Origin of the sequence: Pseudoalteromonas sp. MMG013 (assembly GCF_018100885.1) — a bacterium.
GTDB classification, from domain to species: Bacteria; Pseudomonadota; Gammaproteobacteria; order Enterobacterales; family Alteromonadaceae; genus Pseudoalteromonas; species Pseudoalteromonas aurantia.
This window is the reverse complement of sequence record NZ_JAGJEE010000026.1, coordinates 1-57671: the sequence shown is the minus strand read 5'-3', so window position 1 is coordinate 57671 and position 57671 is coordinate 1. Positions and strand designations below refer to the sequence as shown.

At 40.4% G+C, this 57671-nt stretch carries 25 protein-coding genes (1 of these 25 running past the window's edge); 18 read left to right on the top strand and 7 right to left on the bottom strand.

Annotation, left to right across the window (positions count from 1 at the left end):
- Positions 1 to 1529 carry the 3' portion of a choice-of-anchor I family protein gene (locus J8L98_RS18780; RefSeq protein ID WP_210997699.1) on the top strand. Its footprint begins 268 nt before the window's first position, so only the last 1529 of its 1797 coding nucleotides appear in the window; its start codon lies off the left edge, out of view; it ends in the stop codon at positions 1527 to 1529.
- Positions 1530 to 1610: 81 nt separating this feature from the next.
- Here the strand turns inward: J8L98_RS18780 and J8L98_RS18775 are convergent, their stop codons facing one another.
- From J8L98_RS18775 to J8L98_RS18745, 7 genes are all read right to left on the bottom strand, one after another.
- Positions 1611 to 3188 carry a PepSY-associated TM helix domain-containing protein gene (locus J8L98_RS18775; RefSeq protein WP_210997698.1) on the bottom strand — a complete coding sequence of 526 codons (1578 nt, stop codon included), beginning with the start codon at positions 3186 to 3188 and terminating at the stop codon, positions 1611 to 1613.
- Positions 3185 to 3454: a hypothetical protein gene (locus J8L98_RS18770; protein ID WP_192509153.1), complete on the bottom strand. Its 270-nt coding sequence runs from the start codon at positions 3452 to 3454 to the stop codon at positions 3185 to 3187. The genes J8L98_RS18775 and J8L98_RS18770 overlap by 4 nt, the downstream gene beginning before the upstream one ends.
- Entirely contained in the window at positions 3444 to 3785 is a 342-nt protein-coding gene (locus J8L98_RS18765) for a hypothetical protein (protein ID WP_210997697.1), read from the bottom strand. Before J8L98_RS18765 ends, J8L98_RS18770 begins: the two co-directional genes overlap by 11 nt.
- Before the next feature lie 122 nt (positions 3786 to 3907).
- Positions 3908 to 6271, bottom strand: a complete 2364-nt coding sequence (locus J8L98_RS18760) for a TonB-dependent receptor (protein WP_210997696.1) — start codon at positions 6269 to 6271, stop codon at positions 3908 to 3910.
- A 246-nt stretch (positions 6272 to 6517) separates the two neighbouring features.
- Positions 6518 to 8524, bottom strand: coding sequence for a hypothetical protein (locus J8L98_RS18755; protein ID WP_210997695.1), 2007 nt, complete (start codon positions 8522 to 8524; stop codon positions 6518 to 6520).
- Positions 8525 to 8694: 170 nt separating this feature from the next.
- The gene (locus J8L98_RS18750) at positions 8695 to 9393 is read right to left on the bottom strand and encodes a LytTR family DNA-binding domain-containing protein (protein WP_210997694.1); all 699 of its coding nucleotides are present in this window, start codon (positions 9391 to 9393) and stop codon (positions 8695 to 8697) included.
- Between the two features lie 388 nt (positions 9394 to 9781).
- Entirely contained in the window at positions 9782 to 10864 is a 1083-nt protein-coding gene (locus J8L98_RS18745) for a hypothetical protein (protein WP_192509148.1), read from the bottom strand.
- Between the two features lie 921 nt (positions 10865 to 11785).
- Here J8L98_RS18745 and J8L98_RS18740 point away from each other — a divergent pair.
- The 17 genes from J8L98_RS18740 to J8L98_RS18660 form a co-directional block, all read left to right on the top strand.
- Positions 11786 to 11959, top strand: coding sequence for a hypothetical protein (locus J8L98_RS18740; RefSeq protein WP_225738487.1), 174 nt, complete (start codon positions 11786 to 11788; stop codon positions 11957 to 11959).
- 14 nt (positions 11960 to 11973) lie between these two features.
- Positions 11974 to 12753 (top strand): alpha/beta fold hydrolase, encoded by a 780-nt coding sequence (locus J8L98_RS18735; protein ID WP_247682616.1) that lies wholly within the window; start codon positions 11974 to 11976, stop codon positions 12751 to 12753.
- A 130-nt stretch (positions 12754 to 12883) separates the two neighbouring features.
- Positions 12884 to 14254 carry a TolC family protein gene (locus tag J8L98_RS18730; protein ID WP_247671176.1) on the top strand — a complete coding sequence of 457 codons (1371 nt, stop codon included), beginning with the start codon at positions 12884 to 12886 and terminating at the stop codon, positions 14252 to 14254.
- A 57-nt stretch (positions 14255 to 14311) separates the two neighbouring features.
- Positions 14312 to 15970, top strand: a complete 1659-nt coding sequence (locus tag J8L98_RS18725; RefSeq protein WP_210997693.1) for a hypothetical protein — start codon at positions 14312 to 14314, stop codon at positions 15968 to 15970.
- Positions 15971 to 16187: 217 nt separating this feature from the next.
- A complete protein-coding gene (locus tag J8L98_RS18720) occupies positions 16188 to 16679 on the top strand; it encodes a VOC family protein (protein ID WP_119862558.1) in 492 nt (163 codons plus the stop codon).
- 8 nt (positions 16680 to 16687) lie between these two features.
- Positions 16688 to 18733, top strand: a complete 2046-nt coding sequence (locus J8L98_RS18715; RefSeq protein ID WP_210997692.1) for an AMP-binding protein — start codon at positions 16688 to 16690, stop codon at positions 18731 to 18733.
- Complete coding sequence (locus J8L98_RS18710; protein ID WP_210997691.1) at positions 18730 to 22059, top strand: non-ribosomal peptide synthetase; 3330 nt, start codon at positions 18730 to 18732, stop codon at positions 22057 to 22059. The genes J8L98_RS18715 and J8L98_RS18710 overlap by 4 nt, the downstream gene beginning before the upstream one ends.
- 14 nt (positions 22060 to 22073) lie before the next feature.
- On the top strand, positions 22074 to 23777 hold the full coding sequence (locus J8L98_RS18705; protein ID WP_210997690.1) for a cyclic peptide export ABC transporter: 1704 nt from the start codon (positions 22074 to 22076) through the stop codon (positions 23775 to 23777).
- Between the two features lie 21 nt (positions 23778 to 23798).
- Positions 23799 to 30533, top strand: a complete 6735-nt coding sequence (locus J8L98_RS18700) for a non-ribosomal peptide synthetase (RefSeq protein WP_210997689.1) — start codon at positions 23799 to 23801, stop codon at positions 30531 to 30533.
- 1 nt (position 30534) lies between these two features.
- A complete protein-coding gene (locus tag J8L98_RS18695; RefSeq protein WP_210997688.1) occupies positions 30535 to 38601 on the top strand; it encodes a non-ribosomal peptide synthetase/type I polyketide synthase in 8067 nt (2688 codons plus the stop codon).
- Complete coding sequence (locus J8L98_RS18690) at positions 38601 to 42266, top strand: condensation domain-containing protein (protein ID WP_210997687.1); 3666 nt, start codon at positions 38601 to 38603, stop codon at positions 42264 to 42266. Before J8L98_RS18695 ends, J8L98_RS18690 begins: the two co-directional genes overlap by 1 nt.
- Positions 42263 to 43264, top strand: a complete 1002-nt coding sequence (locus J8L98_RS18685; RefSeq protein WP_210997686.1) for a TauD/TfdA family dioxygenase — start codon at positions 42263 to 42265, stop codon at positions 43262 to 43264. Before J8L98_RS18690 ends, J8L98_RS18685 begins: the two co-directional genes overlap by 4 nt.
- Before the next feature lie 323 nt (positions 43265 to 43587).
- On the top strand, positions 43588 to 44622 hold the full coding sequence (locus J8L98_RS18680; RefSeq protein WP_210997685.1) for a hypothetical protein: 1035 nt from the start codon (positions 43588 to 43590) through the stop codon (positions 44620 to 44622).
- 233 nt (positions 44623 to 44855) lie between these two features.
- The gene (locus J8L98_RS18675) at positions 44856 to 47888 is read left to right on the top strand and encodes an amino acid adenylation domain-containing protein (RefSeq protein WP_210997684.1); all 3033 of its coding nucleotides are present in this window, start codon (positions 44856 to 44858) and stop codon (positions 47886 to 47888) included.
- Positions 47885 to 51388, top strand: a complete 3504-nt coding sequence (locus J8L98_RS18670) for a non-ribosomal peptide synthetase (protein ID WP_210997683.1) — start codon at positions 47885 to 47887, stop codon at positions 51386 to 51388. Before J8L98_RS18675 ends, J8L98_RS18670 begins: the two co-directional genes overlap by 4 nt.
- A 201-nt stretch (positions 51389 to 51589) precedes the next feature.
- Positions 51590 to 52588 (top strand): TauD/TfdA family dioxygenase, encoded by a 999-nt coding sequence (locus J8L98_RS18665; RefSeq protein WP_210997682.1) that lies wholly within the window; start codon positions 51590 to 51592, stop codon positions 52586 to 52588.
- 1689 nt (positions 52589 to 54277) lie between these two features.
- Positions 54278 to 57671, top strand: a 3394-nt coding sequence (locus J8L98_RS18660; RefSeq protein ID WP_210997681.1) for a non-ribosomal peptide synthetase, incomplete at its 3' end; no start/stop codon positions are given.

The following is a 57671-nucleotide window of genomic DNA, read 5'->3' as shown; positions in this document are numbered from 1 at the left end:
CTGGTGAAACGGCTGTGGTTGATATTTTACCTATGACAAACCTAGCTCAAACCGGTCTAACTAAAAATGCGCAAGGTGTGGTGACCGCCACAAACCTGAATAGCACGATAACCATATTGTTAAATGACCACACCCCTGGGGATGCAAACAGCATTGCAATTGATGAAAATAACCAATTGCTAGCGGTGGCAATGGCATCAGGGGGAGCCTCAGAGGTAGGGAAAATAGCCTTTTATGATATTGCAGGAGATATCCCAAGTTTTATAAAAAATGTAGAAGTGGGGGCACTACCAGATATGGTGACATTTAGCCACGACGGTGCAAAGGTGGTTGTGGCAAATGAAGGTGAACCTGCGGGAGATTATAGTATTGACCCAGAAGGCAGCATTAGTGTTATTGCCGTTACCAACGGCGAAATAGCAGACACCGCAACCCACATAGGGTTTTCTGCGTACAACAATAAAAAGGCTGAATTAGAGGATCAGGGAATGATGTTTGCTAATCCGTCTGGCCGGACAATTAATGGTCAATTGATTAATACGACCGTGGCGATGGATTTAGAACCTGAATATGTCACTGTATCCAACGATAACCGTTATGCCTATGTGTCGTTGCAAGAAAATAATGGCTTAGCTGTCGTTGACTTGACCGATCACAGTATTAAGCTGCTGGGTCTGGGCTATAAAGATTGGTCAAGCTTGACGATGGACGCATCGGACAAAGATGGCGGAATTAACTTCAGTTCTTACCCTGGGTTGATGGGAATGTACCAGCCTGACACCGTGGCGAGTTATACCTGGAGAGGGGCAAACTTTATTGTTACTGCAAATGAAGGGGATGGTCGGGAGTATTTTTTTGCAGCAAAAGACAGTGCTGAGTGTGTCAACAAAGGGGGATTAGAGTTTGATGAAGATGATGGATGCCTAGCATACACTGATGAGGTACGCGCAAAAGATTTAAAGCTAGCCAATAACTTTGCCTATTTAAATAATGATAATGATGATATTGGCCGTTTAAAAGTCACTACCGTCAAAGGTGATGCAGATAATGATGGTCAATATGAACAACTGTATACCTACGGCGCTCGGTCGTTTTCTATCTGGGATGCCAATGGCCTTCAAGTGTTTGATTCAGGGGATCAGGTAGCGCGAATTACGGCATCCGTGCATGGAGAGGCGTTTAACAATGATGAAGATGAAAATGAAGGTGATACACGCTCTGATGCCAAAGGGGCAGAGCCTGAAGCATTGACTTTAGGGAAAGTTGGCGGACGTTTATTTGCGTTTATTGGTTTAGAGCGAATGGGGGGCGTCATGGTCTATGATGTCACGAACCCTCATAGCGTACATTTTGTTGATTACTTTTTTAATCGTGGCACTGTGGAAGGTGAAGATGTGTCAGGGGACTTAGCGCCAGAGGGCATGGCCTTTGTTTCAGCTGAGAACAGCGTAACGGGTAAGCCTTTATTGATCATTGGTAATGAAATTTCTGGCTCTATTGCTGTATGGCAAATTGGCTACGCAGAGTAACCCAGTCTGATTGTTTCTGTGTCGCTTGATGGAAATGTAAAATGGCGTATTGAGAAATACGCCATTTTTTAGTGGTACTGTTTAACTTACTGAGCTTTTTAACGTGATTGACTCTGAGGCTGATGCGCCGCTTGTGGCATGTTGATGCTTACCGAGTGAAAAACAAAATAGGGCGACAAGTAACAAGGCGCAATTGACTAAAATGACATCTAACAGTAAATACGGATGTGGAGCGTGCCCAAATAGCACTTGGATCAAGTCATAAAAAGGACATATCGCAAAGAGTACCGCTGCGGCTAATAGTTGCTGCACCATTGCCTGGCGAATGGCCTTTCGTTGCATACTATTAAAGAGTGCATGTAACAGACTAATGCCGATGGCACAGAAAAATAGCGTTGGCAGTAAATCGGTCCGTGTCCAACTGAAGGGGGCAAATCTAGCGCCTATAAAGCTGCAAGCAACGGCAATTAAAGTCCCAGTTGATAATGCTAATGTCATTGCTTTCACAAAGGCTAATCCGCGTTTACTTTGCTGGCGGTTGTTTTCTCGCTTTTCAAGCCACAATAAATTACCCGTTAAGATGAGATAGCAACAACCCAAACCAAGAATAAAGTAGATAAACTTCAAGGTGATCCCCCCAAACTCTCCAAAATGCAGGCTACTTAGTACAGTATATGTGGCTGCAGTCGGTGCTTGCTGAGCATGATATTCACTGATCAAAGAGGCGTCTTTCAGTGAATAAATAACATGCGTGGTTGGTATTAGGGCATTATGTTCGATTAAACGCACTTCGACTTCGCCATTTTCGTCACCCATGGCAAAAAAGTTTAATCGTGCAATTTTATGGTTAGGATATTTTTCCTGAACATCTTTAAGAATAGCATTGGCGTGGGTATTACTGACTGGGTTGCCAGAATATTCAACGTTAGGTTGGCCGAAGAATCCAGCTGTTTTGATCAGTGCAGGGATATCTCCTTTAAATACTGCGAAACCAAATCCAGCCTGCAATACAATACTGAGATTAAACATGACCCCGGTCAATGCAAAGATGAAGGTGAAAGGTAAAGAGGATACGCCAATAAGGGTATGACCATCATGGTAAATATCTTTGTTTTTATTGAGTCTATATTGATAAAAGTGACTGACTAGTTTTTTCAGCACAATACAAATACCAGACATAACCATGACAAAGAACAACAAGGTGATCACGCCGACTATCTCAGTACCGTAAGGGAGTAGTAAACTGATATGTAAAAGATACAACATATCACTGAGGTAAAAATCTTCGCCATTATAAGGGAGTAGTTGTCCGGTATTGGCATCAAAATTGAGTTGATGGTCAATATGCAGACCGTCGGCGGTTTCTGTTTCGAATGCGGTATAGTAATAGGGCTGATCTGATTGTGGAATTGAGACTAGTACGCCATGATGGGCCGGTATGTTGTGCTCTTGAGTTGCTATTTTGTCTAAAATTGTTGAGATAGGAACGATTTGTTCAGAGAGTGGGTCAGGTGCATGATATTGGCTATCCCAATGTATAATATTGTGGCGGAATAATGAAATAGAACCACATACGAAAACGATCATGAGTACGCCTGAAATAATCAGGCCGAGCCAAGCATGTGCATGGGTGAGGTTTTTTAACGTTGTTTTATTCATCCTGTTGGCCCCGCAGCAGTGAAGAAAATACCTGTAAATATGAGAATAACTGGTAAGGCGGCTTTCGCTGCGCGCCCCCAAGCTTGTTTATTCGTATTAGCGGCATAGCACCATGTCATGACACCAGCCCACGAAGATAGCGCGAAGATCAACCCCAATGCCAGTATCAGTCCGACTTGACTAGGCATTAATAGGCTTAAACTACTGGGCACTAAGACCATGAAGATGAGGCCACTTATCAGACCTGCAAAGGTTTTATGCCACATAGCGTGCTCCTAATAGTTGAAAGAAAGCGCTTAGGACTATGACACTTATTAGACTTGACCAAATCCAAGTGGGTTTATGTGCCAATAAGAAAACAGCTGCGGGAATAAAAAACATGGCGAAACATACAGTGTAAAGTACAGCGATAAAAAAGCTCAGTTCAAAGAACATCAAAGTCGCTATGGTGACAATAATGAGTATGCTGGCATATAAGAGGGATACCATGCGTGTTGGCGTTTTTTGATTCTCAGTTCTAAATTGTTGCCTTGGACTGGCGCCGTAGAGCAATATGCCGCATAGCCAGTAAGCGGGTAATAAAAAAAAGTAGCTCATTGTTTTTCCTATTCCTTCAAGTTATTGTTGTATTCATTTCACTGTTGAAACGATAAAAAGATGCCATTTAACTGAGCATCTTTTTATCGGTTGTAAAGCCGCTGTTTACGGGCGGTTTTTTATTACCAATCAAAATTACCACGGAATGTAAGCGACAACTCTCTTGGTTTACTAATGCGAGGATTACGTGCTCTATGCGCGACGTAATATTCTTCATCAGTGATGTTCTTGCCCACTAAGTAAACCCCATAGTTATCCCATTCATATCCTAGTTGCATATCAACGACTGTTCTTGCGTCATTTGTGAGATCAAAATACAGATCTCCTGGTTCTAGACCATCTCGGTATGGGTTTGCTCTGTTTGGTGATTCACTGGCATAGCTGGCATTAAGATTGGCAAAGAACCCAACGGAGTCTTGGTAAGTGAGTCCAATATTATGCGTTCTTTGTGGTGCAGGAAATTGACGACCTGATAAGTCAAACTCCGTGTTGCTGCCATTTTGATTGGGGATCTTAATTGAAAAATCAGTAAATTCTGTACCTGCATAACCAATTGCAGCATAGGTTTTTAAGTTATCACTGATCGTATAATTGAGCTCTAATTCGAATCCTTTTACTTCAGAAGTGCCGGCATTAACCGTTTGTATATCAAAGTTATTAGGTGAGAGTTGGACTGATACTTGTTGATCTTTCCAATCTAAATAAAACAGGTTTGCATTGGCTGTGAGCTTACCATCTAACCAAGTAGAACGCACTGAGAGTTCGTAGTTATCTGTTGATTCCGGTTCATATTCAAATACATTTGCACGAGCTTGGTTTACACCAACGCCGCCAGAACGATAGCCTTTTTGGAAGGTGAGTGTGGTTGAAATATCATCATTTACATGATAGCTCACACCGACCTTTGGTAATACGGTACTGAATGAAGCATCACTTAATGGCGCGACTTGTGATGCACTGTCGGCAAGACCCACGACCAGCGCGTTTATGCCACTGATCAGCGGTACTATCCCTTCATACGGAGTACCGATATAACTGCTGGGGTTGGGTAAGGCGCTTTTGTTAAGAATATCGTATTGTGCCTCACTGGCATTTTCTTGTTTTTCTCTATCAAAACGAATACCTGCAAGTAAGTCCCATTGTTCGTTCAAATGCCAAACGCCATCTGCGAAAAGGGCATAGCTGGTAATGTTACTGGTTGCTAATGAGTAGACTCTTGTTTTTGCAGGGTTAAAATCAGCATATTGGCCTAAAACTAAGTCTGCGATTTGTGGGCTGAGCTTATATTGAGACTGTAAAGCACTACTCGATAGCCCTAATCGAGCCAATGAATAATTGTTAAGGCCGGTGCTCACTTCTTCCTGTTCACTTTTGAAATAATACGCGCCTGCAACACCGCTAAAATTATCATAGTCAAAGTTAATTCTGAATTCTTGCGTTAGCGTTTTTTCTTCGTTGTTATAGAAGGTTGCACTGCCTGTATCAACTACCGGAGTGTTGCCATAACCTTGGGGATAATCTGAATCCCATGAGTAGACTTCAACAACATCTGAATAAGTGGTGTAAGACGCCAATGAGATGAGGTTATTGATATCATAATTGATAGACAAGGAGATTAAATCTGTTTTGACTTGTCTTTGTCGCGTGTCGTTATAAGAGGTTGAGCGATTGCTAAAGGTATCTGCTCCAGCATCCTTAGTCAGGTTAGCATCTCCATATTTACGTTCTGCATTCATAACGCTGAGCATCGTTGATAGGTTTTCGATACCAGCCGGCTCATAACGGAGTTTAAGACGATATGTATGTTCGCTGTCCGTGTCAGAGTGGCTGTTATCGTATAGGTTGGTAATGGAGCCATCGTAACGCTTCTCTTCGCCACTAAATCTAAAAGCTAGCTCATCGTCTATTAAACCACCTCCTAAGGCAATACCAGCTTCTTGCTTACCATTTTCACCCAGGGTCAGTTTAAACTGTCCTTCTTTGTCGTCGCTTGGTTGTTGGGTATTTAAGATCACCGCTCCGGCTAACGAATTACGCCCTTGCAAGGTAGATTGTGGACCTCGAAGTATTTCTATTTGTGTGGCATCCCATGTAGAAAAAGTACCATTTCGAATGAGTCCTTGAGGGATGGGGGCGCCGTCAATATAAACGCTGGCAAGGGCACTATGCCCGTCTCCTGAGACGTTTGAGCCATCAATACCACGGATACTAAAACCATAGTCGGTTGCATGTGCATTAGCAGTATTAACGAGAGCGTCTGTAAAGGTGTTGATTTGTTGGTGCTCAATTGTTTCAGCGGTTAACACTGCAACACTGGTGGTGGTTTCTTGTAAGCTACGAGCTATTTTATGGCCAGTAACGATGATGCTTTCAATTTTTTCATCGTTTTTTTTATCCGCTTCGGTTGCTAATGTGGCATTTGAGAGCGCTATTGCGGGTAATAAAAAAGTGGCGCGCATTGCAATAGAGAGAGTAGAGAACTTCATGGTTTCCTTTAATTAAGAATTGTTTTTATTTGTATTTATGGGATTATGCTAACACAAGTGATATTGCAAATCATTATTATTATGAGTGTTTTTTGTGCTTTGTAACGTGGTTTTATCAAGATGTTGTGAGTTGGTCTATTTTATTTAAATTAACCCATTTTTACATTGTTGTGTAATTTGCATTAAACTCCTTTGCTTTTCTTAATAGCAGCAGAGGAGTTGGAGGCGGTGAACTCAATAAAGACACTATAGTTTCAGTGTCACAGTGAGTGACATCTTTGGTTTAGCTACATCATAATATAAGTGGTTCCTAAGTAGACTGTTAGCTCGGTTTAAAGCGAAAACCTGCCGCTTAAATTCCGTTTTATCACGTCCGAAAGCCGCGAGATTAAAGCGCATATGTGTAGTGGTGTTGAAATTAAATTCAGTGAAAAAGCTCAACTGTGGAGCCGTTTTTTCAGTGTAAATTTCGTCATAATAGTATTCAGTATAAACATGACTTTTTTGGTAATGTACTCCCCAAGATAATGCATTGAAATCCTGTTTAAAGTCTAAGTTTAACTGCTGTGGGGTAAGGCCTGTAATAGCTCTTTTACCTGTTATTGAATCGTTAAATGTGGCATGTCGATAAGTATGCGTCATTTCTAAACGACTATTGGGTACAATTTTATCGGTTTGAAGTGTTATTTGTAAATCAGTACCAAAATACTGGGCGGACCCTGCGTTACCAATGCCAACTTCAGTGTCAGACAATAAAGTGTACTCGTGGATATCACGTTGCCATTGATAAAAGGTGTTTAGGTTAATGTTGACGAGTGTGTTTGGTACGTAATTGGCTTGCATTTCAAGCTCATCATATTTCATCGGCTTTAAGCGAAGGTTACCGATGAATGCCCTGTCATAGTTTGATTCTTCACTGGCTATAAACGGTTCAAAATCAAGTTGTTTGACTTGTTGCTTCAATGTCGCTGAAATAGATACAGTACTTTTATTATCAAAACTGAGTCTTACAAACGGTTTAATATACACTTTGCTAAACTCGAAACTGTCACTCCCTTGGGTTGTTAACTTGGCGCTTTCAGCATTGATTCGCGCGTACACTTGCCAATTCTGATTTAATGCATACTGTAATTTGACATACGGTTCATAGCGAATTTCTTGTATATCGCTGGATATATAGTGTGGTGATTGTGCCTCGGATGGTAATGTATTCGCTATGAGCTCATTACGACTATAGGCAATACCTAGCTCGGGTGATAAGGCATGGGTTGGTTGAGACAATATGACTTTTGCTGCCAGTTCACGCCAATTTTGAGTTTGCATAAACACACTCGAGTCCTGTGGGCGACTATGTGTTGTTGAATTGAAAAATGTAGCGTGAGTATGGGTTTTATCCTGCATATTTCTAAGTGAAGCCACACTGTGTAATTGCCATGTACTCAGGCCTTTATATTGCCAGTCGACGCCAACGTTTAGCTGTGACTTTTGAGTATTTTCTAGAAATAGCTGTTTTGAATTTGTAGAAAATAAATTGCGCGTACTTTCATGATAGTTGTTTTTTTCATTATTAATCGTAAGTTGCAGCAAGTTTTTTTGATCTTCTAAGCGGCTAGTCAAACTGAGCGAGTGGCTTTTATCTTTTTCTTTATATGATTCATCCCCGATGTGATTGGCTATATTATCTGGAGTCTGTTCATAGATATCAGCGGTTGATATATAGCGTGTGTTTTGGCTATTGGCACTAAACTGATGATTCCAGCCCTGCCAAGGCATGGCTATTTTGAGTGCGATATTATCTAACATGACTTTATCTGCTTGTTGCGCAAATTCAGTGTATAGGGTGGTTTGACTATTATTTTTATGGGTAATGATGTTGATCAATTGTGAGAATTGGCTTGCAACAGAGTAAGGGTGATTGGTGTTATAGAAATCAACACGCTTAATTTGATCAATGGGTATTTGCTTGAGATACGCTTGGGGAGAGCTATGCTCTGGGATTGAAGGAACCCCATTGATAAGAATATTAACAGTGGCGTTTGATAAGCCCCGTTCACTGGGCTTTTCTACCAGGGTAAACTCTGGGACATTTTCAATAATGTCTAGTGCGTTTTGGGCACTGAATTGAGCCCAGTGGTCAGCATTGAGGACTTTGGGTGTGCTCATACTTGTGGTGTTAGCTATGACGTTATGGGTGATGCATGTCGCCAAACCTATAAATAAGTAGCGACATAGATGCTTGAAACGAGTATACAAAACCGGCTCCTTTCTCTCGGTATGATTTTTCTAGTTATTAAATATAAACAAACTAACTACTTCAAAGCATTAGGGATGATTGGGACGAGTTTTGGGAGGAATTATATAATCGTGCTATTCATCCCTATGGTATTGGGAGGAGCGTATCAGAGTGCTCTTGAGAACAGCAATTACGCGGCATCATGCCAGAGTTTTTTGACTTGATGTTTATAGGTTTTGCTCAGGTTGACCGGTTGGCCATTTTTCATCACGATACTGAGACTGCCAGTTGGGGAAGTGTGTATGCGCGTTATATAGTTTATATTAATAAGATGGCAACGGTGGGTGCGTATAAAGTACTTGGCTGGCAAGCGTTGTTCAATTTCCTTTAATGTCGTGCGTTTTAAATACGTTTTCTCATGGGTAAAAATTTCGACGTAGTTACTGGCTGAGTTAATATTTATGATGTCTTCGAGCGGTAAGGCTACTTTATCTTTACCGCTATCAACTAACAGTGTTTGAGCATGACGCTCTGTTGCCGGTTGTTCTTTTAGGAAGTGATACCATATCGCCATAATAATACCAATCACAACTGGGTGAGATGGCGCGAAGTAGACCAAGGTTCTTGATATTTCATCATGGTAAAAGTAAAAATCAAAAATAGCTTGGTAGGTCATTGAGCAACAAAAAATCACTAAGCCAACGAGAATATAGGGTCGTTTTTTAGTTGCCTGAGCCGGATCGTATAAATGATTGAGTAAACGAAATGTTATAGGGGTCAGTAAGTACCATAGTCCCCACTCTTGCGGCGCCCATAAAGGGTGGTTGTCAAATTGGTGCTTAGTGAGCACGAGCGCATCATGGATGATCGTAAGTATCGATAACAACATGATAATTATCGTCCATACAAGCGTTGACAATATCCACTCATTCTTGAACTGTGACGTCGAGAGAAGCTTGAATTTAATGATATCGTCCTTTTACTTACCTAGCCACTTGCAATTTTATAGCAATAAGGCAGCGTATTTCAATGCTTTAATCTATATAAAATGCAACAATTGAACCTGTAAAAGGTTCAGGTTTTATGAGAACATCGCAAATTTCACATGGCGACTTTGATACAATCAAGTTGATTAAAGTTTCTTGCTCGAGGATGTAGGTGTGTTGAGTGGAGACCTGCTAACAGGTTGCTTACGGCGGCTTTATAAAAGGACACATTAACATAGCGAAAACTGGACGAAAAGGCCGTCAAGCTTTCGCATAGTAATGATTGTCTCGTTAGAGGTCGCTGTCTTTTTGATTTGATAGCGTAGCAATAAGTTCAGACAGTGCATTGTTAACACTTTGAGCATTATTCCAATCTAAATTATCCCAGTCTAATTCAAGGTTAAGATCTGCAACATTGCTAAAAAGTAATGTTTTTAAAATATCGACAGAGTGAATATTCTTTAAGTTATAAGTTGTGGTGACTTTCTTGGCGGCTTTTTTCCCCGCTAATTGCTGCTCAATGAGGTCGCCAATATACTTTCTGTCAGATAAATTGAGTAGCTTTTTATCGTGTTCTACTTTGTAATCGTTTTCAATTTTTAAGACTATTTTCTTTGTACCGACAAATGAGTTTGTTAGGCCTTTTTCATAAGCTTCGATGACTTCTGGGTATCGAGTCAAAACATTATAATTATCAAAGGCACCCATGGAAATCCCTAAATTCTTCGCTTTATCCTTAACGGTTAGCTTTTTATCTCCGAGCTTTAGGCGTGCTTGATCTAGAGAGTCGATTTCTCTCATGGCAGACAAGAATGCTTGTAATTTACCGTATTGAGGCAGGTCTTCGCGACTCGCATTTTCCTGGAATTGCTTTACTTTCGATAGCAGTGGTTTGTTTTCATACACTTTAAATTGTGCAACATGAGAGAAACCATATGCAAACACTAATGCGAAAAATCGACGGTGCCCAGTGAGTATTTGGTAATGACCATCATCTGTAGGAAAGACGGTCGGTGCTTGAATCATTTCTGAAACGGAGATATTTTCGCCAAGCTCAACGATGGACTCGATAGTTGTATTGGCTTTCTTCCATTCATTAGACCCATATTTTAGACAATTTATAATACAAGACTTACCGATCATTACATGATTTTCAGCTTGGTAAATCTCACTGAGTTGTCTTTTGGTGATATTGCGCGTAATAAATTGCTTTGCATGCTCGTCTTCAATAAAAATACACGGCATAAACCTAGCATTTGAATCGTCTGGTTGAACTGAGCTAAGAAAAAGTGATTTATACTCAAATGATTCAATATGAAACAGTTCTTTATTGTTAACGCTGGCCAATAGTAATTGATCTAGTTTTTCTACCATAGTTCTTTTGCTCAAGTAAATTGTGGTTTTGCCAAGTGTGTGACCTGTTTAGGTCATGAAACACGGAACACTTGCATGATAAATGTTCGACATATCATGACTTGTTGTATCATCAGTCTACGATGCATGTCGCTAATTATTATTTTTGAATAACGAGACTATATCAGAATCAAGATTGTTCGGCCACTCAGGAATTGCTACTACCTTTTTTATTCCAAGTGCTTATAGGTACAGACGGTGAAAGTTGGCCGTTCATTTTACGATATTAATAGAGAGGGTAATTTTGACCGAGGTGACGACTGATCTGACAATTAAGGGGTTATGTAAATCATGCTTGAAAAAGCTAAAAAGCAGACGGTAAAGACCTAATTTACGCTTTGTCGTTGTAAAATTGCTGCTTTGTTTTTTGTTAGATATTGTTTTTAAAGTTTTTATTTAATTTCTCAATGCTTGTTAATATGGTTTTTAATACTTAAAGTAATCGACCGGCCGCAGATAGTCTGAAAAGCAGTACTATTTGTTTTTTAGTTGCATCAAAAAGTATGGAGGATTGCACTAATATTTTTGTCTTTTGCAATTGTTATATGTTCGGTTTCGTTATATTTTTTATTTTAAGTATTAAAAACAATGGTTTACTTGGTTTTATTTTGTGTTTTTTTAGAGGTTAGATAACATTTCATAATTTCAACTTTTCAGGTTTCCTGTGTAATCTAGGTGCTGTTGACGAGATGAAGACGATACGTAAATAACTTCTCTCTAATCTTAAAAAATATGAAAAATGAAGTATGTGTATGCCGTATTTAAATAGCTCATGTATGTTCATTTTATATAGTGCTTACTTATAAAGGTGTAATAGCAATGTTCAATGAGTCTGATGAAAAAAGATACGTAAAACTATATAACAAGACAAAGGATCGCAGCATGCCAGTAGCAAAATCACTATCTAGAAAAGAGCTTGAGTTAGTTAAATGGGCATATGAACAAGGTTACTCTCGCGGAAAGCTGGATGGTGCCGACGGTGTATTTTTACATTCACAAGCAATCAATTCTCAGTTGGAAATGGACCTTGAGAATTTAATTCAACCGCTAAACTAATGGAGCAATCTGACATGTATACTCTCAATAAGAAACAGAGCAGAATGAGCAAATGGTGTGTCACGCCAAAACCTCGACCGAATGCAGATGTCAAATTAATTTGCTTCCCTTATGCTGGTGGCGGCGTATCTGTCTTTTATCCGTGGGTAGATTTGCTTCCCGATAATGTTGAACTCAATATTATTCAACTACCAGGAAGAGGCTCTCATTTTTCCGCAGAGCCGATTGCTGATATGGCATCATTAATTGAATCATTATTTAGTGAACTGGCACCTATATTACACTCTGATTATATTATTTTTGGTCATAGTTTAGGAAGTCGGATTGGTTTTGAATTAATCATCCGGGCTATTCGAGTGGGTTTAAAGCCTCCGCTGCATTTCTTTGCATCAGGCAGTGCGGGTCCTCAAAGAAAATGTTTTGGTCGGAAGGTTTACGAGCTACCTGATGTTGATTTTATTCAAGAATTAAAAGACATGAAAGGAACACCTGTGGAAATTCTTGAAAACAAAGAATTAATAGAGTTGCATTTACCAATGCTAAGGTCTGATTTTAAAGTCGCAGGGGAATATAGCTATAAAGGAAACGTGAATATACCTTCGCCTGTCACCGTGTTATTTGGTAAAGATGATGCTATTTCTGATGAAGAAATTCATATGTGGGGTATGTATTTTTCTGATTTTTCTAAGGTTGAATGTTCAGGCGGGCACTTTTTTATTGATACGCACCCTCATCAAGTTATAGCTCAGTTAAATCTTTATTTTGAAACTCAGTTTGCGATAAAAGCGGCGTAAACAGAGCAGGTTTAATTTATTTTTATTTGGTAGACAGCGTTAGAATTTCAAACAATTATGGCGTGTCTTTATTATTTCAATATCTCACTCGTGAGATAGATCTATTTATCGTTAGAGGTAGGGGGTTTCGTTGAAGTTTAATCTAATTTGTCTTTGCATGTCACTGACATACATGAGCGCTGCTCATGGCAGTACGCTAATCGAGTTATACAGTAACGGGGTTAAAAATAACTTATCTGTCAATGCTGAGCGTGTTGCATATTTGGCGGGGTTAGAGGGTGAGAAGCAGTCTTTTGCGCAGCTATTACCCCAGTTAAAGTTATCAGCGCATGTGCGTTATGATGCTCAAACACAGGCGTTAGATACTCATAATCTATTGCAATATAAAGGGGCGCAAAAATCAGCATCGGATGCTGCGGAATATGAATTAGGGCTGAGTCAGCGATTATTTGATTTGCCAGCCTACTATGATTATAAAGGTAGTCAGTACGGCTCGACTCAGGCCAAAGTCAAATTTCAACAAGCATTGTCTACCTATACCAGCGATTTTTTATCTGCATACTTAGATGTAGTAGAAGCGCAAGAGAAGTTACTCTTTATTCAAGAGACGCTAGATGCGTATGAAAAGCAAAGTAGTATTATTACTAATCGCTATGCGGTGGGCTTAGTCAAAATCAGTGAATTGAAAGAGTCAGAATCACAGCAGCTCAAAGTTGAGTCTGATGAAATACTTGCAAAAAATGATCTCGCTTTGGCTTTTGAGCAATTATCTTTAGTCACGCAAGTTGATGTAGATGCTATTCATGCTTTATCTGGTGAAATACCGGTACTGCATAATCCCGCTGAGTCAATCACACATTTACAAAAAAAGTTTAAGAATAACTGGGGGTTTAAACTTGCGAGTTTAGATTTGACGGTTGCGAATGAGAATTGGAAAGCAAAAAAGGCGAAGCACTTGCCTACCGTGACGAGTCGGTTGAGTTACACCGATAGTAATACCGATTCGACGTACAACTTTCAGCACCCAGATACATTAAATCGGCATGGCTGGAATATTGGCGTGTATTTGGAAATGCCAATTTATAATGGCGGAGGTGTAAGCTCTGCGAGCAGTGAAGCAAAGCTTTCTATGGAACGCGCGAAATACATGAAAAAGCTTAAACAGTTGGAGGTTAAGCAGCAAATATTGAAAAACCATAGAACTTTGCGTGCAATTTCACACTCATTAGCTGCGAATGGACTGGCTGTTGAGGCGGTAGAATTAGCATTGAAAAATTCAGAAGATGAATATTTCAGTGGTCTAGGGCCATTTAGTCGAGTGTTAGATAACCGCGCTCGGTTAATGTCAGAGAAGGTTCAGCTGATCCAAGAGAAATACCAGTATGTGAAATTATATATTTCGTTAAAAGAGGTAATGGGTGAGTTATCGAACACTGAAGTTGGTTTTTTAAATCGTTTATTTAGTGGCGTATTAGCACAGAGAGTGACTGTCGATAAATAGGCGCACATAGTGACTCTGCTGTCGCTGACCGATAAATATGAATAGGAGATAGTTTACATGAAATACATGGTTATATTAGGCGCTTTAGCGTTAGTTGCAGGGTGCGGCAGCCAACAATATAATGAAACACAAGTCGTAAGTGAGAAAAAAGCATTTAAAGTTAAAAGTGAATATGCGTTATTGGGTAGCTGGAAGGGAGATACGGCACAGATAGAGTTTCATGGGAGTCACTTTAATCAAGTTTTCTCTAACTCGTTTGTGCAACAGTCTCAAGTACAGACAGGACGGTATAGTCATGATGGCATCGTTCAAAAATTTCATTGGAGCTTAGATTCTGCTGGGATCGTGACGCTAAATATCGTCGATGGAACATGTGGTATCGTCCCGTTAGATTATTGTAATGTGAGTGCAAAAAAACAAATTACATTAAGCGGCTCAGATATCAGTGCTGCAACTTGGGAAATCAAAACAGACGGTGACTTAGATGGCGTTTACGAAAGTACGATTTCAGAGCCGGTTGTTAGAAATGAATTTAGTGATACACAGCTGCATGCGGGCAAACAGTTTTTGAAGTTATCAGATAATTTCGATCGCCCTTTGGAAATGGTCTTAAATGATGATGTGGTTAATTTATTGCTTCCAATTAGTACTGCTTCAACACACAAATATGTGCGCTTGTCTGGGGCTGTTAAGCAATCGGATCACAGCATCATATTTGATAAACATGAAGGTACCACATTAAGTGAACCACAGCGCTTTAAAGTGGCGAATGAAGCTGATGTGTTATTAGATGTGGAAAGTCAAATAAGTGATGTTGTGTTGAGAAGTGGACTCGGTGATAGTGTCGTTATTGATTACCTGATCACACGTAAGATAGTTATGCCGGACAATCTAACCGCATCTCAATTAGATTTGTCACAGTTTAAGGTTACAGAGCGCCATACTATAGTGACAAAAGAGTCAGTTGCGCTGTTAAGCGATCTTAGCATTAACTTAAATGAGACTTACTATTCTAAAATACCTGCAGGCTTTAGTGCATCGGCGGATGGTGCAGGTCACCAGATTGTTTTTCATGAAGGAAATACAGGCGTGATTTCGTTTATAGATCCAAGTAGTGACAATGCAGAGAATACTCAAACATTCACTTGGGAATATAAGAGTGATCAACAAGTGCATGTTGCTTTAGCTAATGGCATAAGCTGGGACTTAGGGTTTACAGGAGCTGTACTTGGTGGCTACAGTGCGATTTATCAAAATGAAAGTAATGATATATACGGGCATGACTTCTTAACGCAAGGGTACGTTGATCCTAACACATTAGTACCTGGTCGCTTTACGCTTGAGAATACGGATGGGTTATCAATGGTTGATGTTGAGTTCAAAGAGAATGGTGAAATACTTATTCAAGCTGGACCAATTAGCTTTAGTGGTTTTTGGGCTGTCACAGATGAGCGAGAAATTGTGAGCTTTGAATGTGAGCAACATGATGGTGTATTAGTAACAGAGCTAGATCTTTGTAAAAGCCAACTGCAACTGATTGGGACTGACGAGAGTACTTTAAAGTTTGGTCATATACGTAAATTTAAGTTTTTACATAGCAACGGTAATAAATTGGTTTCAACATACAACGCGACCGCGTGGGGTGAACCGCTTACGACTGGCGCTGTACCAGTACATTTTAATTGGGTTTATCGTTGGCAACGCGTTGGAAATTAGTCAGTAACGTAAGTCGTAACACTGTTCAGGAATTGTCTTTTTAGATTAGCCATAAACCTGCTGACTGTATATAGCCACATAGTCGGCAGGTGGAGAGAACAATTTTAAATATTGAAGTTAACTAATTGCCACTTAAACCAAGATTATGAATAAAAATAGAAATTAAAACTCATGATCAATAAGTCGGCCGTTATATGTGCAAGTAAGGAAGAATAAAATGAAACAGATATTAAATCATGCAACACGTATCGATCACTTGGCCATTGCGGTTTTAGATCTAGAATCAGCTATTGATTTTTACTGCGGTATTTTAGGGTTTGAACTACTAAAGCAACGAGAAGTAAAAGGTCAGTTCTCAGGTATGTTAGCTGCCGAATTATGTGGTAATGGTTTTACCATCGTATTGGTGCAAGGTACGAATAAAGAATCTCAAGTTTCTAGGTTTGTTGCAGAGTATGGTCCTGGTGTACAACATGTAGCCATTGAAGTTGATGATGTTGAAGAGGCAAAATCCCGTTTAATGCAGACTGGTTTACAGTTTTCGACCAATATTATTCATGGCGATCAGTTGAAGCAGATTTTCACACTCAGAGATAAAAACTCCGGCACGATGTTTGAGTTTATCGAGAAGAAAAAGCGTACTTCACAATTTGAAAAAACAAGTATCCAAAATTTATTTGAGCAATTAGAACTAGCTGGCGCATATTAGGGGTTAACATGAAGTACACGATTATAGATTTTCTTGAAAAAAACAGTCTCGATAAGCCACATGACATTGCTTTTCGTTTTTTAAGTGATAAAGACTTAACACCAGTAAGTTTAAGTCATAGCCAGTTGTGGGAGGCTGTGCAGTTAAGAGCCGAGCAAATTAGACTAAGAGCACAACCTGGTGAGTGTGTATTACTTTTGTTTCCGTCAGGGTTAGATTATGTCGTTACTTTCTATGCATGTTTAGCTGCGGGTATTATAGCGGTTCCTCTATACCCGCCCAGCAAGAGCAATAAAGTAGATAGAATTACGAAGGTAGCACAAAGCTGTGATGCAAAAGTCGCACTGACTATCTCAAGTGAAATGGATAAAATTAATGAATGTTTTGCACACGATAGTGCACTACAAGCGCAAGTACAGCCAATAGCAGTAGACACCTTACCATTAGGCGAACGTTATAAAAGTAGTGAACTTGAGTTAGAGCAAGTTGCCTTTTTACAGTATACGTCTGGTTCTACAGGGGCACCAAAAGGCGTTATGATTTCCCATAAGAATATTATTGGAAATGTGACGCACCTCACGCATACTGCCAGTGCGACACATGAAGATATATTTGTAAATTGGTTACCACTGTTTCATGATTTAGGTTTAGTGACCGCCATTTTGTGGCCTGTATACTTGGGAACAAGCTCGACTTTAATGTCTCCAGCGACGTTTGTAAGAGAACCGATCAACTGGCTACAAGCCATTCATGATTACAAAGGTACCATGTGTGGCGCGCCTAACTTTGCTTATAACCTATGTACTAAAAAAATATCAGACTCAGCGCTAGATAATTTAGACTTGTCATCATGGAAAGTGGCGTATAATGCGGCCGAACCAGTGAATGCTGATACACTGCGAGACTTTTCAGCACGCTTTGAACAGTGTGGCTTTGATGGCCAAGGTTTTTACCCAGGTTATGGGATGGCAGAGGCAACGGTATTCATTACTGGTGTGACACGAGACCATCAGCCGCCTATGTTGGTATGCGATAAAGCATCACTTGGTTCGTTTAAATTAGACTTAGTTGATGAAAATCACACCGTGTTGACAAGTGAGTTAGTGAGCTGTGGTTATGCTGAGCAAGATCATCATGTGTGTGTGGTTGATCCCAATACAAAAATGCAATTACCAGAAGGTGAGGTCGGTGAGGTTTGGTTCGCAGGTCCAAGTGTTGCGTCAGGGTATTGGAAACTGGAGGATATTTCTGCGCAGGTATTTGCACAAAGTTATACCGAACTCAATGGTGAACAAAGTAAGCCAGTTTACTTGAGAACGGGTGATTTGGGAGTGCTACAGGATCAGCAGCTATATATAACGGGTCGCCATAAGGACTTGGTTATTTTCCAAGGGAAAAACTATTACCCCCAAGATATTGAGCATGCAGCAAGTGAAGCGCATGACGCTGTACGCAGCGGTTATAGTGCTGCATTTTCTGTCGATAGAGCGGGTGAAGAAGAATTGGTATTAGTGACAGAGCTAACTCGAGAAGCCTTTAGAAAAGCGGACTATAAAGCGGTGACGGACAGTATTCGTGCTCATGTCTATCAGCAATGTGAAGTGCAAGTAACTGAAGTAGTTTTATTGAAACCGTATTCAATTCCAATGACGTCAAGTGGGAAAATTCAGCGTAAGCAAGCTAAGGCAAATTGGCAAAATGATTCGATGCCAGCTTTGTTTAGCGTAGATGCGACCAGTGAAATGGCGGAAATAGTGCAACCAGCCACTGTCATTGAGGAAGCCATACATCAAGTGTGGTGTAAACACTTAGCATTAGAGGAGGCTTCTGTTACTGCGGCATTTTATCAATTGGGTGGTGACTCAATCAATGCAATAGAGATTGCAGCAGAGGTTGGTCGCATTTTTGACGCCATAGATTTGGTTGAACGAGACCTGTTAGAGCATCATAGTATTCGCGCTATGGCTGATTATGTATCGCTAAAGCAAAGTATGGCTAACTTGCATGCAGGTAAGCAAAAAAGCGCTGCGAGTGCGGGGCAGTTAGTATTATGAGGTTAGCAGAATTACTGGAAATATTGGCTCTAAAAGGCGTTACTTTGCAATGCCAAGATGGGCAGCTTGTATTAGAAGGCCATGTTGATACCTTATCGAGTTCAGAGATACAAGCGCTTAAAAAGTATAAGCATGAAATTATTGGTTTAAGTGGTGAAAAGAGCAATGTGTTTGATGTCGCAATATGTACTCGAGCACACGCCTATAGTACACAAATGACAAGCCATCAAAAAAGCATGTATCTATTAGAGTCACTTGCAGAACAGCCATATTATAACTTACCCGTGGCGTATAAAATTACGGGCTCGCTACAATTGGAAAAACTGCAACATGCATTTAATCGACTCATTGCCAACAATGATGTATTAAGAACGATATATAGTAAGCCAGAAGAGACGCAGCATATTCAGTCGCAGCATGATTTTGTTTTACCCCACTCTAAACTGCGTGATGAAGCGTCTTTGGTAGAGGCGCTGAAATGTGAAGCAAATTATCGCTTTGATTTATCAAAAGAGTGGCCGATTCGCGTTCATGTTTATGAACTAGACACTTATTATGTATTGAGCATTAATATTCACCATATTGCCGCTGATGGCTTCTCTGCAAAGGTGATTTTACAGACCCTCGCAGCTGAATATGCACAACCATGTAGCACGGTTCATCGGGTTGCGCAGTATGCAGATTTCAGTGATTGGCAACAGGCGTACTTAACGTCTGATCATGCAAAAGAAGGTATTACATATTGGCAGGCGCTATTGGAAGGGGTGTCAAGTTGTCATAACTTTCCAATACAATACCCTAGACCTACCACGCTGAGTGTGCAAGGGAAGCGACGGAAGCAGACGCTAAATAAAGACTTATCGAGTCAGTTGAAACAATGTGCGCAAGAGCAAGGAGTGTCTAGTTTTTCTCTATTGCAATCGGTATTTGCGTGTTACTTATCAAGAATGAGTGATAGCCAAGATATTGTATTTGGCTCTGTTTATGGAAATCGTAGTGGCGAGAATGTTGCTAATACGGTGGGTATGTTTGCGAATACATTGCCTTTTAGATTCCAATTCAGTGCTGAAGATAGCTTATCCACAGCAGTCATTCAGTGTCAAAAGCTAGTGAAAAATGCGAAGCAGTATCAATATGTTCCTTTTGAGCAGATCGTTGAACTTGCCAATATAGAGCGTCAAGCCAACCATCTGCCTTTGGTGCAAATTATGTTAGTTGCACAAGACAATGCATTAGAGCAATTTCGTCTTGATGGCTGCCAAGTAGAACTCATGGATAATGATCAAGATGTGTCAAAGTTCGACTTCTCGATTCATATTTATACAAAAGGCGAACAGCTGGAGTTTGTATGGGAATACAATACGCACTTATTTAGTGATGATTGGGTTCAGCATTTAGCGCGTTATCTAGAGCATTTTATTGCGCAGCTCATTGCGTCTCCAACCATGGCTTTCTCAAGTATTCACTTTAAGCATGATGCAACAGCTGAGATCATTGAACCGAATCGGTTCCCAGTTTTTAAGAGTTTACCGGAGTTGATCACAGAACAAGCAAGCGATTATGCAAACAGAGTAGCGATTAGCCATTATTCGGAGCAGTTAACTTATGGACAGTTGGTGGATCGACTTTCTCGAGCTGCAAGCCATTTTCTGGACACTCATTATGCCCCCAAAAGCAGAATTGGTGTTTACATGGAAAAATCCATCGATATGGTGGTCGCTATGTTGGCAATTATGCGTGCTGGTTATACCTATGTACCGCTTGATCCCAGTTATCCGCAGGCACGCGTAACGCAGATCTGTCAAAATGCGGAATTGGCATGTGTAGTGACGCAAGATGGGCATTTTCCAATTAATAAGTCGCAGTCGCCTTTTGAGGTTGTGACGGTGGCGCAATTACAAAAAAGTGACGTTAAAGTCGCTTACCCGGTATTGACTGAGGAAGACATTGCTTACGTGTTATATACATCAGGCTCAACTGGAGTGCCTAAAGGAGTCGCTGTACCGCATAGCAGTATCTATTATTCACTACAGGCAAATAAACAAGTATTTAACTTTAATCAAAATGACACGATGCCAACGATTGGCTCACAAGCTTTTGGTGTGTCATTGCTTGAAATTTTGGTGCCATTATTAAGTGGTGGGAAAATTGAGATTATTACTCGAGATGATGTATCTTTATTGCCTCAACTAATTGAAAAAACACAGCAGGTGTCAGTATTGCATGCTGTGCCGAGCCTAATGGGGCCTTGGATCGATGAAGTGAAAGCCTATGGTGATGACTGTTATCCTGATTTGAGGTTGTTATTGGTTGGCGGTGAGCCCGTGCCAGACACGCTTTTGAAAAAAATACACGCTTGGCGTGAAGATGTTGAAGTTCGGGTTTTATATGGTATGACGGAGTCATCGGTGGTGAGCAGTAGTTATGATCCAAAGTCGGTCCCAGCATTAAATTACTGTATTGGTCAGCCTCATCCCAATGTGAATTACTTGGTAATGAACCAGTTTGGTGCGATACAACCGAAAGGGTTAAGTGGTGAGTTGTATGTGGCTGGATTGTCATTAGCCGCCGCCTATGTTGGCAACAAGCAGCAAACGGATAAACACTTCACTTATGACGAAAGTACAGCGCAACGAGTATACAAAACGGGTGACCGAGTAAAATGCCATTTGGATGGCCACTATGAGTTCTTAGGCCGGTTAGACAATCAGATCAGTTTAAGAGGCGTGAGAATCGAATTAGGTGAAATCGAAAACTGCGTTAATGACATAAGCGTGGTGACTCACTGTGTTGTGCATCCTCAATTGATGAATGACACCGATGTTTTATTGGTACTGTATTACAGTATTAAGCACGGGGCAGACAGTGAAGACGCTTTGGCACAAATCAAAGCGCAGTTAACTGAGCACTTACCAGTCTCAATGAGGCCGACATTGTTTAGCCAATTGGATGCATTACCGCTTAATGCCAACGGGAAAATTGATCGTAAATCGTTACCTATTCCGCAGTTGAAAAGTGTTTATATTGCACCGGCAACGCCGACAGAGAAAACGATGCAAAATCTATGGTGTGACTTGTTTGAGCTTGATTCTATTTCAGTGGAAGATAACTTCTTTGAACTAGGCGGGCACTCTTTGTTGGCGAGTAAGTTAGTTGCTAAAGCGAATGACGTTTTTCAAGTGAGTTTATCAATTTCAGCATTTTTTACTGCACCAACCATTCGATTGTGTGCGATGAAAATAGATTCTGAGCGCGATAAAAACAAGCTGCAATTACTCCAAGCGACAATTGTAAATGATTCAAATAGCGAAGAGCTGATATTTTAATAAGGCACAAAACAATGAATAAAAATAAAGAGCTAACTTCACTTAGTAGGTTGCTATATAACTTTTCTCCGCGACAACTGATATTTGCCGTGGTCCTTGGGATGTTATCGGGCGCACTCTATAGTTTGATTATTCCTTTTATTTTGAGTGGACTAGAAAACGGACAACTTGAAGTGTCTGGGTATGTTATTTTGGAAGATGGTTCCACTGGCTTTTTTGCATTTGTTGCTGCGATATTATTGACGAAAGTGACATCGGTAATATTTGTGAATAATATTGCAAAGTCTGCGTCTGCCGATTTAAAGTTAAAAGTTGCAGAGCGAATACAAGCGCTTGGTGTTGATACCGTTGAGCGTATCGGTTTTTCAAAAATACTGACGATCGTCGTTGACGATGTCAATCGTATTACAGATGCAGCCGTGGCGATACCTATGATGATCGTCTCCTTTGTGACAGTGTTAGGTATGCTCACTTACTTAGCCTATCTAAATTTGCAAGTGTTTGCTTTTATTTGCGTGGCGATAGTATTTGGTGTGTTGTTATTTCAATTGCCAGTGTTATTTGCAAAAGGGCTATATACTCGCTCTCGTGAAGATAAAGACATCTTACAAGAAGGTATCAGAGGACTTATTTTTGGTGCTTATGAAATGAAGTTAAGTCATAGCAAAGGCAGAAAGTTTCTGGCGGAAGAGATTGCAGCACCATTGAGTAGTTCGACAAATAAAGAAAAGAAAGGTGACGCGGTTATCCATTTAGCAGGCAATGCCAGTGAGATGATTTGTTTTTTTGTCATTGGGGGAGTGGTATTTCTTTTACCAAGTGATTTATTAAGTTCAGACACAAGCGCTTTCGGAGTGGTAATGGCATTGCTGTATATTACAGGGCCAATTGCAGGCATATTATCGATGATGCAAACACTCAAAATTGCACAAGTGTCATTAGAGCGAATTCATCAATTACAAACGCTTGAGCCAGAGGTTTATAGTTTAAATGAGGCTGGTGCGGTTAAAGATGAATGGCAAAAGCTATCTCTCTCAAATGTACAATATCAATATACGTCAGATGAATTAGAAGAAACTTTTGCAATTAAACCCATTAGTTTGGAGTTCGAAAAAGGTCATATTTACTTTATTGTCGGTGGTAATGGTTCAGGAAAATCAACATTAAGTAAGCTTATTTCATTCCATTATCGTCCAACACAAGGCAGTGTGCAATTTGATGACACCGCAGTAACAGAAACGAATTTGATGGCTGTAAGAGAGCGTGTTGGGGTTATTTTTTCGAATTATCATTTATTTAAGAAGCTCTATATACCCACAGATGATATTGACCAAGATAAAGTAAAACGCTACTTGGATATGTTTAAACTGACCGGAAAAACTGAGCTCATTGGTAATATATTCACAACCACTAAACTGTCTGATGGTCAAAGACGTCGCTTAGCTTTACTTGTGGCTTTGATGGAAGACAAAGATATTTATATTTTTGATGAATGGGCTGCGGATCAAGACCCTGAGTTTAAAGATTTCTTTTATACCGAGGTGCTGCCAGAGCTGAAAGCCGCAGGAAAGCTGGTCGTCGCCATCACACATGATGATAGGTACTTCGATTGTGCCGATAAGGTCATAAAAATGGAATCGGGCGCGGTGAAAGAAGTTGAGCAATACGCGATACGCCAAAGTGAGCCGACACATTTACCTAGCTTAGCTACCGCCTAAAAAAAGAAGAGCAATTTAGTTATGAATATTAGTACCTTTTTAGATTATTGTCTGAATAATCAAGTGATGTTGAGCGTTGATAACAACCAGTTGAAAGTCAATGCACCAAAAGATGTCTTGCAACTAGAGCAAGTAAATTTCATTAAGGAAAATAAGTCAAAGATCATAGAAATATTGTCGGGACTAGAATTACAAAATGAAAAATCTGTAATGTTCTCTCAGCCCGTTGATGATGGCACTATTATTTCAAAAGGTCAGCGTCAGATGTGGCTGTTAGATCAGGTCACGTCTGGTCAACCTTATTGCTTTTTCCGTATTTTGCGCCTGGACGGTCGGTTGGATTTTAAAGTATTAAATGAGGCTTTTGCGGTGCTTATTCACCGTCATAAACAATTGCGAACGACTTACCAAGAAACAGATGGCGTGATAGCGTCAGTATGTTTGGACGATTATTCATTTGCTGTTGAATCTAGTGTGATTCATACAAATAGCAATGGCCAAGCAGCGTTAGATACGCTGATTGCTAATTTCCAAGCTCATGAATTTGATCTGGCATCAGATGTGATGCTTAAAGCACATGTTGCCAGTAAAGGCGATACGGAGCATTACCTATTCATTAAATGCCATCATATTGCAACAGATGGGTGGTCATTAGAACTCATTAACCAAGAACTGAATGTTATTTATAGTGCGCTGGAGTCTGAAAAAACATACAGTTTACCAAGTTTACAGCATGAGTATGGGCATTTTAGTCAATGGCAAAATTATTACCTTAACCACAACGCAGCGGACATTGATCGCGCATTTTGGTCCACATATTTAAGTGATGTATGTGAGTCATTAAACCTCAGCAATGCGACTAAGACAGATAATACGTCATTGATTGCAGAAACAGTGCAAGTTCCGGTTGATAAAATGTTGGTGGCCGAACTGAAAAAAATGTGTGGTAAGCATAATATGACCATGTATACATTGTTTCAGTTTGCTTTTAGTATTTTGTTAGCAAGATATAGCCAGCAACAAGACGTGCTTATCGGCACGCCAGTGGCGAATCGTGATGATGCACCATTGCAGTCATTGGTAGGTTACTTTGTCAATACGTTGCCAATTAGATTTCAAGTAGATGGCCAAGAGTCTTTTGGTGACAGTATAAAGCGTTACCAAGATATGTTGAGTGAAGTCATGGAACATAAAGACCTGCCTCTTAACGATATTGTAAATGCAGCCTCTATATCGGCTGAGTTAATGACACAAGTTATGTTCACTTACTCGGCGTTTGAATCGAGTGTAACGACTTTAGGTAACATGGCTATAGACATTATAGAGCCCGTCCATCAAAAGACGGATCTAGAATTACATTTAAATTGTATTGAAAATAATGGTGAAGTGATTTGTCAGTGGCACTACGCAAACACTTTGTATGATAATGGTTTTATAGTAGGTATCGCTAATCATTTTGTCACCATGTTACAAGGATTGGTAGATATTGAATCAACGAAAGCGCCGTTATCGCAGATAGCAGTGCTATCAGAGGGTGAAGTACATCACTTAATATATGATCTGAATAACACAGTAAAAGAATACCCTAAAACAGACTGTATTCATGAGTTGTTTGAATCTCAAGTAGGCGCAACACCAGATAAAACGGCACTTGTGTTTGAGGGGCAACGTTTAACTTATCGACAACTGAATGAGAAATCGAACCAGTTAGCACATTATTTAGTAGAGCATCATCATGTGAAACCAGACACCTTGATTGGTTTATGTGTTGAGCGTTCTCTGGAAATGGTTATTGGTATTTTTGCCATTTTAAAAGCGGGTGGTGCATATGTACCACTAGATCCGAGTTATCCTCAAGAGCGCCTAAGCTACATGTGTGAAGATACGGCTTTGCAATTTATTTTGAGCCAATCACATACACATAATGCATTATCTAACTTTACCGGGGTCAATATTACCATAGATAATTTGGGCAGTACCGATGAGTCTTTTTGTAGTCATTGTAGTAAAAGTGATTTACGTACCGGCACTTTAAATTCAAGTAATCTTGCATATGTCATTTATACATCAGGTTCAACCGGTCAGCCTAAAGGGGTGATGGTTGAGCATCAAGCTGTGGTTGCTTTCCTATCTTCGCCAATTTATGTGGATAAAGCGCTTTCTAGCAAGGTTGCCAGCTTATCGTCGTATGCATTTGACGGCTTTGTTTATGATTTATTTTACAGTCTTACTTCGTCGGCTGAGTTACACATATACCCTCAAGATCTGGTGTTGGATGTTGAGCGGTTTAAACTGCAGATTCAAAAAGATGAAATTGAGAACTTTTTCACGACAACCGCTTTATTTAACTTACTAGCAGAGAATCAGGTGTTATCTGGCACGCACATTAAACAAGTTTTATTTGGAGGGGAAAGAAGTGATCCTCGTCTCGTTGAGACGTTTAAAGCTCATCACCCTGACATCAGCTTAATGCATGTTTATGGTCCAACAGAAGCCATTGTATACGCAACGGCATGTGATTTGAGTGAACATAATGGGGCGACACCAATTGGACGCCCATTGAACCACAATACTGTGCTGGTTTTGAGTGATGAAGGTGAGTTAGTACCGTTTGGTAGTATTGGTGATTTACACATCGGGGGTGACAGTTTAGCGCGTGGTTACTTAAATCGTCATGACTTGACACATGAACGCTTCATTGAAAACCCATATTATGATGCTAGTAATATTAAGAGTGTTAAGCGTCTTTACCGGACTGGAGATCTTGTCCGCTATTTACCTGATGGTAATATTGAATTTGTGGGACGAGCAGATGACCAAGTTAAAATACGGGGTTTTAGGATTGAACTGGGTGAAATCGAAGCACAGTTGTCGTTGTCGAACTTTGTTGACTCAGCATATGTTATGGCACATACCATTGCACAAAGCGCGCAATTAGTTGGTTATGTAAAATCTAAGGAAAAGCTTGATATAGCGGGACAACAAGATCTTGCTCTTCAGATTAAAACAGAGCTTAGTGCGAAGCTCCCAGATTACATGGTGCCTACTGCCATCATCGTTGTCAGTGAGTGGCCACTAACACCCAATGGTAAAATAGATAAAAAAGCTCTACCATCAGCAGATAGTCATTTATCAGTTATGACTTATCAAGCACCCGAGAATAACATTGAGCATGCATTGGTGAATATCATTGCCAGCGAGTTAAAGTTAGAGGCCCATAATGTCAGTGTGACAAGTGGCTTTTATGAATTAGGCGGCCATTCGTTATTGGCATTAAAAATTCAATCAAAACTGAAAGAAGTGGGATACTTCTTAAGTATAAGCGATATTTTGTTACCGATCTCTTTGCATGCATTAGCGGGAAAAGTACGACACGATGATGAACTCGTTGATAGTTTTGTTCCACCAAAAAATATTATAGAGCCATCTGAAGGGTCTATTACAGTTGAGCAGTTGAATATGGTTGAGTTCACTGAATCGCAGCTTACTCAATTGATCACTAAAATCCCAGGTGGCGTGAGCAACATCAGTGATATTTATTCACTTAGTCCATTGCAAGAGGGGATGCTTTTCCACCATATTATGGACAAGGAAGAGGACTTATACCTTTCATCATTTACCCTGCAGCTTAGCAATAAAGAGGTATTGGAAAGATTCTTCAATGCAATGAATGTACTGGTAAACCGGCATGACACACTGAGAACGGTCTTTTTCTGGGAAGGCTTACCTGAACCGGCTCAAGTGGTGATGAAAGAGTGTGAAATCGCTATTACGTATCGAACCTTGGATGCATATGGCTCGATTGAAGCCGGTCGCGCGCAATTAGAGCACTACCGTGAATCACGGATATGTTTGCATGATGGGCCACTTCTTAAGTTGCAAGTGGGTAAATGTGAGGAAAAAGCGGAATATATCGTACTGGTTGAGCACCATCATTTAATCATTGATCATATCGGTTTAGATATTTTAGTTGAAGAGTTAACCGCGATTATGGGGCAACAAAGTGAACCGCTGCTTTCGCCCACCCCATATCGGAACATTGTTGCCTATGCAAAGATGAAAAACAGTGAAAACCAAGGGGTGACGTATTTCCAAGATAAACTGGCAGGTTTAGAAGATAAGACAGAGTTATTTAGTTCAAAAATAGAGGGTGACGAACAAACGTTCAGTAAAAATGTAAAACCTTCTACAGCAACCATGCTGCGTAATGTATCAAAGCGTATTGGGCAAAATGTTTCATCGATTTTGCATACGGCTTGGTCTTTAGTGGCATCGCAATGTACGAATAACACTGATATTGCGTTTGGTACGGTATTGTCCGGTAGGCTAAACAATTATGCCAGCAGCCAAAGAACAATGGGCATGGCCATTAATACTCTGCCACTTCGAGTATCAGTTGCGGGGCGAAATGTTAAAGACGTTGTGGAACAAGTTTCGGTCAACCTGCAGGAACTGATTGAAGTTGAGCAAACGCCATTATCGTCTGTACTTAACCTAACGCCTTTAGGTTCAGGGTTATTTAACTCAGTCTTAAACTATCGTCATTCTCATGAAATGCAAGGCGAGAATGAGATCATTAGTGGATGCAACATATTAGGGGCACAAGAAAGAAATAACTATGCTGTATTCATTAATATTGATGACTATGATGCATCTGGTGGCTTTAATATTTCAATTCAAACAGCCAATGGTACCAGTGCTGAAAAGTTGCATGACTATTTTACACATGCACTGAATGGTCTATTACTGAGCTTAGAAGCTGAGCAAAATGTGCCTCTAACTGCAATATCGATTTTACCGAAAAATGAAGTGGAACACCTAACGCATACACTGAATGAGACGCACAGTGATTACGCAAAAGATATGTGTATCCATGAATTGTTTGAAGAACAAGTGAGAGCCAACCCTAGCCATATTGCAGTAGTGTTTGAGGGCATTGAATTTACTTATAATGAATTGAATGAAAAAGCCAATCAATTGGCACATGCTTTAGTCACAGATTATCAAGTTACACCCGACACTCTGATTGGACTGAGTGTCGAACGATCATTGGAAATGGTGGTTGGGGTGTTGGCTATCTTAAAAGCGGGTGGGGCGTATGTGCCGCTTGATCCAAGTTATCCATTAGAACGACTAAAGTTTATGGTTGAGGATGCTGATGTCCATTTGATATTGACTCAATCGGCTTTTAGCGCGCTTCACCGAGAGTTTAGCGCACAAGTGATTGAAATTGATGACTTGTGTACCGCACAGGCTAGCGCAAATTCAATATTTGGCCATTTACCAGTCAACAATTTGAATCGCAAAGCCCAAGCGTTAACGTCAAACCACTTGGCGTATGTTATTTATACATCAGGATCAACTGGCAAACCAAAAGGTGTATTAGTTGAGCATCGAGGTGTTGTTAATTATTTATGTCATGCGAAGAAATATTGGCAACCGGAGCATAAAGGGGCTGTAGTGAGCTCTCCACTGAGCTTTGATGCAACGGTGACAAGTTTACTAACACCGTTAGTATCGGGTAAAGAACTGGTGGTTTTGCCTGAGGACATGCTGCGTACCTTTGAGTTGTTATCTTGGTACCTATTTGAGCAAGGCGATAGTTGGATGTTTAAAATAACGCCAACGCATTTAGATGGTTTATTCCCATTTTTCACCAATGAGACACCATGTCTGCATGCACATAGCATTGTGATTGGTGGTGAACAGCTAACAACAGCAATAGTAAACAAATGGCAAGGTGAATGCCTACCAAATGCGACCTATATTAATGAATATGGACCAACGGAAACGGTGGTTGGTTGTACAACTTATTCCGTCAGTGATGTACGTGATTTGGCACAGTGTAGTGCGAGTGTATTAATAGGTCGGCCAATAAACAATACTCAGCTCTACGTGCTTAATAACGGTATTCAAGCACCTCTCGGTGTTATAGGTGAATTATGCATTGCGGGTGATGGGGTGACACGAGGTTATCTGAATCGCTCAGATTTGACTGAAGAAAAGTTCACCACTTTTACAACTGAATCTGGCAAATCGGAACGTATTTATCGAAGTGGGGATATGGTTCGATATATATCAGATGGCAATTTAGAATTTATTTGTCGAGCAGATGATCAAGTGAAAATACGTGGTTTTAGAATCGAAATCGGTGAAGTTGAAGCACAGCTTGCGCAATTAGAGTGGGTTGATTCAGCTTTCGCAATGATGCAATACGTGGATGGGCAACCGTTATTGAGTGGGTATGTAAAACTGCATAGCCATATGCAGGGGGATGCGTTAACTGATGATTATGCCTCCCAGATTAAGTCTGCGTTGATGCAACGTTTACCAGATTATATGGTGCCGAATGCAATTGTGATTGTGGATGAGTGGCCATTAACACCCAATGGTAAAGTAGATAAAAAAGCGCTACCCGAACCACAAGGGAGTGCACACGAAGGTATATATACGGCACCAGAAACAGACACTGAGAAAGCGCTTGTCGCGATTTGGGCAGAGTTACTTAACTTAGAGACGAGTAAAATTAGCACGACAGCAAGCTTTTTTGACTTAGGAGGCCATTCACTGTTGATGGTTCGACTATTTAGTCATATTCAAAGCGAATTCGGCTTGTCGTTAGATTTAAAAGTACTGTATGACACACCTTATATAAAAGAATTGGCACAGCTGTGTGATGTGATAATAACAAAACAGCAATTAAAAGAACGTTTAACGCAACGTGTTGAAAGTGAAATGGAAGAGGTCGAGTTTTAAAATGAATGCAAAAAATATAATTAATACATTAGCGATGTCGGATATTGATCTTTATTTAGACGATAATAATCAACTTAAAGCAAAAGCGCCAAAAGGGGCTATCACCAGTGAGCTGCGTGATTTAATCAAAAATAACAAGGCAATTTTGGTTGATTACCTTATTCAATTGGCTGAGATGTACAGTGAACAAACTGAGGGTGACCAGATCAAGGCGTTTGACCGACCGACGGGCAAAGCAAAGGTGTCATTTGCTCAGCAACGCTTGTGGTTTATTGATAACCTGCAAAGTGGGTCGCCAGAATATAATATGCCAATGGCTTTCGATGTTAAAGGAACGCTTGATAGCACGCTGTTAAATGCTGTGTTCAGTACCATTATCGAACGACACGAAGTGCTACGTACTGTATATCTTAAAGAAGACGGACAAATATTACAGCAAGTTCAGAATATGGCTGAGGCGAATTTTAGTATTCAGCAAGAAGATTTAACCCATCTCACGGATGAGACTCAAGATCACGCGATACAAGCACTGATTGACGCAGATATTACGACACCATTCGATCTTGAAAGTGACTTAATGCTGCGAGTCTGTTATTTGAAGAAAACAGAGCAATCCGGGGTATTACTATTTAATATGCACCATATTGCTTCAGATGGCTGGTCAGTAGAGGTGTTAACAAAAGAGTTTTTGACGCTGTATCATGCTTACTATTTAAATCAAGATAACCCATTACCAGCACTTGACATTCAATATGCCGATTATGCTCAGTGGCAGCGTGAATACCTAGAAGGAGAAGTGCTAGAAAAGCAGTTAGGGTATTGGGAAAAGCAACTAGATAAAGTGCCTGCGGTTCATTCATTACCGCTTGATCATGCTCGTCCAGTTAATAAGCAGCAAGCGGCATCGGTGGTAAGAGGTACATTACCGAGTCATATTGCAAAGCAGCTTATGTCTGTCGCTCAAGACTATCAGTTGACGCCATTCATGCTATTGCATAGTGCACTCTCTTTATTACTATCTCGCCATAGTAATACCCATGATATTGTGATCGGCACGCCAGTAGCCAATAGGTTGCAAACACAATTAGAGCCTTTGATTGGCTTCTTTGTTAATACGTTAGTACTCAGGGCGAGTACGGAACATAACTCACTGACTGACTTCTTTTCACACATTAAGCAGGTGCACCTAGATGCACAATCAAATCAGGACGTGCCTTTTGAGCAATTGATCGATCACATTAAAGTCCCAAGGAGTAAAGCGTATAATCCGCTGTTTCAGATAATGATGACCACGAGTACCAGCTATGGTATCGATGGTGAAAATGGCATTGATTCATTTCAATTGCCTAATGTGGAGTTAAGCGCCAATGCATCTGATCTGATTCAGGTCAAATTTGACCTCGATATTGACTTAAATATCAGTGATGAGGGCGTTGGGCTGCGATGGACATATGATGTTAGCTTATTTACAGAGCAACATATTAAAGAGTTGAATGAGCATCTGTGTACTTTATTAACAGGGTTGAGCCAAACTCCATCAACTCAATCACCACAGACAGTGCCTATGTTATCAGCAGCGCAAACGCGCCATTTGATACATGATTTAAATGACAATGAAATGAACTACTCAACAGGTAAATGTATTCATGAATTGTTTGAGCACCAGGCGCAAGAGAACCCAGATAATATTGCTGTTGTGTTTGAGGAGCAGCAATTAACGTATAAACAATTGAATGAAAAAGCGAATCAATTGGCGCATTATATCCACGCTAATCATAGTATAACACCTGACACTTTCATTGGTTTATGTGCTGAACGCTCGGTTGAAATGGTCATTGGTATTCTGGGAATTTTAAAAGCTGGTGGTGCTTATGTGCCGTTAGATCCTGACTATCCTCAATCACGTCTGAATTACATGTTGGAAGACGCCCAGTTAAACTTAGTATTGTGTCAATCTCAAGTGCAGGATGTGTTATCCGATTTCCAAGGGACGATTGTACCATTGGATAATTTGGGAGAAGTTTCAGCTGCTCACGTTACGCATGTATTCACGCAATACTCGAAAGAAAACATGTTGCCAAGCACGATAAATTTAACCGCATCTAATCTGGCATATGTTATTTACACGTCAGGTTCAACAGGTCAGCCTAAAGGCGTCATGATTGAACATGAGTCACTGGTCTATTCGACTGAATGCCGATATGAAACATACACTGAGTTCACGAGCTTTTTGCTGATTTCTTCGATGTCGTTTGATAGTTCAGTTGCAGGTATTTTTTCCACTTTATGTGGCGGTGCAAAGCTATGTTTACTGAGCACACATAGCAAGGGTGATACCTCATATATTGTGAACCAATTAAAAGCACATGAAATCAGCCATTTATTGATGGTGCCGAGCTTCTATGACTTGATACTTAATGAAGTCGACAGTACCACACTACCAGCATTGAAAGGGGCAATTGTTGCTGGGGAAAGTTGTTCAAAGAATGTGGTTGAAAAGCATTACCAAAAGTTTGCTAATCAACAAGTTGTGTTGTTTAACGAATATGGTCCAACGGAAGCGACGGTGTGGAGTACGGTTGCATCGCTCAACTGCCGTGATGATGTCAGTATTGGTAAAGCTCTGCCAGGTAAATCACTATTTGTCATGCACAATAATATGCTGGTGCCATATGGTGGTATCGGTGAACTTCATATTGGCGGAAATGGATTAGCACGTGGTTATCTAAATCGCCCTGATTTGACAGCCGAACGCTTCATTACGAACCCGTTTTACGATGAAAACACCACAAACAGCTCAACTCATTTATATAAAACGGGGGATCTAGTGCGCTATTTGCCAGACGGTAACCTTGAATTTATAGGCCGTTCTGACGATCAGGTGAAAGTCCGTGGATTTAGAATCGAGCTTGGCGAGGTTGAAGCACAATTAGAAAAATTAGCACTGGTGAATTCAGCACTTGTCACAACACATAAAGTGGCAGGTTCACAGCAGTTAGTGGGCTATGTTAAAGCACAGCACGATACAAAAACAGATCAGCGGGATATATTGGTTGCTGACATTAAAATGGCATTAGGAAAACAGCTCCCAGATTATATGGTGCCGAGCTTCATTATCTTGGTAGATGAATGGCCTTTAACTGCTAATGGTAAAATGGATAAAAATGCATTGCCACATCCTGGGGATGTTGTGCGTAATGAGGTTTTTGTTAGCGCTAAAAATGACATAGAAAAAACGCTAATGGCTATTTGGTGTGAATTACTAGAGCTAGAAAAAGTGTCAACGAATAGTAATTTCTTTGAAATGGGTGGCAACTCTTTATTGAGTATTACTTTGCAAAAAGTCATACAGGAACGCTTGGACTTAGAAGTTGAGCTCACTGATATATTTGAATATCCAACGATACACAGTTTATCGCAATTCTTATCAGATGATTGCGCAGCAGAAGAGGAAGCGTTACCGTCTAAATCAGCAAGAACAGTTGAGTTAGGCAATACCGATATAGCTGTGATTGGTATGGCTGGGCGATTCCCAGGGGCTGATAATGTCGATAAATTTTGGGAAAATATTCGCTCAGGGGAAGAATCAATACAGTTCTTCAGTGATGAAGAATTAAAGGCTGCGGGCGTTGATCCTCTCGTACTTCAAGATCCACACTATGTGAAATCGATGGACGTGTTAGATAACATTGCCGATTTTGATGCGAAACATTTCGATTTTACACCACGAGAGGCTGAGTTATTAGATCCGCAGCACCGACTTATGCTTGAAGTTGCTTCTGATGCGTTAGAGCACTCAGGGTATGGTGACAGGTCACAGCCGAAGGATGTGGGTGTCTTTGTTGGTGTGACCGACAGTGCCTATTTAATCGAGAATCTAATTTCCAACCCAGATGTAGTTGGTGGAGCAGCGCAGAGCCTTGTTTCTAGCACGAGTGCAGGCTTCTTAGCCACAAAGTTGTCATATAAATTGAACTTAACGGGGCCGAGTTTAAATGTATTATCAGCTTGCTCCTCTTCACTGGTTAATGTGCATCAAGCATGTAATAGCTTACTGCTTAATGAGTGTGATATGGCATTGGCTGGTGGTGCGCGCTTAGCGTCATTAAAACCAGACGGTTACTCTTATGTTGAAGGGGGCGTAAATTCATCTGATGGGCATTGTCGACCTTTTGATGTGAATGCATCGGGTACTCGCGGTGGCAGTGGTGGGTGCGTACTTTTATTGAAACGCTTAGATAAAGCACTGGCAGATCAAGATACGATTCATGCTGTGATCAAAGGGACCGCGGTAAATAATGATGCGGCTCAGAAAGTCGGCTACATGGCGCCGAGCATTTCGGGACAAACGGCGGTAATTAAAAAGGCGATGGACAATGCCAATGTTGATGCAGAGTCAATTCAGTATCTTGAAGCGCATGGAACCGGGACTAAAATAGGGGACCCTATTGAAGTTAAGGCTTTGCAAAAAGCCTATAAAACACAACAGAAAAGTTATTGTGCATTGGGGTCAGTAAAGGCGAATATTGGTCACTTAGATGTTGCTGCAGGTACTGCTGGTATGATTAAAGTGGTTGAAGCAATGAAAAATAAGCAGATCCCACCTAGCATTAACTTTACACAAAGTAATACTCAGATAAATTTTGAGAAGACACCTTTTTATATTAACAAGGACTTGAAAACGTGGGAATGTGAAGAGAATGCACTAAGACGCGCTGGTATTAGCTCTTTTGGGATTGGAGGCACAAATGCGCATGTGATTATGGAGCAGGCCCCAGAGGTAGCACCGAGTACCTCACCACGAGATACTTGGCTGATACCTATTTCGGCACAATCTCCTACGGCAGTCAAAACGGCATGTCACAATTTAGTCCATCATTTAGAGCAGCAAACAGAGCGTAGCGTCAGTATGCACGACATTGCATACACATTGCAGGTTGGCAGAACACAGTATGAATACAGTACTCACGTGTCTTGTCAGTCGATAGAGGATGCAATTAGTCAATTAAAAGACAATCCAAAGGTTGTGAAAAATGAAGGTGAGAACCGCTCAATTATATTTATGTTCCCTGGACAAGGGGCGCAATATGTAGATATGGCGAAGCAACTTTATATCAATGAACCAACGTTTAAAGCACAATTTGACCAATGTGCACAGCACTTAGCATTATTATCAGGAGAATCTCTAGAAGCGATTATTTATCCGAGTGAGAATGGTTCAGTGACCACGGATATGGCGCAGACACTTTTAAATCAAACGCATATCACTCAACCCGCGCTATTTACAATCGAGTATAGCTTGGCGAAGCTATTACAGTCTTGGGGTATCGAGCCTGATGCGATGATAGGACATAGTATCGGGGAATATGTTGCAGCGTGCTTGGCAGGTGTGTTTACACTTGATGATGCGTTAAAGTTGGTGAGTGCAAGAGGGCAGCTCATGCAACAAGCTGCGCCAGGCAGCATGTTATCCATATCGATGGCAGCGGAGCATTTACGTCCGCTGTTGGTTATGACTGGCACATGTATGGCAGGCGTAAACTCTGCTAATAACTGTGTTGCATCGGGTAGCAAAGAAGATTTGACACATTTAGAGAAACTACTGGATGAGCGCAATATTAGCTATCGCCCATTACATACTTCGCACGCATTTCATTCAAAAATGATGGATGTCATTTTAGATGAATTCTTACAAGTGATTAAAGGTGTAACGTTGCACGCCCCCGTTATGCGTTATGTGTCAAACCTTACGGGTCAGTTTATTACGGCTGAGCAAGCTCAGGATCCACACTATTGGGCGAATCACTTAAGAGGCACAGTGCTATTTGCGGATGGGATTGAGACGATTTTGTCTGACGATGAAGATTTATGTTCTGCGAAGGTCATGATTGAAGTTGGGCCTGGTAGAAGTTTATCTACATTAGCGCGAAAGAGCGCGCAGGCGCGGGAACATGTCATCGTACCCACGACACGACATCCGAATGAATCGACTTGTGATGTCGTTAGCCTACAAGATACGATAGGCAAACTGTGGAGTAATGGTATTAATGTTAATTGGGATGCATTCAACTTGGGTCAGCGCGGACGTCGAGTCCCTTTACCCACCTACCCATTTGAAAAAACACGTTATTGGATAGAAACGGGAAGCGTGTTACCAACTACCCGAGTTAACAATCCGAATGCCAAACTACCTTCAGATACATGGTGGTCAGTGCCGACATGGAAACAAAAAGCGGCGGTTAAACAGGGGAAAATGCAGCTCGATACAGCATTAAAATCTTGGCTGCTCATCATGGATACTGAAGGTGTTGCAGAGCAGCTATCAGCACATTTACATGCACTTGGTCACACGGTGGTATGCGCGTATCCGGGTGATAGGTTCAGTTACCTTGGTGAGAACAATTACACTTTTGATATGAGCCAAGAGGCGGAACATTACACATTACTTGATGCTGTGAATACGCGTACTCCGCTGACTCGTTTAGTACACTTAACGAGCATATCGTCTGGTGCGCAAAACCCTTCAGATGATATGGATAGTTTTTGGTGTACGCAGCAAAGCGGGGCCTTAAGTGCTTTGTATTTTATGAAGGCAATTGTTAAAGCCGATCTGAGTACTGATATTGCGGTGGATTGTATTACCAATGAGATTGAAAGTGTGACAGGGGAGGAGTTGATTAACCCAGGACAAGCAACCATAACCAGTTTATGTAAGGTGGCGCCGCAAGAATACCCTGATCTATCATGTCGTCATATTGATATTCAACTGCAACCACATCGGGGTGATACGTATCTGACTCGTTTAGGTAAGAGGCTATCTACTGAACTTATGTCCATACAGCGCAGTACAACGGCTGCATTGAGAGGCTCACAGTATTGGGAGAAGCAATATGAACAAACTCACATTGCAGCTGATGCGCCAGCGGCACATACGCTTAAAGATAATGGCGTCTATTTGATCACCGGTGGGTTGGGTAACATAGGTTTACTGCTCGCGGGGTATATTAGTAAAACGGTAAGCAACCCTAAATTAGTGCTCGTCGGTCGTTCGGAGTTTCCGCAACGGAGTGAGTGGAGGGGCTTAATACAAAGTCAACCAGAATCAAAGGTCTGTGAGCGTATTAATCAGATTCAACAGATAGAATCGAGAGGAGCTCAAGTGTCAGTAATGGCTGCAGATTCAGCGGAATTGACACAAATGGAAGCAGTATTCAATGCGGTTGAACGTGATTTTGGCAAGGTAAACGGTATTATTCATGCTGCAGGGCAGCTACATGGGTCAATGACTGCTTTAGTTGAAACAACGGTGCACGACTTTGAACAACAATATAGTTCAAAGGTCGCGGGTGTTATGGTACTGGACAAGTTATTGCGCAATCGAAATGTCGATTTTTGCCTATTGATGTCTTCGTTGTCATCAGTGCTCGGCGGATTGGGTTTCAGTGCTTATGCGGCTGCAAATATTTATATGGATGCGTTTGTACAAAACAAACATATTCAAGAAGATGAGCGATGGATCAGTGTTAATTGGGATGGCTGGGACTTTTCAGGTGAAGCCGCGAATAATATCGGCTTTTCAATGACTCCCGAAGAAGGTGAGACCGCTTTTAGTCAGTTGCTATCTATGTCGTACTATCCGCAATTAGTTCACTCAACTGGTGCGTTGGATAGTCGTTTAAAACAGTGGGTTGACAAGGCACCTAGCGAGTCACAACAAACGTTATATGAACGACCAGAACTTGACAGTGATTATGTTGAACCAAGCAACGAGATAGAGCAAAAGTTGGTTGCTATCTGGCAAGATGTTTTGGGTATTGAACAAATAGGCATCGAAGATAACTTTTTTGACCTCGGAGGCGACTCTTTAGTTGTGACGCGCGTAATTAGTGAAGTGAGGAAAACTTTTTCAGTCGGAGAGTCTGTTGTATCTATCTCGGAATTTTTTGAACAACCAGTGATTAAGCACTTAGCTAAAAAAGTGGCGATTGAGCTGGAAGATACTCAAGTTGAGAGTAAGAAAGCGCAATTATTAGAAGCGGGTAAAGCTGTAGAAGAAGGAACATTTTAATGAATTCACCACAACAAATTATCGCACATGCAGAAGCTTGTAATATTGTACTTTATCTTAAAGGTTCGCAGCTGGCTTATATTAGCGAGGAAGGCGAGTTTCCAGAAAGTTTAAAGTCATTGATCAGAAATAATAAAAATGAAATTAGCTCTTATTTACAAAAACAAGAACAGGAGAAGCAGCAAGCACAAGATAAAACACGCATTATACCGGTTGATAAAAAAGCGGTATTGCCTTTGTCTTTTGCGCAGCAAGGACTCTGGTTTATAGATCAGTTAGAAGGGGGAAGTAGCCAATATAATATTCATGCTGCGTTTGGCTTAAAAGGCGAGATTAACTTAGCGGCAGTACAATGGGCATTGAATGTATTAATCGAACGGCATGAAGTGCTGCGAACGGTATATATTGAGAAAGAAGGTGAAGTGCGTCAATTGGTGCAATCATTGCAGCATATGGAGTTGCCACTTATTGACTTGAGTGAATACTCTGAAATGGATCAGAGAGCCCAAGTACAGCAGTGGTCTGCCAAAGAGATGAATCAAGTCTTCAATTTACAATCTGATTTAATGTTGAAGGCAAAAGTGCTGAAACGCGCTGATCACGACCATGTGTTGTTGTTTACGCTTCATCATATAGCGTCAGATGCATGGTCTCAGGCGATTATGATTGGTGAATTTATTACCTTGTATGATAGCTATTGTAAAAAGCTGCCAAACACCTTGCCACCGATTGATATTCAATATTGTGATTACGCACATTGGCAACGCAACCATTATACAGATGAAAAGATCTCCGAGCAGCTGGTTTTTTGGAAGGAGATGTTAGCAGGGGCGCCGTATTGTCATTCCCTACCATTTGACCGGCCTAGAGCGCAGCATCAAAAATTTGCCGGTGACACATACTCATGGTTTGTTGGTAATGAGACGATGAATGATTTGAAGTCGATAGCCAAAGCCAATCAGTCAACTTTGTTTATGTTATTGTATAGTGCTTTTTCTGTGTTGATTGGGCGTTGGAGTCAGACTCGAGATGTGGTGATCGGGAGCCCAATTGCAGGTCGGGCTCATCCTCAAGTCGCGCCAATGATTGGCTATTTTATCAATAGCATGATGTACCGTAGTCAGTGGGAAGAAGGTGAGAGTTTCTCTTCTTTATTATCGAGAAATCGACAAAACACCTTATCGGCCTTTGATAATCAGGATATTCCGTTTGATTCATTGGTAGATAAATTAAAAATCCCCAGAGAACTTAGTCATAGTCCGTTATTTCAAATAATGTTCACATTGCAAAATACGGAACAATCAGAGTTTAAGCTTGCTGACTTGGATACCTATCCGGTCATGGGTGAAAACTCGTTAACGAAATATGATCTTCAAATGGTCGCGGAGGAAGATGACGCGGGGATGTGGCTTAATTTAACCTATTCGACGGACTTATTTGATATACAAACAATCAAAGGGTTGTCTGAAAGCTTTGATTTGGTTTTAAAGCAGTTATCAAAAAGCGTGGATATGGATATTGAACATATTGCACTGTCTCCTAAAATTAAAGCTTTGAATAAGCAGGATTTAAATAGTGGCTTAGACTCAGTGAATGAATTATTTGAGCAAGTGGCGCACTCGAAGCAGGAAGCAATTGCAATTCAAGATAACGATGAATTGATCAGTTATCAGCAGCTCAACGGCAAAGCCAATCGATTAGCAAGATACTTAATCGCCCAAGGCTTAATTAGCGGTCAAACGGTTGATGTCTGTTTAGAGCAGAATATTCAATGCTATGTGGTATTGTTAGCTGTGTTAAAAGCGGGTGGGGTGTATGCTTATCATGAACTAAAACAGTATGAAACACTGTCAGAGCAGTATGAGTGTTTACGCTCTGGTAACATGTTGATTCATGCAAATAAGCTTGCTAAGGCATGCAATAAAACGAGTTTAATTATAGATGAGTCTCTTTATGTTGAATATGACGACGATGATTTAGACTTTAGTGAAGTGATTTTGAGTGAGGGGGATCCTGCCATTGAAAGTGGCTGTGGTAATGGTACTCAGGTTAGCCATGGCTCGGTATGTGCGCAAATATTGAGACAACAAAAAAGTATGGCCCTGACTGGTGAGTCTTCTTTGCTGATTTTACCCACTTCTTCAAGTCTGTGTGTAACAGAGTGGCTCAGTGGTTTAACGGCAGGTGCCAAATTAGTGCTACATGATAATCAATATGCATTGAGAGATGTATTAATCTCTAAAGAAATCAGCCATGTGACGTTAACACCCTCGCTATTGGCTGAGTTGCCCTGCCGCAATGATTATAGTCTTGAACAGGTATCTGTGGTAGCTGAGCATGGGTGCCAAAACTTAGTGTGGCAGTGGAGCGCACTTTACCCCGTAAATACGGTACTCAATGTTGACATGGTGACTTACATTAGTGCTGGACAAGTCGTTACTGGAGAGCCCATAAATTTAGGCCATATTTGCGACAATGATCAGACTAAAGTTCTATACAAAAATGCAGCACCTGTACCACAGGGCGCTGTTGGGCATCTTTATACTTCAGGCGTATCAGGTAAAGGCTGGTATGATAGTGAATTACAGGTTAGACAGCTGAACAATGGCACATTATCGATTATTGATTATAAAGACCACAGTGTGACTCGTGAAAGTCTAGAGTTAGAAGCGGCAGTGTCATCAAACAAAGCGGTCCGTCAAGTTGTTGTGTATGAAGATATTGTGTATGCAAGTTTCATTAATAATAATGACGATATACAAGGGCAACTTAGTCGACTCGAAAAATTGGTTAAAGATGCATCGCCTACTTACTTACTGCCTAAAAATTGTGTTGTTGTCGATCGTATGCCATTGCTTAGCAATGGAAAAATTGATAAAAAGAGACTGAGTGAGCAATCTGCTTTTTGGCAAAAAGAGATTAAAAGTTTTCCAACTCCCGAACATATTATGAGCAAAAGTCAGCATGTTGGAGAGGGAATGCTCACGCGTGATCTTTTATTAGACAAACAAGTATCTATTGCATTAGAGACATTAGCATGTCAGTATAATGTTTCTATGGCCTCAGCTTTTTCAGTTATTTTTAATATGGCCTTAGCAATTCATTTAGAAAGTACATGTGTGTTAAGCACTGTTTCTGGCTTACCGATAGCTGGTTCATCGTCTGGTTTTATTTTTAATCAGTTTGATAACAGTGGCACTGTGCAAACTAATATGATTGAAACATTGAATAAGTTACATCATGATTTGGAAAATGGTTTTGTAGATCAAAAATGGATAACTCAGGAATATAATAAATTTCATCGAGTGACATTGAAAAACATATTTGACTACCGATTAGATTTCAATTTGAACAACTTAATAAAAGAGTCACACGGCGGTTTGACAGTAAATAAATGTCCAGTCAGTTTGTTAATTACGAATATAAATTCGCAATTAGTGAGTGGTGTTTGGTCGTTAAACGGCAGTACATTTAATCAAACAGAGCTTACAAAATTAGAAAAAGTGATTGAGCTGTTGATATTGGGTGAGCAGTCAAGTTTAACGTTAACTATGGTTAAAGCACAGCTAGATCAACATGCTCGTAGTAAGTTACGTTCGGCTAAGCGTAAATTTAAGCCTGTGAAAAATAAAAAACAATTCCCAATTGAAGGAAACGTAGCATGAGTTTTAACAAGTGGCGAAACAAAAGCTCGGAAACGAAAACATCAAAGAGTTCGGTGGTTTCTAGGGTCTTTTTAGATGAGTCGCCGACCTTGCCAATCGTATATAAATGTCATGTACCTAACGTTGATTTACCAACATGGTACAATCAGAATGAGCAGCAGGTATTAAAGGATTTAGCTGACTTTGGTGCTGTACTGTTCAGAGGTTTTAATATTCATAGTGAAGCAGACTTTCAGGCATTTGTTGCCCAAGGTATTAAAGAGACAGCAAAGTATGTGGAGGGGGCAACACCGAGAACTAAGCTCGCTAAAGGTGTGTATACGGCAACAGAATTCCCAGCAGACCAAGAAATCTCCTTACACAATGAGCTGTCATATGTTACTGAACCACCTAACAAATTAGCATTTTGTTGCTTAGATGCCCCTGATGAAGGGGGGCAAACCCAGTTAGTTGATGTTCGTAAAGTACTTAATCGCATTGGTAGTGAGATTGCATCCGAATTCGAAAAACGCGATGGCTGGTTGTTACGCAGAAACTATGGCAATGGATATGGCCCAAGCGTTGAGAAAGCATTCGGGATGGATGACATTGAAGAGATTAAGGCCTATGGAGAAAAAGTAGATCTTAAAGTCACTCAATTAGCAGCAGGTAAAGTGGTAACCGAACAAGTGAGAAAGGCCGTGCATGCTCACCCTGTAAGCGGTGAAAATGTTTGGTTTAATCATATTTCGTTTTGGCATACAAATACGTTGTGCCCAGATGTTAAAGCGAGAATGGAAGAAGATTTATCGCTTGCTGAATTTCCATATTCTACGAGTTATGGTGATGGGAGTGCAATTGATGATGATACAGTGGAAGCGATCCGTCTGGCATATCTCAAAGAAGAAGTTAAATTTGACTGGGTTGCAGGAGACGTACTACTACTTGATAACTGGCTGGTCGCACACGGCAGGAAACCGTTTAAAGGGGACCGTAAAGTGTTGGTTGCGATGGGATAACAGTGATGATGCGTTAATATCTCACGCATGAGAGGTTGACGCATTTTTTATTGAAACTTAAGTTTTTCTCATTGATTTATATTCTAATAAGTATTAATTGACTTGAGTTTTTAATTGAAATATATTTAATAATTGATTATGTACAATAATATAAAATAAATGCGATGAATATACTTTCAAGAAAGATAATCCCACTTGTCTTAGTTTGTTAGTGTTGTTTTCTAATTTGTATTACGGATTTGTTTGAGGAGTGATTTTCACTTCTCAATTTTTTATTATGTAATTATTGATTTAAACTTACGGTATTTAAAGGTGCAGCATTTATGTTGAAATTAGATAAACCTATTCCTAATAGGCTTTTACTGGGACTAGTACACTCTACAATTACAGGTATTGAAAAAAAAGACTGTTTTTATGATCAACTCCACTATGTAAATAGGAAGTTTATTGAGTCGAATTCTGATGAGTTTTTGGATATTGTGATCGATGGTTTAAAGGATCTTCATCCTGGTTTAAGTCGCAGTGATATTGCTTATGTAAATGATTTTGTTGCACCAGTAAACTTAGAAAATTCAGCGGTTAGACCGGTTTCAGAGTTAAACAAAGAGAACAAGTACCAATGGCATATTGATTCAATTGATCAATGGATGGGGCCTTGTTATAACTTATGGATACCATTGTATCGTCAAAAAGCCTTAGAAAAATTAGATGAAAAGCCTTTATTTGAAGTAATGACCGCGGAAGATGTACCGAGTTTGTACGATGAAGATTCATTTCCGAAAAGTAACTTTTTAATTGATGGAGAAACACAATCGCCAGATTACTTAAGTGTTGCTCAAGAGTTTACGTCGTTGGACATGCGTACTTTAAACGAAAGCTTTTTATATTATGATGCAAAAGGAAAAATCTCTACACTATCTAAAAGTGACATGAAAACAAGTTGTGTTGTTAAACCTTCATTGGGTGATGCTTATATTTTCAGGGCCAATCAATTTCATTCGTCAGGACCATCTCAATTTGAACGAATAGGCATTGCGGTTAAAGTAATTATTACTAATCCTAAATTTGGTTTTAAAGAGCATGATAAATTCAGATATCCACCTCCTTTTGCTGGGTGGGAAGGTTTATTTGCAGGTTGTTATGCACAATACAAGGATTTTACTTCTTTTAAAAAGTATCTTGATTTTAGCATTGTCGGTGAGCAAGTTGAATTACGAAAAAATCAAGAAAAGCTAGATAATATCAATATTGTATTAAGTGAAATTGCCCAAGAAATGCAGCATCTTGCGGATACAGGTGCTTATGCTCCTGAACCAGACAATGCCCAGCAAGAAGAAATGGAAATGGGCTTTTTGTAGGAAGATAAATTAGAGCAACAAAGATGTTACTAAGAGAGAGCTAGCTTCTTATAAATTTATTATTTAATAATATTAAAGTTAAATATAGCTAGGCTTATTTTTACAATAAATATCACTTTCCCTAAAATTAAATTGATGCTTTTACAAGTGTCGTGAGTTCTTTGTTGATAATTAGATAAACACACATGAATATTTTTTGGTTGTTCATCAACCGGAAAAACAAGGAATAATCAATGAATAATAAAGTGCTGGCGTCTCCGATCCAACGAGCGCATTGGAATCAGCTAAAGAATACGAATAAAGAACAATTAAATACTGCCGCTATTAGTGCTGTCTACCCTGGTATGCTAAATGCTCAGAGTATTGAAGCGTACTTACATCAGTTGGTCGGGTGTTTCGACATCCTCCGCACACATTATGAAACCGATGAATTGGGGGCGTTATGGCAGCACGTTGCCACCGATATACCAATTCATTTTTCTACTGTGAATTGGCACGGTCTGAATGAAGATGAGGTCACTGAGCAAAAGAAAAAAGAGTCAAAAACACCGTCAATTAGCAGTGTAACTGTACCGTGGATACGAGTTGTCGTGGCAGAAATGGTCGATTCATGTTGGTTTCACCTTGAAGTTATGGGGTTGAACACTGATGTTTTCTCACTGAATTATTTGGCTGAATCTTTAATTGATGCAGGTAACGGCCGCCTTCAGGATGCACAAGGGCGATTACATGACGAGGTCATTCAATATGAAGATTTGGCACCTTGGTTAGGTGATTTCCTACTAGATGAAGAATTATTAGATGCCCGTAAATTTTGGTCTCGAGATAAAAGTGAGCGAGCGTTAGAGCAAAAGCTGTCGTTACAACGTTATGTTCAGGCGACAGAAAGTGTGTATGCGTTTGCTACGATGGCGCTAGATGACCTGTATGATCCCATTGCGAGTTATGCATTTACACATCAAGTGAGTATTGCAGAAGTGATTTGTGCTAGTTTGAGGCACACACTAAAAAGATACTCATCAGACGCGGTGCTATCAAGAGTATTTGATAGTCGTGCAGACTGTGATCTTGCCGATGCTATCGGACCGTTAAGTCGAACAGTGCCTTTATTTCCTGACATGGATGGAGTGTTTGATACCGCAATTAAACAGGAGCAAGCATTAAGTGAGCAGGGCGTTGATTATGGTGAATGCTTTATTAAAAGTCACGACCATGAAACTTCAGGGTTTAGTTTCATTTTTGATAGTATTGAAAGATCGTCAGCGTCGCACTGTGATGTTGAACAAATTATTAGTCTATCGGAAGCGTTAAAAATACAATTTATCTTTATTAATCAGGGGAAAAATAGCCGATTACAGTTTACATATGACACAGGTTATATGGATGAACAGGCAATGGCATATTTTGTAGCAAGTTGTAAAGCTGATTTAATAAAGCACATTGGTGAGGTACGTACTCAGGAGCAGCATGCTTATCAAGGCCGGGGTGACACCGTCGCAGCGAGTTGTCATTCAGTATTGGATCAGTTTACCAACATTGCAGACACAAAGGGTGGTTCTGTAATACAAATTGATGGCAAAAAGCATACGTTTGCTGACATTAATGACGATGCAAATCGATTGGCGAACTGTTTGATCGCCGCAGGTATAGGTCATGGTGATGTCATTGCGCTATGCCTTACGCGCTCTATTGAATTTGTTATTGCGATGCTGGGCATTATGAAAACAGGGGCCGCCTATGTCCCGGTTGACATTGATCTTCCTGCACAGCGTATCAGCGCTATGATACAAGATGCACAGGCCAGCTCTCTGATTTGTCAAGGGGATGTGATGGTTGAGGGGTGTCACTCGATTAATTATGCTGAGTTGGATTTGCATGAATATGATACTACAGCGCCTGCGATTAAGATTGCACCAGATGACTTAGCTTATATTTTATTTACATCTGGTTCGACGGGTAAAGCGAAAGGGGTTAGCATTAGCCACAAAGCGCTACTTAACCATATGACTTGGATAAACGAAGAGTTCAAGTTTAACTCTCAAGACCGCTTTTTACAAAGAACGTCAGCAAGCTTTGATGCCTCTATTTGGGAGTTTTGGAGTCCGCTAATGGTTGGTGCAACCATGGTAATAGCGCCACAGGCAATCAATTATGATCAGGCATTATTTAAACAGACTTTGACTGAACAGCATATTACGCGCATGCAGATTGTGCCTTCATTATTAGACTTGTTAATAGAATCAAACTCTGAATCACAGACATATCACTTAGACACTATTTTCTGTGGGGGGGAAGCGTTAAGAACCATAACAGCATTCAATGCAAAGAATGCATTCAATTGTGACGTTGTAAATTTATATGGGCCTTCAGAGTGCTGTATTGATGCACTCTTTTGGCGCTTTGATGAGCGTTTACAGACTGACTTTGTGCCAATTGGGTATCCAATTAATAACCTGAGCTGCCGAGTAATAACGGAAGGTGGCCAGGTTGCAGAGATTGGTGAATCGGGTGAGCTACAAATTAGTGGAGACTCGGTATTTTCTGGCTATTATGGACAAGATGAACTCACTGCTGCTGCGCTTGAGTACTGTGATTTAGCGTCTACCAAGTTCTATAAAACCGGTGATCATGTACAAATTTTAGCCGATGGTAACTTAATGTATCTGGAGCGACTTGATGATCAGGTGAAACTGAATGGATTTAGGATTGAACCTGAGGAAGTATCCATGTTTGTCATCAATAATGGTTTGTCGGAACAAGCACAATGTAAGGTGGTCGGTAATAGTTTGTCTCTGTTTTACATTGGTGCCAAGGTGTCTGAGCAAGAGATCATCCTGAAATTGAAAGGCGCGTTACCTGAATATATGGTACCAACCCAATTGATCGAACTAGAAGAGTTTAGCTATTTATCAAATGGTAAGCTGGATTCGAAAGCGTTGGTGACATTGGCTTTAAATTACACAAGTGCGGATTATGTGATGCCATCAACGGATGTGGAAACTAAGTTGGTTGCTATTTGGCAAGAGCTATTGGATACGTCGATGACGATAGGGACATCTCATGACTTTTTCAACATTGGGGGGCACTCATTGTTGGCGATGAAAGTACTTAATCGTATCCAAGAGCAATTTGAGGTCAATATTAGCGTCCGAGTGTTATTTCAAAATAAAACAATTGCCGAATTGGCAGCGTATTTAGAACCAATGATCTTACTAAATGCAACACACGATAGCGAAGTAAGTGAGATGGAGGGAGGATTATTATGAATGTTGTAGATTTATTGAAAGAGGCCAATAGTAAGGGCATTATACTTTATTTAGAAAAAGGTAAGTTAGCTTTTAAAGCGCCTCCCGGCGCGATGGATAATACGATTAAAGCACAAATAGTGGCCATGAAAAGTGACATTGTTGAATTGTTAGAAGAATACGCCACGTCGGGCGCACCGCAGTTAAAAGCAAGGCCGGCACAAGTTGGAGATTCAATAATCACGTCCTATGCACAACAAAGACTTTGGTTCATAGATAGCTTGCAAGGGGGATCGGCAGAGTACAATATGCCGGTCGCTTTTGAAGTAAAAGGTCAGCTGGATCTATCGATATTGTCGCGTGTATTTACCACCATTTTAGAACGTCATGAAGTGCTACGTACTGTGTACGTTGCTGAAGCCGGACGTGCACATCAATATATTCGTGATGTATCTGACATTGATTTTGAGATTAAAGTAGAAGACTGCACTCATTTGAGCGATGACGCGCTTACTGTCGCAGTGAACGCCATGATAAGTCATGATATGGACCAGCCATTTAATCTAAAAGAAGATTTAATGTTGCGCGTCAGCTATGTGAAAAAAGCATCTGATTCAGGTGTACTATTGTTCAATATGCATCATATTGCATCGGATGGATGGTCTACGGAAGTATTGATCAAAGAATTTCTTACCTTATATCATGTGTATAGTGAAGGGCAGGAAAACCCATTACCACCACTGGATATTCAGTACGCAGATTATACTTATTGGCAAAAAGAATATTTAGAGGGGGAGGTGTTAGATAAACAGTTAAATTATTGGGAAAAGCAACTTCATGACGCGCCAATGATACACTCATTACCGTGTGATTATCCGCGACCCAAAACAAAGCAACATATCGGTGCCATTGTTACACATGAGCTTTCAAGTAACCTTGCGCAAGGTTTGTTAGAATTGGCTAAAAATCATAATTTAACACCTTTCATGCTTGTGCATAGCGCCTTGTCATTGCTATTGGCCAGACACAGTAATAGCGCTGATATTGTGATTGGTACACCAATAGCAAATCGCCTTCAAGCTGAGCTAGAGCCGATGATCGGCTTATTTGTTAATACACTTGTGCTGCGCACTAACACGCATCATGAGACGCTCTCTCGTTTTTTCGAACATATTCGATTGGTGAATTTGGATGCTCAGTCAAATCAGGATGTGCCATTTGAACAATTGGTAGAGCGCTTAAAGGTACCAAGAAGCACAGAACACAGTCCGCTATTTCAAATCATGCTCACGACGAACAGTGATTTTGGTGTTAATAGTGATAGCAATGCCCAGTGTTTTCAATTACCAAATGTCGAATTACAGGCGCATCAATCAGACCTTATTCAGTCTAAGTTCGATTTAGAGCTGAATGTGAGTATTAATGAGCAAGGTGTGAGCTTAAATTGGATCTACGATGTGAGCTTGTTCTCAGAGTCTCACATAGCTCAGTTGAACACGCATTTGTGTGAATTGTTAAATAATCTCAGCCATATGGACGTTCAGGCAGAGCAAGCACCTCATACTGTGCCAATTTTACCTCAAGAAGAAGTTCATCATCTTGTCCATACGCTCAATAGTACGCAATTAGAGTACCCTAATGAACAGTGTATTCATGAGTTATTTGAAGAGCAAGTCGCAAAAACCCCAGAGGGCGTTGCACTGACCTTTGAGAATGAATCACTCACTTATAAACAACTCAATGAAAAAGCCAACCAAATTGCTCACTTCTTACAGATAAATCATGGTGTAAAGCCTGATACATTGGTGGGGTTATGTGTGGAGCGCTCATTGGAAATGGTGATAAGTATACTGGGTATTTTAAAAGCTGGGGGGGCTTATGTGCCACTTGATCCTACACACCCCCAGTCGCGACTCAATGATATTCTAGAGGATACAACACCGGAGGTTGTACTAACTCAGGCTCATTTGACAGATAAATTGTCTAGCGTTGAGGGTAAGCTGCTGATACTGGATCAGGAGGTCGATGGCGAGTCTATTTTTACCGAGTATTCAATTGATAACATTGATAAGGCATCAATAAGCTTAACGTCTGAAAACTTGGTGTACGTAATTTACACGTCAGGAACAACTGGTAAACCAAAAGGGATTATGGTTCAGCATAAAGCCTTAATTGCGCGGAAAGTAGGGTGGGATGAGATATTCGAAATTGATAAGAAGCCGCTCACAGTGTTACAAATGGCTGGTTTATCGGTCGATATTTTGTTGGGCGATATTGTTAAGGCGCTATGTAGTAATGGTGGCAAGCTGGTTATTTGTTCGTACCAAACGCTGATATCTCCGAGTGATCTTCATGGACTGATAGAGCATCACCAAGTGAGCTACGGTGATTTTGTGCCAAGTGTTATTAGAGTGCTGACTAGTCACTTATTGGAGAATAAAACCCGATTAACGAGCTTTCAGCATATATCGATTGGGTGTGAAGCATGGAAAAAAGAAGATTTAGCATTACTCACGCAAGTCATTGATGAAAAAACAAACGTTTACAATTTATATGGACAAACGGAAACCGTCATCGATACGAGTTACTATAAAGCGAATTATCAGGATATGGCGCAAACTAACATGCACTCAATGCCATTGGGTACACCGTTTCCAAATACGTCACTTTATGTATTAGATGATAATTTGCAGTTAGCACCGCAAGGTGTCTCTGGGACGCTGTATGTGGCAGGTGATGGGTTAGCGATGGGGTATTATAATAACACGGCACTGACGAATGAAAAGTTCGTACAAAATCAGAGCCAAGATCTCACTGGAAATGTCTTATATTGCACGGGAGATCTCGTCCGTTATTTGCCTGATGGTAATTTAGAGTTTATTGGCCGTGCAGATGACCAAGTTAAAATTCGGGGTTTTAGAATAGAGTTGGGTGAGGTGGAGTCACAGTTAATCGGATTGACTGATATTGATACTGCACTGGTGATGGCCAAAGAGTCATCAACGGGTAAACAGCTGGTAGGGTATATTAAACTAGATGGTGAATTTGAACACAGCACTCAGTTAGATATTGTTACACGTACTAAAGCATCACTAAAAGCCAACTTGCCAGATTACATGGTGCCTGGTGCGATTATTGTGGTGGATACTTGGCCACTGACGTCAAATGGAAAAATAGATAAGAAAGCACTCCCAGATCCAGATTTGTCGCAGGATGAATATAGTGCACCCACAACGGATATGGAACGTAATTTAGCCGATATTTGGGCACAATTACTTAACCTAGACGCCACTACGATCAGTATCACAGCAAACTTTTTCGAGTTGGGGGGCCATTCTTTGTTAATTAGTCGATTAATCGCCTCTATTGATAGTGAATATGGTGTGAGTGTGTCTATTAAAGACGTATTTGGTAACCCGACAATTCAGCATATTGCTGAGAAGGTTATTGAATTGCAAGCGTTAACCGAACCCGCAGTCGTACCAACGGTGTCTGAAAGCAAGAATTCAATAGTGATATAAAAATAATGTATAGGTGCCTCTAATCGCAGGTTAAAAAATATTGTCTTTAACCGTATTGCTTTGATTGAGCAATACGGTTTTAGGCTACCAAAGAAAAAGCCAACGAGGCTTTGCGGTTGTTGGTAGATGTGTAGCATGCGCTATTTGATTTCAGGCACAGACAACTTTTAACGGGACATGTATTTGTCTTAGGAGGGAAATATGGAATTGAGAAAAGAGTGTAGCTCTATAATTAATATGAGCGACAGTGACACGTTAAGCACCAGTGTCGTTTTGGTTTTATCAGAGCTTGAAAAAAAGAAAATAGAAAAGATTATTGGTGAACATCAGTCTGTTGAATCAGACGATGGTGCAGAGATTATGTATAGCTATTTAGAGACATGGACTAAATTTCCAGAGAGAATTAAAAAGAAATTACTGGAGTTTAAGTTCAAAGGTAATACGAATAGCTATTTGCTGTTAAAAAACTTGCCTCTACAAGCTGGTCTGTGTCCTACCCCACCTAAAAAACATGATGTAATTAGCCGAGAACGTGATTTTGCTGCGTTGTTACAATCGGTTGTATCGGTCTCTCTAGGCTACTTGTACAACTTTAAAGATAAAATAACCAGTGGTTTAGTGGATGATGTTTTTCCTATAAAACAAGATTCTAAGAAACAAGTTGGGACGAATAGTGTGTTTCTTGAATGGCATGTAGAAGATGGTTTTCATGAGATGAAAGCAGATTATGTGTCGTTGCTTTGTTTAAGAGAAGATCACAAGGTACAGACGTACTTGATGCCTGCGCGTCATCTTAATTTATCTGATAGTGACGAGCGGCAACTGAGCAAATTTGACTATTTAATTTGGGAAGATTTGACGTTTATTAATGATGGCGAATTGCAAAGCAGTAAAGTTCAAGTGTTGGATGGCACCTCCGATCCTGAGATAATTTACGATCCAGCCTACATGGAGGCATGTAGCAATGAGTCTAAAGATGCAATGGCTGCTGTCAAAGAGTCGATTGTTAAAAATTGCATCTCGTTATCTTTGGCTGAGGGAGACTTACTCATTTTTGATAATCGCAGAGTTGTACATTCCCGTAATGCTTATGAGCCGAAATTTAATGGTGAAGATCGATGGCTTTTACGAACTTTAATTGTTGAGAGCTGGTGGAAAGCGAAAAATAAAAAAGTAAGCTCAACATTATTTGTAAATTAAGTCTTATTTAACCTCAGGTTTAGATAAGGGTTTTGGAATAGAAAATGTTTTGAAAACAAACTTACGTACAATCCAATGATGATATTTTGTTCAATATCAAGGCGCTTTTATGCAGTAATAGCAGGCTATTACAAATGAAAGTAACGCCGAGAATGAGAAAAATAGCTTTATTGGGCAAATTCGCTTATCCAGAGCTGAGGTTATTTAGCATGAGTAAAGTGAGCGGTGAACTGAGCTGTTCACAGTGTTGTATTATCTGCTATTTAAGCAATTAATCATAACAGTGGCATACATGTCATAGTTTGCTTTACACAAAAGGTTACCTGTTATGGCAGTACATTACACAGGTAACCTCCATTAAAAATAAGGTTATTCTAGAGACTAAGGATAATGTAACTCCACCTAATTTAGCATAGATCTTGCGTAGAATTATAAGTGTGATTTATAGAGTTCGTTTCAATCTGGCGACCTCTAAATTGTGTTTGTAATTGGGATCTCAACCCCTTTCATTTTTAACATTATAGCGGTCTAAAATTTCATCTGAGAAAGGAGTTTTATTCGAGACCATGAAATACTTTTCCATTGGTGTTTTGCCTTTGAGAGCGCTATGTGGTGAGTATTTCAGTGCTTGAGGAGTTATAGTTGCAAGTGCCAATTAATGGATAGTTTCGAATCTATTCACTATCCACATTATAAAGATGGTGAGAAAAGAAACAGCAAAGCACAATATTGACTATATAGATAAAAAGCACAATTTACATGCAACTAAGTTGATGAAAAATCATGGCTGGCAAGAGGTAATCCGGTTAGCGTAACGTGAATGATTGGAGCAGGCCATATTTAAAAATCGCCTGCTTACGCTATAAATGAACCCACGTCTTGGTAATATCACCTCACATCAGCTTCAAAAGGGTATTGCTTTTTAAATTAAATTAGCGGTAAACTAAGAAGTACTCGCTTTAATGTCAATATTGTTTCCTACGCAATTGTGTAGAATCTTAGTCCAATGGATGACTTTTGCTATTGGTTTATCGGGTAAACACTATTGGTGCGAAGAGCAGATAAAAAATCATGCTAACCCAAACTATATCTTGATGTTGTACGTAAGGGGATCATGTCTAATAGGATTGTTATCAAAAATTGATGATATTTTGAGAAGTAAAAAAGCAATGTTTATTGTCGTCAAGGGCGTTAAATATAAATATCGGTGATTTATAATTTATTCAAACACGACTAAAGCGACCATAAGAGTGCCATAAGGTGAGTCATAAGTTGATGCAATTAGATATCAGTTAAATGCTAGGTTCCTATACAGTGGTTGTTGTTTATTGAATAGAATAAGAACGTACAAAAATCGAAACTAGGCAACAGTTGTGCGTATTTTGGCATTATTGCTTTTGTGAAGCTTTGTTTAGTCGATGTTATTACAACAGTTCACATTAATTTATGGGTATGAGAAATTGAAAGAGGGTAAATGAGCAAGTTAAGCTTTAGCCGAGAAGACTTAAAAGCATGCTCATTATTTTTTTAGTTATTGGAATTTACGTGGCAGCTGCGACATATCGCAACGGATAGGATGAGCGTCACAACACATTATTATAGATGTAATATCACGATTAAGTTTTGTTCGCAGTGTGGGTAACCGTCATTAAGAATAGGGCTATTTTAAATATTAAGGGTAGAGTTTCAGTGGAAAATATTAAAGACTTGATAGCGGAGTGTTCAGAGGCGCTATTCTCATTTGAAGTAGTTGATAATGATCAATTAAAGGTAGGCTTTGACAGTGAGCAGCCAGACCCCGCACTGATCCAACGGATAAAACAGCACAAAGAACACATTGTTTATTATATAAATACCAACGGATATAAAAAGATAATTAAGCATCCCACTCACGAAGTGAACATCCCGTTATCGTATTCACAGCAACGACTATGGTTCATTGATAACCTTCAAGAGGGCACAACAGAATATAATATGCCCATCGCTTTTGAGGTGTCGGGAGAGTTGGACCTCCCCTTATTAACCCGAGTGTTTAGCACCATCATTGAACGTCATGAAGTACTGCGCACGGTATATCGGGAAGTGCAAGGAGAGACATATCAGGTCGTTCGAGCGATGTCTGATGTTGATTTCAAGATTACACAGGTAGATTTAACCCATCTCACAGGTGAGACGTTAACGTCAGAAGTAGCAGAACAAGCGACCCGATTGACCCGTCAGGTATTTAACTTAAAACAAGACGTGATGCTTCGTGTCGGGTATATCAAACAGACCCCAGAGTCAGGTGTACTACTGCTGAATATGCACCACATCGCTTCCGATGGTTGGTCAATGGAAGTACTTCTAAAAGAGTTTTTTACCCTCTACCATGCTTATAGCGAAGGCCTAGAAAGTGGATTGGCCCCGTTAGATATTCAATATAGTGATTATGCACAGTGGCAAAGAACCTATTTAGAAGGGGGAGTACTTGAAAAGCAGCTCAATTATTGGGAGCAACAATTAGCGGATGTACCCGCAGAGCATACTCTGCCTTTAGATAAAGCCCGTTCAAATGAAAAAGAGCGTAATGTAGCGATTGTGCAAGGGCAGTTATCAGCGCATATTGCAACCCAATTACAAGCGCTAGCAAAAGCACATCAATTGACCCCTTTTATGTTATTACATGGTGCGCTTTCATTATTGTTGGCTCGGCACAGTAACAGCTCTGATATTGTTATTGGTACCCCAGTTGCAAGCCGGTTACAGTCAGAGACAAACCCTTTGATTGGGTTTTTTGCCAATACATTGGTGCTCAGAGCAAATACCAATCATGATACGCTGAGCGCATACTTGTCGCATATCAGGCAAGTACACTTAGATGCGCAATCAAATCAGGATGTGCCTTTTGAGAAGCTTGTCGAACGTTTAAATATCCCCCGTAGTTCATTACACGGCCCTTTATTCCAGATAGTCATGACCACCAATAGTGATTATGGTATTCACGATGACAGCAGCACAAAGTCATTTCAATTGCCTCATGTTGAGTTACAAACCTACCAGAGTGACTTTATTCGCGCTAAATATGATTTAGACATTGATATGAGTCTCAGTGATATGGGGCTGGGCTTAACATGGGAATATGATACCAGTTTGTTTACGCATGCCCATATTACCCAGCTAAATCAGCATTTATGTACACTGTTATCTACATTAAGCACATTGCAAGCACAGCCTGAGTATGCCATTCATTCTTTACCTATGTTGGCGCAAGAGGAAGTTTACCACTTGACTCATACATTAAATGAGACATCAGTGGCGTACGATAAAACAGCCTGTATTCATACCTTATTTGAGCAGCAAGCCCAACAGCAACCAGATAAGGTTGCGGTGGTCTTTGCAGATAAAATGCTGACGTATAAGCAGTTGAACGAGCAATCAAATAAAGTGGCGCATTACCTACGGGAACATCATGCTATTGGGTCAGACAGTTTGGTAGGCTTGTGTGTGGAACGCTCGCTGGAAATGGTGATAGGAATTTTAGGTATTTTGAAGGCCGGCGGCGCATATGTGCCATTAGACCCAAGTTACCCACAGGCGCGTTTGAACTACATGCTAGAGGATGCAGAATTATCCGTGGTATTAACCCAAGGCGATACCGCGCAGCAACTAGGGGGTTTTACTGGTGAGCTTGTTGCATTAGATGATAAAACACTCTTTGAGCATGTATCGGCGGACAATGACAAGAACTCAGAGGTGTTATCGCGGAATTTGGCTTATGTGATTTATACATCAGGTTCAACAGGGCAGCCTAAAGGTGTGATGGTAGAGCACCAAGCATTGTTTAATCGGATCCACTGGATGCACAATAAGTATGGGATGACTGCGGATGATAAAGTGCTGCAAAAAACCCCTTACAGCTTTGATGTGTCGGTGTGGGAGTTTGTGTGGACATTGGCATATGGTGGGCAGCTTGTGGTGGCTAAACCCGATGGCCATAAAGACCCAGAGTATTTGTGTGATTTGATCCAATCTCAAGGGATCACAAAAATGCACTTTGTGCCTTCGATGTTAGGGGTTATTTTAGAGCATAACGAGTTTAAAAATAGTGGCAGTGTGAAACAAGTTTTTTGTAGTGGTGAAGCGCTACAACAGGGTCATGTAAAGGCATTTAGAGACAACTTACCGACGGCTGAGTTACATAATTTATATGGTCCGACGGAAGCGGCGATAGATGTGAGCTATTGGGATTGTGCGGGTGACATTAGTCGTGGTGTTCCGATAGGAAAAGCCATAGATAATATTCAGTTGATGGTGTTAGATCCGCATTTAAATGTGGTGCCACAGGGTGCGATAGGAGAGCTGCATATCGGAGGGGATGGATTGGCGCGAGGTTATTTAAATCAGCCGACCTTAACCGCAGAGCGGTTTATTGATAACCCTTATTTAGAAGCGGGTTTGCCACATAGTTCACCGCGATTGTATAAAACAGGTGACTTAGCACGCGTTAGAGAAGATGGTGAAATAGAATATCAAGGTCGAATCGACCATCAAGTGAAGATCCGTGGGCTACGTATAGAGTTAGGAGAAATAGAGCATCAGTTAGGGAATGCGCCTTTGGTTGATTCTGCATTGGTGTTGGCCAAGGAGGTAGCGGGGTCAATGCAGTTGATAGGCTATGTCAAACCAACAGATACGCGACTAGAAGATGATAAGGGTACCTTTGTAGCGGATATAAAAGCGTCACTGGGTCGTGCTGTACCAGAGCATATGGTGCCGAGTCTAATTGTGGTTGTAAGTGAATGGCCACTTACATCGAATGGTAAGGTAGATAGGAAGGCTTTACCAGCGATCGAGAGTCAGACTTTAGAAACAGAGTATGTTGCCCCGCAAACAGAGACTGAATTAGGGCTGGTTGAGATTTGGTCTGAGTTATTAGGCATTGAAGCGACAGGTATTAGCAGCACGGCAAACTTTTATGCGTTAGGGGGTCACTCATTATTGAGTATTCGTTTGATGGCAAAAATACGTCAGCGCTTTGCAGTTGAATTACCGGTACAAGTGATTTTTGATGCCCCAAATTTGGCCGCATTGGCACAGACATTGG

Excerpts from the sequence above, each read along its gene's own strand:
- J8L98_RS18775 (WP_210997698.1), bottom strand. The coding sequence starts at position 3,188 with ATGAATAAAACAACGTTAAAAAACCTCACCCATGCACATGCTTGGCTC.
- J8L98_RS18770 (WP_192509153.1), bottom strand. The coding sequence starts at position 3,454 with ATGTGGCATAAAACCTTTGCAGGTCTGATAAGTGGCCTCATCTTCATG.
- J8L98_RS18765 (WP_210997697.1), bottom strand. The coding sequence starts at position 3,785 with ATGAGCTACTTTTTTTTATTACCCGCTTACTGGCTATGCGGCATATTG.
- J8L98_RS18760 (WP_210997696.1), bottom strand. The coding sequence starts at position 6,271 with ATGAAGTTCTCTACTCTCTCTATTGCAATGCGCGCCACTTTTTTATTA.
- J8L98_RS18750 (WP_210997694.1), bottom strand. The coding sequence starts at position 9,393 with ATGTTGTTATCGATACTTACGATCATCCATGATGCGCTCGTGCTCACT.
- J8L98_RS18745 (WP_192509148.1), bottom strand. The coding sequence starts at position 10,864 with ATGGTAGAAAAACTAGATCAATTACTATTGGCCAGCGTTAACAATAAA.
- J8L98_RS18740 (WP_225738487.1), top strand. The coding sequence starts at position 11,786 with ATGCCAGTAGCAAAATCACTATCTAGAAAAGAGCTTGAGTTAGTTAAA.
- J8L98_RS18735 (WP_247682616.1), top strand. The coding sequence starts at position 11,974 with ATGTATACTCTCAATAAGAAACAGAGCAGAATGAGCAAATGGTGTGTC.
- J8L98_RS18725 (WP_210997693.1), top strand. The coding sequence starts at position 14,312 with ATGAAATACATGGTTATATTAGGCGCTTTAGCGTTAGTTGCAGGGTGC.
- J8L98_RS18720 (WP_119862558.1), top strand. The coding sequence starts at position 16,188 with ATGAAACAGATATTAAATCATGCAACACGTATCGATCACTTGGCCATT.
- J8L98_RS18715 (WP_210997692.1), top strand. The coding sequence starts at position 16,688 with ATGAAGTACACGATTATAGATTTTCTTGAAAAAAACAGTCTCGATAAG.
- J8L98_RS18710 (WP_210997691.1), top strand. The coding sequence starts at position 18,730 with ATGAGGTTAGCAGAATTACTGGAAATATTGGCTCTAAAAGGCGTTACT.
- J8L98_RS18705 (WP_210997690.1), top strand. The coding sequence starts at position 22,074 with ATGAATAAAAATAAAGAGCTAACTTCACTTAGTAGGTTGCTATATAAC.
- J8L98_RS18700 (WP_210997689.1), top strand. The coding sequence starts at position 23,799 with ATGAATATTAGTACCTTTTTAGATTATTGTCTGAATAATCAAGTGATG.
- J8L98_RS18695 (WP_210997688.1), top strand. The coding sequence starts at position 30,535 with ATGAATGCAAAAAATATAATTAATACATTAGCGATGTCGGATATTGAT.
- J8L98_RS18690 (WP_210997687.1), top strand. The coding sequence starts at position 38,601 with ATGAATTCACCACAACAAATTATCGCACATGCAGAAGCTTGTAATATT.
- J8L98_RS18685 (WP_210997686.1), top strand. The coding sequence starts at position 42,263 with ATGAGTTTTAACAAGTGGCGAAACAAAAGCTCGGAAACGAAAACATCA.
- J8L98_RS18680 (WP_210997685.1), top strand. The coding sequence starts at position 43,588 with ATGTTGAAATTAGATAAACCTATTCCTAATAGGCTTTTACTGGGACTA.
- J8L98_RS18675 (WP_210997684.1), top strand. The coding sequence starts at position 44,856 with ATGAATAATAAAGTGCTGGCGTCTCCGATCCAACGAGCGCATTGGAAT.
- J8L98_RS18670 (WP_210997683.1), top strand. The coding sequence starts at position 47,885 with ATGAATGTTGTAGATTTATTGAAAGAGGCCAATAGTAAGGGCATTATA.
- J8L98_RS18665 (WP_210997682.1), top strand. The coding sequence starts at position 51,590 with ATGGAATTGAGAAAAGAGTGTAGCTCTATAATTAATATGAGCGACAGT.